Source organism: Paenibacillus sp., from assembly GCF_031177825.1.
GTDB lineage: Bacteria > Bacillota > Bacilli > Paenibacillales > YIM-B00363 > Paenibacillus_AE.
In genome coordinates this window covers 57,672-107,150 of the sequence record NZ_JAPSKE010000018.1, presented here as the reverse complement: position 1 = coordinate 107,150, position 49,479 = coordinate 57,672, and the positions used below count along the sequence as shown (strand labels likewise).

42 protein-coding genes, 1 pseudogene, 1 riboswitch and 1 other annotated feature (1 of these 45 cut by a window edge) are annotated in these 49,479 nt (G+C 60.0%); of the genes and pseudogenes, 3 read left to right on the top strand and 40 right to left on the bottom strand.

What is annotated here, in order from left to right; translation table 11 throughout:
* The 27 genes and pseudogenes from fusA to radA all read right to left on the bottom strand — a co-directional run.
* A partial coding sequence (gene fusA / locus RIN49_RS19405; RefSeq protein ID WP_309121796.1) for an elongation factor G occupies positions 1-1,346 on the bottom strand: 1,346 nt, incomplete at its 3' end.
* 38 nt (positions 1,347-1,384) lie between these two features.
* On the bottom strand, positions 1,385-1,855 hold the full coding sequence (gene rpsG / locus RIN49_RS19400) for a 30S ribosomal protein S7 (protein ID WP_138198073.1): 471 nt from the start codon (positions 1,853-1,855) through the stop codon (positions 1,385-1,387).
* A gap of 66 nt (positions 1,856-1,921) precedes the next feature.
* Positions 1,922-2,341 (bottom strand): 30S ribosomal protein S12, encoded by a 420-nt coding sequence (gene rpsL / locus RIN49_RS19395; RefSeq protein WP_138198074.1) that lies wholly within the window; start codon positions 2,339-2,341, stop codon positions 1,922-1,924.
* Between the two features lie 119 nt (positions 2,342-2,460).
* Entirely contained in the window at positions 2,461-2,712 is a 252-nt protein-coding gene (locus RIN49_RS19390) for a ribosomal L7Ae/L30e/S12e/Gadd45 family protein (protein ID WP_138198075.1), read from the bottom strand.
* A 164-nt stretch (positions 2,713-2,876) separates the two neighbouring features.
* Positions 2,877-6,497, bottom strand: coding sequence for a DNA-directed RNA polymerase subunit beta' (gene rpoC / locus RIN49_RS19385; protein ID WP_309121795.1), 3,621 nt, complete (start codon positions 6,495-6,497; stop codon positions 2,877-2,879).
* A gap of 103 nt (positions 6,498-6,600) precedes the next feature.
* Positions 6,601-10,155, bottom strand: a complete 3,555-nt coding sequence (gene rpoB, locus RIN49_RS19380) for a DNA-directed RNA polymerase subunit beta (RefSeq protein WP_309121794.1) — start codon at positions 10,153-10,155, stop codon at positions 6,601-6,603.
* A 493-nt stretch (positions 10,156-10,648) separates the two neighbouring features.
* Positions 10,649-11,254: a class I SAM-dependent methyltransferase gene (locus tag RIN49_RS19375; protein WP_309121793.1), complete on the bottom strand. Its 606-nt coding sequence runs from the start codon at positions 11,252-11,254 to the stop codon at positions 10,649-10,651.
* Positions 11,255-11,452: 198 nt separating this feature from the next.
* Complete coding sequence (gene rplL, locus RIN49_RS19370) at positions 11,453-11,818, bottom strand: 50S ribosomal protein L7/L12 (protein WP_138198080.1); 366 nt, start codon at positions 11,816-11,818, stop codon at positions 11,453-11,455.
* Between the two features lie 30 nt (positions 11,819-11,848).
* Positions 11,849-12,346 (bottom strand): 50S ribosomal protein L10, encoded by a 498-nt coding sequence (gene rplJ / locus RIN49_RS19365; RefSeq protein WP_138198081.1) that lies wholly within the window; start codon positions 12,344-12,346, stop codon positions 11,849-11,851.
* A gap of 32 nt (positions 12,347-12,378) precedes the next feature.
* Positions 12,379-12,547 (bottom strand) — a sequence feature (ribosomal protein L10 leader region).
* A 45-nt stretch (positions 12,548-12,592) separates the two neighbouring features.
* Entirely contained in the window at positions 12,593-13,279 is a 687-nt protein-coding gene (gene rplA / locus RIN49_RS19360; protein ID WP_309121792.1) for a 50S ribosomal protein L1, read from the bottom strand.
* A 57-nt stretch (positions 13,280-13,336) separates the two neighbouring features.
* Positions 13,337-13,762 (bottom strand): 50S ribosomal protein L11, encoded by a 426-nt coding sequence (gene rplK / locus RIN49_RS19355; protein ID WP_309121791.1) that lies wholly within the window; start codon positions 13,760-13,762, stop codon positions 13,337-13,339.
* A 130-nt stretch (positions 13,763-13,892) separates the two neighbouring features.
* Complete coding sequence (gene nusG, locus RIN49_RS19350) at positions 13,893-14,429, bottom strand: transcription termination/antitermination protein NusG (RefSeq protein WP_138198107.1); 537 nt, start codon at positions 14,427-14,429, stop codon at positions 13,893-13,895.
* A gap of 51 nt (positions 14,430-14,480) precedes the next feature.
* Positions 14,481-14,687 (bottom strand): preprotein translocase subunit SecE, encoded by a 207-nt coding sequence (secE, locus tag RIN49_RS19345; protein ID WP_238392721.1) that lies wholly within the window; start codon positions 14,685-14,687, stop codon positions 14,481-14,483.
* A gap of 17 nt (positions 14,688-14,704) precedes the next feature.
* Entirely contained in the window at positions 14,705-14,854 is a 150-nt protein-coding gene (gene rpmG / locus RIN49_RS19340; protein ID WP_138198084.1) for a 50S ribosomal protein L33, read from the bottom strand.
* Positions 14,855-15,125: 271 nt separating this feature from the next.
* Positions 15,126-15,776, bottom strand: coding sequence for an RNA polymerase sporulation sigma factor SigH (gene sigH / locus RIN49_RS19335; RefSeq protein ID WP_138198085.1), 651 nt, complete (start codon positions 15,774-15,776; stop codon positions 15,126-15,128).
* A 115-nt stretch (positions 15,777-15,891) separates the two neighbouring features.
* Positions 15,892-16,404 carry an NYN domain-containing protein gene (locus RIN49_RS19330; protein ID WP_309121790.1) on the bottom strand — a complete coding sequence of 171 codons (513 nt, stop codon included), beginning with the start codon at positions 16,402-16,404 and terminating at the stop codon, positions 15,892-15,894.
* On the bottom strand, positions 16,397-17,164 hold the full coding sequence (rlmB, locus tag RIN49_RS19325; protein ID WP_309121789.1) for a 23S rRNA (guanosine(2251)-2'-O)-methyltransferase RlmB: 768 nt from the start codon (positions 17,162-17,164) through the stop codon (positions 16,397-16,399). The genes RIN49_RS19330 and rlmB overlap by 8 nt, the downstream gene beginning before the upstream one ends.
* Entirely contained in the window at positions 17,157-17,630 is a 474-nt protein-coding gene (locus RIN49_RS19320; protein ID WP_309121788.1) for a Mini-ribonuclease 3, read from the bottom strand. The genes rlmB and RIN49_RS19320 overlap by 8 nt, the downstream gene beginning before the upstream one ends.
* A gap of 11 nt (positions 17,631-17,641) precedes the next feature.
* Positions 17,642-19,066, bottom strand: a complete 1,425-nt coding sequence (gene cysS / locus RIN49_RS19315; RefSeq protein ID WP_309121787.1) for a cysteine--tRNA ligase — start codon at positions 19,064-19,066, stop codon at positions 17,642-17,644.
* A 42-nt stretch (positions 19,067-19,108) separates the two neighbouring features.
* Positions 19,109-19,840: a serine O-acetyltransferase EpsC gene (gene epsC / locus RIN49_RS19310; protein WP_309121786.1), complete on the bottom strand. Its 732-nt coding sequence runs from the start codon at positions 19,838-19,840 to the stop codon at positions 19,109-19,111.
* 374 nt (positions 19,841-20,214) lie between these two features.
* Positions 20,215-21,681 carry a glutamate--tRNA ligase gene (gene gltX, locus RIN49_RS19305; protein ID WP_309121785.1) on the bottom strand — a complete coding sequence of 489 codons (1,467 nt, stop codon included), beginning with the start codon at positions 21,679-21,681 and terminating at the stop codon, positions 20,215-20,217.
* Positions 21,682-21,739: 58 nt separating this feature from the next.
* The gene (gene ispF, locus RIN49_RS19300) at positions 21,740-22,219 is read right to left on the bottom strand and encodes a 2-C-methyl-D-erythritol 2,4-cyclodiphosphate synthase (RefSeq protein WP_309121799.1); all 480 of its coding nucleotides are present in this window, start codon (positions 22,217-22,219) and stop codon (positions 21,740-21,742) included.
* 84 nt (positions 22,220-22,303) lie between these two features.
* A pseudogene (gene ispD, locus RIN49_RS19295) lies at positions 22,304-22,951 on the bottom strand (2-C-methyl-D-erythritol 4-phosphate cytidylyltransferase); the annotation flags it as partial.
* A gap of 102 nt (positions 22,952-23,053) precedes the next feature.
* On the bottom strand, positions 23,054-24,145 hold the full coding sequence (locus tag RIN49_RS19290; RefSeq protein WP_238392722.1) for a PIN/TRAM domain-containing protein: 1,092 nt from the start codon (positions 24,143-24,145) through the stop codon (positions 23,054-23,056).
* Positions 24,146-24,395: 250 nt separating this feature from the next.
* Entirely contained in the window at positions 24,396-25,244 is an 849-nt protein-coding gene (pssA, locus tag RIN49_RS19285; RefSeq protein ID WP_309121784.1) for a CDP-diacylglycerol--serine O-phosphatidyltransferase, read from the bottom strand.
* Positions 25,245-25,312: 68 nt separating this feature from the next.
* Positions 25,313-26,392, bottom strand: a complete 1,080-nt coding sequence (disA, locus tag RIN49_RS19280; protein ID WP_138198094.1) for a DNA integrity scanning diadenylate cyclase DisA — start codon at positions 26,390-26,392, stop codon at positions 25,313-25,315.
* A 121-nt stretch (positions 26,393-26,513) separates the two neighbouring features.
* Positions 26,514-27,884, bottom strand: coding sequence for a DNA repair protein RadA (gene radA, locus RIN49_RS19275; RefSeq protein WP_138198095.1), 1,371 nt, complete (start codon positions 27,882-27,884; stop codon positions 26,514-26,516).
* A gap of 336 nt (positions 27,885-28,220) precedes the next feature.
* On the opposite strand from radA, the gene RIN49_RS19270 reads away from it, so the two are divergent.
* Positions 28,221-30,098 carry a choice-of-anchor I family protein gene (locus RIN49_RS19270; RefSeq protein ID WP_309121783.1) on the top strand — a complete coding sequence of 626 codons (1,878 nt, stop codon included), beginning with the start codon at positions 28,221-28,223 and terminating at the stop codon, positions 30,096-30,098.
* Positions 30,099-30,338: 240 nt separating this feature from the next.
* On the opposite strand, the gene RIN49_RS19265 is transcribed toward RIN49_RS19270, so the two are convergent.
* From RIN49_RS19265 to RIN49_RS19210, 12 genes are all read right to left on the bottom strand, one after another.
* Complete coding sequence (locus RIN49_RS19265) at positions 30,339-30,815, bottom strand: hypothetical protein (RefSeq protein ID WP_309121782.1); 477 nt, start codon at positions 30,813-30,815, stop codon at positions 30,339-30,341.
* A 68-nt stretch (positions 30,816-30,883) separates the two neighbouring features.
* Positions 30,884-32,959 (bottom strand): transglycosylase domain-containing protein, encoded by a 2,076-nt coding sequence (locus RIN49_RS19260; protein WP_309121781.1) that lies wholly within the window; start codon positions 32,957-32,959, stop codon positions 30,884-30,886.
* Positions 32,960-33,086: 127 nt separating this feature from the next.
* Positions 33,087-37,106: an S-layer homology domain-containing protein gene (locus RIN49_RS19255; RefSeq protein WP_309121780.1), complete on the bottom strand. Its 4,020-nt coding sequence runs from the start codon at positions 37,104-37,106 to the stop codon at positions 33,087-33,089.
* Between the two features lie 126 nt (positions 37,107-37,232).
* Positions 37,233-37,327: riboswitch (cyclic di-GMP riboswitch) on the bottom strand.
* 141 nt (positions 37,328-37,468) lie between these two features.
* Entirely contained in the window at positions 37,469-39,916 is a 2,448-nt protein-coding gene (clpC, locus tag RIN49_RS19250; RefSeq protein ID WP_309121779.1) for an ATP-dependent protease ATP-binding subunit ClpC, read from the bottom strand.
* Positions 39,917-39,953: 37 nt separating this feature from the next.
* The gene (gene mcsB, locus RIN49_RS19245) at positions 39,954-41,015 is read right to left on the bottom strand and encodes a protein-arginine kinase McsB (protein ID WP_309121778.1); all 1,062 of its coding nucleotides are present in this window, start codon (positions 41,013-41,015) and stop codon (positions 39,954-39,956) included.
* A 25-nt stretch (positions 41,016-41,040) separates the two neighbouring features.
* A complete protein-coding gene (gene mcsA, locus RIN49_RS19240) occupies positions 41,041-41,559 on the bottom strand; it encodes a protein-arginine kinase activator protein McsA (protein ID WP_138198101.1) in 519 nt (172 codons plus the stop codon).
* A gap of 41 nt (positions 41,560-41,600) precedes the next feature.
* Positions 41,601-42,062, bottom strand: coding sequence for a CtsR family transcriptional regulator (locus RIN49_RS19235; RefSeq protein ID WP_138198102.1), 462 nt, complete (start codon positions 42,060-42,062; stop codon positions 41,601-41,603).
* A 224-nt stretch (positions 42,063-42,286) separates the two neighbouring features.
* Positions 42,287-42,907, bottom strand: coding sequence for an ABC transporter ATP-binding protein (locus RIN49_RS19230; RefSeq protein ID WP_309121777.1), 621 nt, complete (start codon positions 42,905-42,907; stop codon positions 42,287-42,289).
* Positions 42,897-43,820, bottom strand: a complete 924-nt coding sequence (locus RIN49_RS19225) for an ABC transporter ATP-binding protein (protein ID WP_309121776.1) — start codon at positions 43,818-43,820, stop codon at positions 42,897-42,899. Before RIN49_RS19225 ends, RIN49_RS19230 begins: the two co-directional genes overlap by 11 nt.
* Positions 43,821-43,845: 25 nt before the next feature.
* Positions 43,846-44,715, bottom strand: a complete 870-nt coding sequence (locus RIN49_RS19220) for an ABC transporter permease (RefSeq protein ID WP_309121775.1) — start codon at positions 44,713-44,715, stop codon at positions 43,846-43,848.
* On the bottom strand, positions 44,712-45,725 hold the full coding sequence (locus RIN49_RS19215; RefSeq protein ID WP_309121774.1) for an ABC transporter permease: 1,014 nt from the start codon (positions 45,723-45,725) through the stop codon (positions 44,712-44,714). Before RIN49_RS19215 ends, RIN49_RS19220 begins: the two co-directional genes overlap by 4 nt.
* Positions 45,718-47,316, bottom strand: coding sequence for an ABC transporter substrate-binding protein (locus RIN49_RS19210; protein ID WP_309121798.1), 1,599 nt, complete (start codon positions 47,314-47,316; stop codon positions 45,718-45,720). The genes RIN49_RS19215 and RIN49_RS19210 overlap by 8 nt, the downstream gene beginning before the upstream one ends.
* 192 nt (positions 47,317-47,508) lie before the next feature.
* Here RIN49_RS19210 and RIN49_RS19205 point away from each other — a divergent pair, with 192 nt between their 5' ends.
* Positions 47,509-47,670: a hypothetical protein gene (locus RIN49_RS19205; RefSeq protein WP_309121773.1), complete on the top strand. Its 162-nt coding sequence runs from the start codon at positions 47,509-47,511 to the stop codon at positions 47,668-47,670.
* A 125-nt stretch (positions 47,671-47,795) separates the two neighbouring features.
* On the opposite strand, the gene RIN49_RS19200 is transcribed toward RIN49_RS19205, so the two are convergent.
* Positions 47,796-48,689 carry an HD-GYP domain-containing protein gene (locus RIN49_RS19200; protein WP_309121772.1) on the bottom strand — a complete coding sequence of 298 codons (894 nt, stop codon included), beginning with the start codon at positions 48,687-48,689 and terminating at the stop codon, positions 47,796-47,798.
* Positions 48,690-48,984: 295 nt separating this feature from the next.
* Here RIN49_RS19200 and RIN49_RS19195 point away from each other — a divergent pair, with 295 nt between their 5' ends.
* Positions 48,985-49,479 carry the 5' end (the start) of an ATP-binding protein gene (locus tag RIN49_RS19195; RefSeq protein WP_309121771.1) on the top strand. 2,559 nt of this gene lie beyond the right edge of the window, so 495 of the gene's 3,054 nt are visible here — the first part of the coding sequence; its start codon is at positions 48,985-48,987; the stop codon falls past the right edge of the window.

The window sequence follows — 49,479 nt, the reverse complement described above, 5'->3', positions numbered from 1 at the left end:
TGAATGATCGTCTGGCCCGTCTCTTCGTCCGTGTAGTAACGGAACGTCGGATCTTCTTCCGCGAGCTTCGTGAGCGCGACGCCCATCTTGTCTTGGTCCGCTTTGGACTTCGGCTCGACGGCGATCGAGATAACCGGCTCAGGGAAGTTCATGGACTCGAGAATAACCGGGCTCTTCTCGTCGGAGAGCGTATCGCCCGTAATCGTGTCCTTAAGGCCTACCGCTGCAGCGATGTCGCCCGCGTACACTTCTTGAATCTCTTCGCGAGAGTTCGCGTGCATCTGCAGAATCCGGCCGATCCGTTCGCGTTTGCCTTTCGTCGCGTTCAATACGTACGAACCGGAGTTAAGAACACCGGAGTATACGCGGAAGAACGTCAGACGACCGACATACGGGTCCGTCATGATCTTGAACGCAAGCGCCGAGAACGGCTCGCTGTCGGAGGATTTCCGAACGACTTCCGTGCCGTCTTCCAGAACGCCCTTGATGTCCGGAACGTCCGTAGGAGCAGGCAAGTAATCGATAACCGCGTCGAGCATCGGCTGTACGCCTTTGTTCTTGTAGGAAGAGCCTGCGATAACCGGATAGATTTTCACCGCTACGGTACCTTTGCGCAGGGCAACCTTGAGCTCGTCGACGGAAATTTCTTCGCCTTCGAGGTATTTCATCGTCAAGTCTTCGTCAAGTTCCGCGACCTTCTCGATCAAATGATTCCGAAGCTCTTCGGCCTTCGACTTGAACTCGGCCGGGATTTCGCTCAATTCCTCCAAGCTGCCCATGTCGTCCGTGAAACGGTAAGCAACGTTGGTGACGAGATCGACGTATCCCACGTAGTCCGCTTCGGCGCCCATCGGCAGCTGAATCGGAACCGCATTCGCGCCGAGACGATCTTTCATCGACTCGACTGCGTTCAAGAAGTCGGCGCCGATGATGTCCATCTTGTTGACGTATGCGATCCGCGGTACGCCGTAGCGCTCCGCTTGACGCCATACGGTTTCGGATTGCGGCTCTACGCCTTCCTTAGCGGAGAATACCGCAACCGCGCCGTCGAGTACGCGCAAGGAACGTTCGACTTCAACCGTGAAGTCTACGTGTCCTGGCGTGTCGATGATGTTGACGCGATGGCCCTTCCATTGCGCCGTCGTCGCAGCCGACGTGATCGTGATGCCGCGCTCTTGTTCTTGTTCCATCCAGTCCATCGTCGCGGCGCCTTCATGCACTTCGCCGATCTTATGAACGCGTCCGGTAAAGAACAAAATGCGCTCGGTCGTCGTCGTCTTGCCCGCGTCGATATGGGCCATGATGCCGATGTTGCGCGTGTTCTGCAAAGAGAACGCTCTTGGCATTCGTTAGCTCTCCCTTCTATCCTAGTTTTGTATAAATCCTACCAACGGTAGTGGGCAAACGCCTTGTTCGCTTCGGCCATCTTGTGCGTATCTTCGCGCTTCTTGACCGATGCGCCCGTGTTGTTGCTGGCGTCGATGATTTCAGCGGCAAGGCGCTCCGTCATCGTCTTCTCGCCGCGATTGCGCGAGTAGTTGACCAACCAACGAAGACCTAACGAAGTGCGGCGCTCCGGCTTCACTTCGATCGGAACTTGGTAGTTTGCACCGCCGACACGGCGAGCTTTGACCTCGAGTACCGGCATGATGTTCTTGATCGCCGCCTCGAATACTTCCATAGGCTCGTTGCCCGTACGTTGACGAATCAATTCGAACGCGTCGTACAGGATCGTCTGGGCGACCCCGCGCTTACCGTCGATCATGATTCGGTTAATGAGACGAGTTACCAACTTGCTGTTATAAATCGGATCCGGAAGCACGTCGCGCTTCGGAACTGGACCTTTACGTGGCATAGTTATCCCCCTTTCGCAACCAATTCATTCCTAGTCGCTATTCTTGTCTTGCAGATTTTTGTAGAATTACTTCTTCGCTTTCGGACGCTTCGTACCGTACTTGGAACGAGCTTGCATCCGGTTGTTAACCCCTGCAGTATCGAGCGCGCCGCGAACGATGTGGTAACGGACACCCGGAAGGTCCTTAACACGACCGCCGCGAACGAGAACGACGCTGTGCTCCTGAAGGTTGTGGCCGATCCCGCCGATGTAGGCAGTAACCTCGACCTTGTTCGTCAAGCGTACACGAGCGTATTTCCGAAGCGCCGAGTTCGGCTTCTTCGGCGTCATCGTGCCGACACGAGTGCAGACGCCGCGCTTTTGAGGAGCGCTGAGGTCCGTCTCTTCGCGACGCAGCGCGTTGTACCCTTTTTGGAGGGCCGGCGACTTCGATTTTACGACTTTCGCTTTACGACCTTTGCGTACGAGCTGGTTAATAGTTGGCATATGTTGCACCTCCTTCAATACGTTTGTAAATCAAATGTTAAGTCCACAGATCCAGGTGAGTCATATGTGAACAAAAGAGAATGTCCTTGTCTCGGGAATCCCTGGACAAAAACATGGTTTCATTCATTCACTATAGCGGCCATTGCGGCGCCGACCTCGATTCCGCAAGCTTTACCGAGTTGTTTCATGGAATCGACGTACGTCACTTCAACGCTCATCTTCTTCGCTAGAGTCACAATTTTGCTCGTCAGCTTCGGATCTGCGTCCCTTGCAACAAACACCTTGGCGGCTGTACCGATCTCCACCGCTTTCGTCGTTTGCTTGGTGCCGATGCGCAGTTGTCTACCGCGCAGTTCTTCATCATAAGACATTGTTGAAATATCCTCCAAAGAACATCTCGCATGAGACCGTACCTTTTTGGCACACTGTAACATATTATCACCGGGTCTAGCCCATGTCAAGACAAAAAGCGTATCAATCATTGGCAGCCATAAGGCCGGCAGGCCGATTACATCGACCTGCCGAATTTCCGCCTTTATTCCACGGCTACAGGCTCCGCTGCCGTATCGAGGTCTTCCTCCGGCGCCGCATTCGGGTCTACGACCTTGATGCCGCGGTAACGGGACATCCCCGTACCGGCCGGAATGAGCTTGCCGATAATGACGTTCTCCTTGAGGCCGAGCAATTGGTCTACCTTGCCCTTGATCGCGGCGTCCGTCAGCACGCGCGTCGTCTCCTGGAACGAAGCCGCGGAGAGGAACGAATCCGTCTCGAGCGACGCCTTCGTGATCCCGAGCAAAACGGGACGCGCGACGGCCGGCTCTCTGTCGTCCATAAGGGCGACGCGGTTCGCTTCTTCGTACTCGTGGATGTCGACGAACGAGCCCGGCAAGAGCGTCGTGTCGCCCGCGTCGACGATGCGGATTTTCCGCAGCATCTGACGAATCATGACCTCGACGTGCTTGTCGTTGATTTCTACGCCCTGGTTCCGGTATACGCGCTGAACTTCCTGCAGGATATAGTTCTGCACCCCGCGGATGCCCTTGATGCGGAGCATCTCTTTCGGGTCGATCGAACCGTCCGTCAGCTCGTCGCCCGCCTCGATCGTCTGACCGATCGTGACGCGGATCCGGGAGCCGTACGTAACGGAATACGTCTTGGATTCCGCTTCGCCGGCGACCTCTATCTCGCGACGGTCTTTCGCCTCGCGAATTTCCTTCACGACGCCGTCGATTTCGGAGATGATCGCTTGGCCTTTCGGGTTCCGAGCTTCGAAGAGCTCCTGAATCCGCGGCAAACCTTGCGTGATATCGTCGCCCGCGACGCCGCCGGTGTGGAACGTACGCATCGTGAGCTGCGTTCCCGGCTCGCCGATCGACTGCGCGGCGATGATGCCGACCGCTTCGCCGATTTCGACGAACGCGCCGGTCGCGAGGTTACGGCCGTAGCACTTCTTGCATACGCCGTGACGCGTGCGGCACGATAGCACCGAACGAATCTGGAGCTTCTCGACGCCCGCGGCGATGATCGCGTTCGCTTCCGCGTCGCGGATCAACTGGTTGCGGCCGACGATGACTTCCCCGGTTTCCGGATGACGTACCGTCTCGAACGCGTAACGTCCTTCGATCCGGTCGTACAAGTCCTCGATGACTTCCTTGCCGTCTTGGATCTTGCCGACGATGAAGCCCTTATCCGTGCCGCAATCGTCCTCGCGAACGATAACGTCCTGCGCGACGTCGACGAGACGACGCGTCAGGTAGCCGGAGTCGGCCGTCCGAAGCGCCGTATCCGCCAGACCCTTCCGCGCGCCGTGCGTCGAGATGAAGTACTCGAGGACGGTCAAGCCTTCGCGGAAGTTCGACTTGATCGGCAACTCGATGATCCGGCCGGACGGGTTCGCCATCAGGCCGCGCATGCCGCCGAGCTGCGTAATCTGCGACTTGTTGCCCCGCGCCTTGGAGTCGACCATCATGCTGATCGAGTTGAACTTGTCGAGCGACTTCATGAGGATGTCGGTCAATTCGTCCTTCGCCTTCGACCAGATCGAGATGACGCGGTCGTAACGCTCTTCGTCCGTGATCAAGCCGCGGCGATACTGGTTCGTCACGACGCGTACCTTCTCTTCGGATTCGGAGAGAATGCGGACCTTCTCCGGCGGTACGTTCACGTCCGCCACGGCGATCGTGATGCCCGCGCGCGTGGAGTACGTGAAGCCGAGCTGCTTGATATTGTCGAGAATGACGGACGTCTGCGTCGTGTGATACTTGCGGAAGCATTCCGCGATGATCGCGCCGAGATAGTCCTTGCCGACGGCGCCCTTGAAGCTCGCATTCGCGATGCGTTCGCGAACGTCGGCGCCCTTCTCGAAAATAAAATAATGTTCCGCGACGCCGTTCAGCAGGTTCGCCTTCGTCGGTTCGTTGATATACGGGAAGTCCGCCGGGAAAATCTCGTTAAAGATGATCTTGCCGACGTTCGTAACCAACAGCGCCTTCTGCTGCTCTTCCGTGAACGATGTCTTATTGAGCGCCGATACCGGGATCGCAACCCGCGCATGGAGCGAAACCGCGCCGCGTTGGTAAGCGGAAATGACCTCGTTCATGTTCCGGAAGATCATGCCCGTACCCATGGATTCGATGTTGTCGAGCGTCAAGTAATAGCTTCCCAGGACCATGTCCTGCGAAGGCGTGACGACCGGCTTGCCGTCCTTCGGGTTCAAGATGTTGCCGGACGCGAGCATCAGGATGCGCGCTTCCGCCTGCGCTTCCGCGGAGAGCGGCACGTGCACGGCCATCTGGTCGCCGTCGAAGTCGGCGTTGTATGCCGTACAGACGAGCGGATGCAGCTTGATCGCGCGGCCTTCCACGAGAATCGGCTCGAATGCCTGGATGCCGAGTCGGTGAAGCGTCGGCGCGCGGTTCAGCAGCACCGGATGCTCCTTGATGACTTCCTCGAGTACGTCCCACACTTCCGGGGAGACGCGTTCGACTTTGCGCTTCGCGCTCTTAATGTTGTGCGCGAGACCCTTGTTCACGAGCTCCTTCATGACGAACGGCTTGAACAGCTCGAGCGCCATCTCCTTCGGCAGACCGCACTGATACATCTTTAGCGACGGACCGACGACGATAACGGAACGGCCGGAGTAGTCGACGCGCTTGCCCAGCAGGTTTTGACGGAAGCGGCCTTGCTTGCCCTTCAGCATATGACTCAGCGACTTCAGCGGACGGTTGCCCGGTCCTGTGACCGGACGGCCGCGGCGGCCGTTGTCGATGAGCGCGTCCACGGCTTCTTGGAGCATGCGCTTCTCGTTCTGTACGATAATGTCCGGCGCGCCCAGATCGAGCAGACGCTTCAGACGGTTGTTCCGGTTAATGACGCGGCGGTACAAGTCGTTAAGGTCGGACGTCGCGAAGCGGCCCCCGTCGAGCTGTACCATCGGACGAAGCTCCGGCGGAATGACCGGCAAGACGTCCATGATCATCCAATCCGGCTCGTTGCCCGAGTTCCGGAACGCTTCCAACACTTCCAACCGCTTAATGGCGCGGTTGCGGCGTTGGCCTTGAGCGGTCTTCAGCTCTTCCTTCAGGGAGTCGACTTCCTTCGGAAGGTCGATGTCCTGCAGGAGCTTCTTCACCGCTTCGGCGCCCATGCCGGCTTGGAACGCGTAGCCGTACTTCTCCCGGTAGCTGCGATATTCCTTCTCGGAGAGCAATTGCTTCTTCTCGAGCGGCGTATCGCCGGGATCCGTAACGACATAGGATGCGAAGTAGATGATTTCCTCCAAGGAGCGAGGAGACATGTCGAGCGCGAGACCCATCCGGCTCGGGATGCCTTTGAAGTACCAGATATGCGAAACCGGCGCGGCGAGCTCGATATGGCCCATCCGCTCGCGGCGCACCTTCTGGCGCGTCACTTCGACGCCGCAGCGATCGCAGACGACGCCCTTATAACGGACGCGCTTGTACTTGCCGCAATGGCACTCCCAGTCCTTCTGCGGTCCGAAGATCTTCTCGCAGAACAAGCCTTCCTTCTCCGGCTTCAACGTCCGATAGTTGATCGTCTCGGGCTTCTTCACCTCGCCGCGGGACCACGAACGGATTTTATCCGGGGAGGCGAGCCCGATCTTCATAAATTCAAAGTTGTTGACATCCATCAAGGAGCAACCCTCCCTGCTATTTTGTTCGATCTATGGCGCCGGCAAGCCGCATGACGCGGCTCTCCGGCGACGAAACCAAATCCTCGTCGACGATCGATAGAAATTACTCGATGCCTACTTCGGATCCTTCTAGATTCAGGTTCAGCTTATCGTTGGACACGTCCTCGTCGTCGTCGAACTCTCTCATTTCGATTTCTTCCTCGTTCTCCGACAAGATCTTCACGTCCATCCCCAAGCTCTGGAGCTCCTTGATCAACACCTTGAACGACTCCGGTACGCCCGGCTCCGGCACGTTCTCGCCCTTGACGATCGACTCGTACGTCTTCACGCGACCGACGACGTCGTCGGACTTCACGGTCAAAATTTCCTGCAGCGTGTAGGCGGCGCCGTATGCCTCGAGCGCCCATACTTCCATCTCGCCGAAGCGCTGGCCGCCGAACTGCGCCTTACCGCCGAGCGGCTGCTGCGTAACGAGCGAGTACGGACCCGTGGAACGCGCATGGATTTTATCGTCGACCATGTGCGCCAGCTTGATCATATACATGACGCCGACCGTCACTTCGCGTTCGAACAAGTCGCCCGTCCGGCCGTCGTACAGCTTCGTCTTGCCGTTGCGCTGCATGCCCGCTTCTTCCATCGTGTCGAAGACGTCGTATTCGCGCGCGCCGTCGAATACCGGCGTAGCGACGTGAATGCCGAGCGCCTTCGACGCCATGCCGAGGTGAACCTCGAGCACCTGACCGATGTTCATCCGAGACGGAACGCCCAGCGGATTGAGCACGACTTCGACCGGCGTGCCGTCCGGTAAGAACGGCATATCCTCTTCCGGCAAGATCCGCGCGATAACCCCTTTGTTCCCGTGTCGTCCGGCCATCTTATCGCCTTCGGAAATCTTCCGCTTCTGAGCGATGTAGACGCGAACGAGTTGGTTGACGCCTGGGGGCAGCTCGTCGCCGTTCTCCCGCGTGAACACCTTCACGTCCACGACGATGCCGTCGGTGCCGTGCGGCACGCGAAGCGACGTGTCTCGCACTTCCCGCGCCTTCTCGCCGAAGATCGCGTGGAGGAGTCGCTCTTCCGCGGTCAGCTCCGTCACGCCCTTCGGCGTCACCTTGCCGACGAGGATGTCCCCCGCGCCGATCTCCGCGCCGACGCGGATGATGCCGCGCTCGTCGAGGTTCTTCAGCGCGTCTTCGCCGACGTTCGGAATGTCGCGCGTGATTTCTTCCGGTCCGAGCTTCGTATCCCGCGCTTCGGACTCGTACTCTTCGATATGAATCGAGGTATAGACGTCTTCTTTCACGAGCTTCTCGCTCAGAAGAATCGCATCCTCGTAGTTATAACCTTCCCACGTCATGAACGCGACGACCACGTTGCGGCCGAGCGCCAATTCGCCCATCTCGGTGGACGGTCCGTCCGCCAGGATGTCGCCGACTCTGACGATGTCGCCCTTGCGGACGATCGGACGTTGGTTGATGCAAGTCCCCTGGTTGGAACGGATGAACTTGTGCAGCTTATGCTTCACGAGATCTCCGGTTACGAGCTTGCCGTCCACCGTCTCCTGGCGGCGAACCCAAATCTCGTTCGCGGACGCGCGTTCGACGAAGCCGTTCACCTTCGAGACGATACATACGCCGGAGTCCTTGGCGGACTTGTGCTCCATGCCCGTGCCGACGAGCGGCGCTTTCGGGATGAGCAGCGGAACCGCCTGGCGTTGCATGTTCGAACCCATCAGCGCGCGGTTCGAGTCGTCGTTCTCGAGGAACGGAATGAGCGCCGTCGCGACGGAGACGACCTGCTTCGGCGAGACGTCCATGTAGTCGACGCGATCCCGCGGCAAGATCAAGTTCTCGTCTTTGTAGCGGACGATGAGCGAATCGTTCTTGAACGTTCCGTCATCGGCCAATTCGGCGTTCGCCTGAGCGATAACGTAGTTATCCTCTTCGTCCGCCGTCATATATTGAATTTGATCGGTGACGATCCCGGACTTCGGATCGACCCAACGGTACGGCGTCTCGATAAAGCCGTATTCGTTAATGCGGGCGAACGTCGACAACGAGTTGATAAGGCCGATGTTCGGACCTTCCGGCGTCTCGATCGGGCACATCCGGCCGTAGTGCGAGTGGTGAACGTCGCGAACCTCGAAGCCCGCGCGTTCCCGCGTCAAACCGCCGGGTCCGAGGGCGGACAGACGACGCTTATGCGTAAGCTCCGCGAGCGGGTTCGTCTGGTCCATGAACTGCGACAGCTGGGAGCTGCCGAAGAACTCCTTGATCGAAGCGATGACCGGGCGAATGTTGATGAGCGCCTGCGGCGTAATGACGTTCGCGTCTTGGATCGACATCCGCTCCCGCACGACGCGCTCCATCCGGGATAAGCCGATGCGGAACTGATTCTGCAGCAGCTCGCCTACGGAACGCAGACGACGGTTGCCCAAGTGGTCGATATCGTCCGTGCTGCCCACGCCGTAGAGCAAGTTCATGAAGTAGTTGATCGACGCGATAATGTCCGCCGGCGTAATGTTCTTCACGTTCTTGTCGACCTGCGCGTTGCCGATCACCTTCACGACCTTGGCGTCTTCGTTCGGCGAGAAGATCGAAATCGCCTGCAGCGGGATCGTATCGTCTTCGGTCAGACCCGTAGCGACGCGATATTCCGCGTTCCCGATCCCCTTCTCGATATGCGGAAGCACTTCGTCGAGCAGACGGCGGTCCAGCATCTGGCCCGCTTCCGCGATGATCTCGCCCGTCTCGAAGTCGATCAACGTCTCGGCGAGGCGCTGGTTGAACAGACGGTTCTTGATGTGGAGCTTTTTATTGATTTTATAACGACCGACGTTCGCCAAGTCGTACCGCTTCGGATCGAAGAATCGCGCGATGAGCAAGTTCCGCGCGTTCTCGAGCGTCGGCGGCTCGCCCGGACGAAGACGCTCGTAAATTTCGATAAGCGCCTTCTCGGTCGAGTCGGTGTTGTCTTTCTCGAGCGTGTTGCGAATATACTCGTTATCGCCGAGCAAATCGATAATTTCCGCGTCCGTGCCGAAGCCGAGTGCGCGCAAAAGCACCGTCACCGGAATTTTCCGCGTGCGGTCGATTCGGACGTACACGATGTCCTTCATGTCCGTCTCGAGCTCGAGCCATGCGCCGCGGTTCGGAATCACGGTCGCCGTGTAGCTCTTCTTGCCGTTCTTGTCCAACTTCTTACTGAAGTAAACGCTCGGGCTGCGCACGAGCTGGCTGACGATAACCCGCTCCGCGCCGTTGATAATGAACGTGCCGGTCTCCGTCATGAGCGGGAAGTCGCCCATGAACACTTCTTGTTCCTTCACTTCGCCCGTTTCCTTATTGATGAGGCGAACCTTCACGCGAAGCGGCGCCGCGTACGTGACGTCGCGCTCCTTCGACTCGTCGACCGAATACTTCGGCTCGCCGAGGCTGTAATCGATGAATTCCAACGCCAGATTGCCCGTAAAGTCTTGGATCGGCGAAATATCCTGAAGCAATTCCCTCAGGCCCGTCTCCAAGAAACTCTCATACGACTTCTGTTGGATCTCGATGAGGTTCGGGATTCCCAATACTTCTTTGATGCGAGCGTAGCTTCTACGTTCACGACGACCGAGTTGCACCACATGTCCTGCCAACTTACGTTCACCCCTCATGTCTACTGGACTGCCGAATAGAGTAACGAACAGCGCGAAAACAAGCAAAATTGAAACAAGAGGCGCCATGCTTTCGAATCGGAGCGCATATCCTGCGGACGGAGCGCTTGAATCGAACCGGATAACGGGCGCCGCCGTCCTACTAAGGATAGCGAAACCGTCATTCTTCGGAAGCGTCTCTTATTGGGTAACGGAATGGGAAAAGAGAAAAAAAGAGCCCCGCCGCGCAGAAGCGTACCCCGCCGGAATGTTCCGGCGCAGTCGTTCTTCCTGGCGGTAGCTGAAAAATTCCATATCATTTATCGTAGTCGGAAATCTTTGGCAATATACGTCAAGACGGAAAATTTCGAGGATTTTTTTAGCTTCTTTCACGGCGTTAAAAAAGTGCTTGACATTTTACCGAACTAAAGACAGGTAAGGCATTTTAATGCTGACAATTATTAATGCTACCATACCGCACATATGAAGTCAACAAAAAGGCGTTGACAAATCGTCAATTATGCTTTATGGCCTGAAAGATCCGATACCCCTTCTCTTTCGTCGCTTCACGTACATCGCCAAATCGTTCTTCCAGCTTCGCGAACGCCGACGGCGCTCCTTGCTTCTTTTGTATGACGACCCACAACGACCCGCCCGGTTTCAATCTCTCGAACGCCCCGTCGAAGATGCTATGAACGATAGATTTCCCCGCCCGGATCGGCGGATTCGTGAGAATCGCGTCGAACGTCGCGCTCGGCTCCAACGCCTCGTATCGGTCGCTTTGCAGAATGCGCACGTTCCGAATCCCCAACCGTTCCGCGTTCTCCTTCGCGATCTCGACCGCTCTCTCGTTGACGTCCAGCATCGTAACCGTGCCTTCGCTCGCGAGCGTAGCCGCGACGAGCCCGATCGGCCCGTACCCGCAGCCGACGTCCAGCACGTTCGCGTCTTTCGGAATGTCCATCGCCTCGATCAATACCCGGCTGCCGAAGTCGACCTCGCGCTTCGAGAAGACGCCCGCTTCGGTAACGAACCGATACGGTTTGCCGCGCAGCGTCGCCTCGACCGTCTGGCGCTGCGATGCAGCGGTCGGCGTCTTCGTATAATAATGCTCGCTCATCCTTGGCGGACTCCCTTCTACGAATGCGAAAATGAGTGGTGTACGCTTTGCCGCAGTCCGCGGGTCATACGCTCCGGCATGCGCCTAGACATCGGCTTCTCGCCCACCCATAAAACCGGAATCGCTCCGCGTGAAGCAAAACCCCCTGCGAGCGCGAACCGCACTCGCAAGGGGCTTTCAAGCCGATAGGCTCTTCGATTACTTCACTTCTACTACTGCGCCCGCTTCTTCAAGCTGCGCTTTGATCTTGTCCGCGTCTTCGCGGGAGATCTTTTCTTTGATCGGCTTCGGTGCGTTGTCGACCACTTCTTTCGCTTCTTTCAAGCCGAGGCCCGTGATTTCGCGAACGACTTTGATAACGTTGATCTTGGAAGCGCCAGCGCTCGTCAAGATGACGTCGAATTCGGTTTGCTCCGCGACTGCTTCCGCTGCTGCGCCGCCGCCAGCCATTACCATAGGAGCTGCTGCAGTTACGCCGAACTCTTCTTCGATAGCTTTCACGAGATCGTTCAATTCAAGAACGGTCATACCCTTAATGGCTTCAATGATTTGCTCTTTGCTCATTTGGATAACCCTCCAATTATTTTATAAGATTTATGCTTGTTCTTTCTGTTCTCCGACAGCTTTAACCGCAAGCGCGAAGTTGCGCATCGGAGCCTGGAGTACGCTGAGGAGCATGGACAACAGTCCTTCGCGGGACGGAAGGTCCGCAAGCGCCTTGATTTGAGCCGCGTCTACGACGCGACCTTCGACGACGCCGCCTTTGACCTTGAGCGCATCGTTCTTCTTCGCGAAGTTGCTCAAGATTTTCGCCGGAGCGATGATGTCCGAGCTGAATGCGATCGCCGACGGACCCGTCAGGTGCTCGTCGAGCTCCGTCAGTTCCGTAGCGGCCGTCGCGCGGCGAGTGAGCGTGTTCTTGATTACGTGAAGCTCGACGCCCGCTTCGCGAAGCTGCTTGCGCAGTTCCGTCGATTGCGCGACCGAGAGGCCACGGTAATCGGCAACGACTGTGCACGCGCTGTTGCGGAGCTTATCCGCCACCTCGCTGACGAGCTGCTGCTTTTCCGCTAAAACCTTTGCGTTAGGCATTGGGTGACACCTCCTGTAAGAATGGATAAGCAGGGTGTAAACGAGAACAGCCTCCGTAGACACGAAGGCTGCATGAGGACGTCGCCGGTCGGGCGCCCTTGCGGACGCGGCTCGACCCGGGAAGTCGTATCATAACACCTCGGCAGGGGATTAAGCCGCCGAAGCGGCGCCTGCTGTCTACGGTTGGTTTATTCAAGTTTAGAATGACCGGGAAGTGAGTCCCGTTCCGCTTGCGCGGCGATTCGATTAGCGGTACGTTGCTGCGTTCACGCGAGCGCTCGGGCCCATCGTGGACGAAACGGCGATGCTCTTCAAATATACGCCTTTAGCGGATGCAGGCTTCGCACGGTTCAACGCGTCTACAAGCGAACGGAGGTTTTCGACGAGCTTGTCGGCATCGAACGATGCTTTGCCGATCGGCGCGTGAATTTGTCCGGCTTTGTCGAGGCGATACTCGATTTTACCTGCTTTGATTTCTTGCACGGCTTTCGTTACGTCGAACGTAACGGTGCCCGCTTTCGGGTTCGGCATAAGACCTTTACCGCCGAGGATCCGGCCGAGCTTACCGACTTCGCTCATCATGTCCGGCGTAGCTACGCAGACGTCGAAGTCGAACCAGCCTTGCTGGATTCGGTTGATCATGTCTTGATCGCCGACGAAATCGGCGCCAGCCGCTTCCGCTTCTCTCGCCTTGTCGCCCTTGGCGAATACGAGGACGCGCTTCGTCTTACCAGTGCCGTGCGGGAGCACGACGACGCCGCGAACGGCTTGGTCTTGCTTTCTCGGGTCGACGCCGAGACGAACGGCGACTTCGACGGTTTCGTCGAATTTCGCTTTCGCGGTTTGCTTCACGAGTTCGATCGCTTGAGCCGGTTCGTACACCGTCTCCTTGTCGATCAACTTCGCGGCTTCTTGATATTTCTTGCCTGGCATTGGTTTTCCTCCTTAGTGGTATTAGCGGAATGTCCTCCCACTGTTTGGCGGAATCGATTAGTCTTCGACCACGATTCCCATGCTGCGAGCCGTACCTTCCACCATCAGCATCGCCGATTCCACGGACGCTGCGTTGAGGTCAGGCATCTTCTGCTCGGCGATTTCGCGCACCTTCGCGCGCTTTACCGTAGCGACCTTCTTCTTGTTCGGTTCGCCCGAACCCTTCTCGATGCCAGCGGCGACGCGGAGCAATACCGCTGCCGGCGGCGTCTTGGTTTCGAAGGTGAAGGAACGATCTTCGAATACGGTGATGACGACCGGAATGATCAAGCCCGCTTGATCGGCCGTACGAGCGTTGAACTCCTTACAGAACGCCATGATGTTAACGCCTGCTTGACCGAGGGCCGGACCGATCGGCGGAGCCGGATTCGCTTTCCCTGCAGGAACCTGCAGTTTGACCATCTTGATGACCTTTTTTGCCATTGTTGTTACACCTCCTCGCCAGAGTGATCCCCGCACCGTCGATGGGCGACTCGCCGTCCCGACGGGCGCGGCGAAACGGGCCGCGAAACTCTCCCACAAGCGACGTCAACGCCGCCAGGAGTGTCGTCTATTAAATCTTCTCCACCTGAGTGTAGTCGAGCTCAAGCGGCGTTTCTCTACCGAACATGTTGACGTGGACCTTCAGCTTGCCTTTGTCCGTAAGAATCTCTTCGATCGAACCGACAAAGTTCGCGAACGGACCCACTTTCACGCGGACCGACTCTTTCAATTCGAAATCGTGCGTCTCGCGCGGCGCCTCTTCCATGCCCATATGCTTTAATATCGCTTCCGCCTCTTCAGGCATTAACGGTATCGGCTTCGAGCCGGAACCGGTAGAGCCGACGAACCCCGTCACTCCAGGAGTGTTTCGCACAACGTACCAAGAATCGTCCGTCTGGATCATCTCCACCATGACGTATCCCGGGTACACCTTGCGCGTCACCGTCTTCCGTTTGCCGTCCTTCGTAACTACTTCTTCTTCCGTCGGAACGAGCACGCGGAAAATTTTGTCCTGCATTTCCATCGATTCGACGCGTTTCTCCAGGTTGGCTTTCACCTTGTTCTCATACCCGGAGTACGTGTGAACGACGTACCATCTCTTCTCCATATTCGGAGCGGTTTTCTCCATCATCTTCGGGTCACCACCGGAATCGATTTGTTATTCCAAAATCGCGCGGATTACGTTGGAAATCCCGAAGTCCAAAACGTAGAAATAGACCGTCACGAAGATGCAGCAGAACAGGACGACGAGCGTGTAGCTGATCAATTCCTTTCGGCTCGGCCATTTCACTTTCTTCAGCTCGGCCCAAGCCTCACCGAAGAACGAGAATGTCGATCCGAAGCTTTGCTTCAAACGAGCTAGCACAACAGCACCTCCAGAAATTACCGCGTTTCGCGATGGGCCGTATGGGAATTGCAGTACGGGCAGAATTTCTTCAGCTCGATGCGGTCCGGATGAGAGCGCTTGTTCTTGCTCGTCGTGTAATTCCGCTGTTTGCAGCTTGTGCAAGCCAATGTAACGATTACCCGCATGTGGACACCTCCTGGACTAGCCTTCTAAACAGAAGCGTGATATTTTCGAACCCTTCCTGCGAAAAGGTCCAAACAAAAAAAAGCAGCATATTTTTGGGCTACCTGAACTACTTTATCACAGGGGGTATGCCGTGTCAAGAAAAGTGTTGACATACAAGACTTTCCGGGCTTCGCCCGCGATCCGCGAATAGTGTTCAGTATTGGCAATAATTACGCAGGTTAAACCGAAGAAAAAACGGACCTCGGACGATTCCCGCCCATGGGTCCGCTTTCAGTAGCTGATATTGCGCACTTCCAAATAGCGCTCGAGTTTGCGCTTCACTCGCTGCAGCGCGTTATCGATCGATTTCACGTGTCGATCCAAGTCGACCGCGATCTCTTGATACGACCGCCCGTCGAGATATAGCATCAACACCCGGCGTTCCAGATCGCTTAATATTTCGCCCATCTTGTCTTCCAGCCCGCTGAACTCTTCTTGATTGATGATGAGCTCTTCCGGGTCCGACATCTTCGAGCCGCAGATGACGTCGAGCAGCGTCCGATCGGAATCCTCGTCGTAAATGGGCTTGTCCAAAGAGACGTAGGAATTCAACGGAATATGCTTCTGGCGCGTAGCGGTCTTAATCGCGGTGATGATCTGACGGGTGATGCACAGCTCGGCGAACGCCTTGAACGACGCCAGCTTGTCCCCGCGGAAATCGCGAATGGACTTGTACAACCCGATCATGCCTTCCTGGACGATGTCTTCCCGGTCGGCCCCGATCAAAAAGTAAGATCGCGCCTTGGCGCGAACGAAGTTGCGATACTTGTTGATTAAGTGCTCCAACGCCTCGCTGCTGCCGGCTCGGACCGCTTCGACCACATCTTCGTCGGGTATAAGTTCGTACTCGGACTTGATTGACGCTCTGAAGTCGACGCTCACTGCTATCCCTCCGGCCTGCTTGGAGCAGCCTTGACGATACCGCTCAAAAGATAAGACAAGTATAACTGATGCTTTAAAGAACCGTCAACCTTCCAAATCCCGAGAACCCTTTATTTTACTGGCCTTTCCGCCATTTCTCGAACAGGTCCCGAAGGTCGCCGCTCAGATGTTTGTCGAACGTGTTACGCTGCGACATAGGCTTCTCCTGCACGCGTTCGGCGACCTCCCGCTGACTTTGGCGCACCTTCACGAGCAGCTCGCGCGCCGACAGCCGCAGCGCGCCGCTCCCGAAGGCGACGTTCTGCTCCGTAAAGTCGGACGTCGCCACGTATATTTGCCGCCGCCGGCGCGCCAGCTGCTTCACGAGCCGTTCGATGCATTCGTCGGCGGTTTCCTTCTCCTTGGTATAATAGACCTCTACCTTGCGCAGGTTGTATTGGCGTCCCAAGCCGGGAACATTATAGGCGTCGAATACGATGATGCATTTCATCCCGGAATATCCTTGATAGTCGGCGATCGCCTCGATCAGGAGATCCCGGGCCTCGTCCAAATTGCGCTCGCGCAAATCGCGCAGATGCGGCCACGCACCGATGACGTTATACCCGTCGACGATGAGGACGTCATCCATTCTTCCCGCGTCCCGCCGCCGCAGGAGCCGCGGCCCGGCGTTGACGCACCGCTTCGTACAACAAGAGCGAAGCGGCTACCGATGCGTTGAGCGAATTGATCCGTCCGAACATCGGCACCTTCACGAGGAAATCGCAGCGCTCCCGCACCAGGCGGCCGAGCCCGTGGCCCTCGTTGCCGATGACGATGCCGAGCGGAATTTTCATGTCGGCGGCGTACACGTCCTGCGGCGCCGAACCGTCCGCGCCGGCGATCCAGACGCCGCGTTCCTTCAGCTCGTCGATCGTCTGCGCGAGGTTCGTCACCCGCACGACCGGCACGTGCTCGATCGCGCCGGCCGACGTCTTGGCGACGGTCGCCGTCAGCCCCGCCGAACGGCGCTTCGGCACGATGACGCCGTGCGCGCCCGCGCAGTCGACCGTTCGCATAATCGATCCGAGATTGTGCGGATCCTCGATCTCGTCGAGCAGCACGAACAGCGGCGGCTCCCCGGACGCCTCGGCGGCCGTGAACAAGTCGTCCAACTCCGCGTACGCGCGCTCCGCGACCATGGCTACGATGCCTTGATGGCGAACGCCGACGGCGGACTGATCGAGCTTGCGCTTATCGACCTGCTGCGTCACGATGCCGGCGGCCCGCGCCTCCGCGAGCACCGGACCGATCCCCTGCGAATCCGCGCTATATAGGATCTTATGGATCGTTCGACCGGACCGGACCGCTTCCAGCACCGGATGGCGCCCGGCTACCACTTCTTCACTCATGCGTTAACCCCTTCTCCTCGTTCTCGGCCTCGGCAGGCGGCGCGATCGGCGATTCCAGCCCGACGGAAACCCGCATCAGCCGCTCCAGCCGATCGTAACGCCGACATAAATATAAATACCCGATCAAACACTCGAATCCCGTACTGTGCCGGTAGTCGAGCACGTCCGTATTTTTCGGGGCGGCGTGCGACTTCGCGTTCCGCCCGCGGCGGAGCATGTCCCGCTCCTCCTCGGACAACTCCGGCTCGATGAGGCGCACCGCCTTCGCCTGCGCCTTCGCCGAGACGAAGCCCGCCGTCTCCCGGTGCAGCTGATTCGGCCGCCGGCTCGGGCGCGACAGCACATACTGCCGCACGTACATGTCGTACACGGCGTCCCCTAAGTATGCGAGCGCCAGCGGGCTCACGTGGTTCGGAGCTTCCGCCGGCGCGAAAAATTGAAAACCCGTCAAATCGACGTTCGCCATGGGCGCCTACCCTACTTTCGCTTCCATCGAATGCCTTGCGGCGTATCCTCGAGCACGATGCCGAGCGCCGACAACATGTCGCGAATTTCGTCCGCGCGCGCGAAGTTGCGCGCCTTGCGCGCTTCCGTGCGCTCAACGATGAGACGCTCGATGTCTTCGTCGAGCAGCTCGTCTTCGCCCGCTTCCGTCAGTATGCCCAGAATCGCGTCCATTTCTTGAAAGAGCTCCTCGATGCCGCGAAGCGTCGCCGCGCTCGGCGTTCCCGCCGCCATCGCCGCGTTCGCCTCCGCGACCAACTCGAAGACGGCCGTGATCGCGTCCGGCGTATTGAAGTCGTCGCTCATCTTCGCGTGGAACGTCCCGCGGATGGCCGCAAGCCGCTGCGCCGACTCGGCGCCGGCCTCGGCCCCGTCTTCCGGCGCGCTCTTCAACAGATGCTTCAGGTTCGTTCGGCAGTTCTCGATGCGCTCGAGGCCGCCCTTCGCCTGCTCCAGCCCCTCGTCCGTAAAGTTGAGCGGGTTACGGTAGTGCGTGGACAGCATCAGGAAGCGGATCGTCTCCGGCTTATGCCGGGCCGCCAGCTCGCGCGCGTTGACGACGTTGCCGAGCGACTTCGACATCTTCTCGTTATTCAGGTTCAGGAACGCGTTATGCATCCAGTAGCGGGCGAACGGCTTGCCCGTAGCCGCCTCGGATTGCGCGATCTCGCATTCGTGATGCGGGAACGTCAGGTCCATGCCGCCGCCGTGAATGTCGATCGTATTGCCGAGATACTTCCGCGCCATCGCCGAGCATTCGATATGCCAGCCCGGGCGGCCTTCGCCCCACGGAGACGCCCAGCTGATCTCGCCCGGCTTCGCCGCTTTCCACAGGACGAAATCGAGCGGGGATTCCTTCCGCTCGTCGACCGCGATCCGGCTGCCGAACTGCAGCTCTTCGAGATTTTGGTGCGACAGCTTGCCGTAGCCCGGGAAGCTCGACGTACGGAAGTAGACGTCGCCCCCGTTCTCGTAGGCGAAGCCGCGCCGGACGAGATCGGCGATGAAGTCGATGATCTCCGGCATGTTCTCCGTCACGCGCGGATGAATCGTCGCCGGCGGAACCCTCAACGACCCCGCGTCCGTCAGGAAGTCGGCGATATTTTGCTCGGCGAGCTCCGGCACGGCGCGGCCCGTCTCTTCCGCGCGGCGGATGAGCTTGTCGTCGACGTCCGTGAAGTTGACCGCGTACGTCACTTCATAGAATTGCTGCAAATACCGGCGGACCACATCGAAAAAGATAAGCGGCCGCGCGTTCCCGATATGGATCAAATCGTATACCGTCGGCCCGCAAACGTACATCGTCACGCGCCCGGGGACGAGCGGTTCGAAAAGCTCTTTCCTGCGCGCCATCGTATCGTAGATATAAATCTTCGGTTCGATCGTCGATTTCGTCATGATTCTCATTGCTCCTTCGTTATCTCGCTTCGTTCGAGTGGTTCAAGCATGTTCGGGCTCCGGCTGTTCCGGCTTCGACGCGCCGCCGCCTTCGCGGCGCTCGCCCCTCTCCCGAGCCAGCTCCTCCCGAAGCCGTCCGACTTCGTCTCTCAGCTCCGCCACCTCGGCGGACAGCTGCCGATGCAGCTCCAGGATCGGGTCCGGAATGTTGCCGTGGTCCAGCTTGTTCGTGACCTTCTGACCGTTGCGCCGGACGACGCGACCGGGAATGCCGACGACGGTGCTGTCGGGAGGCACCTCGTGCAGCACGACCGCGTTCGCGCCGATGCGAGAATTTTCGCCGACGGTGAACGAGCCGAGCACCTTCGCGCCCGAGGCGACGACGACGTTGCTGCCGATCGTCGGGTGGCGCTTGCCCTTCTCCTTGCCGGTGCCGCCGAGGGTGACGCCCTGGTACAGCACCACGTCGTCGCCGATCTCGCACGTCTCGCCGATGACGACCCCCATGCCGTGGTCGATGAACAGCCGCTCGCCGATCCGGGCGCCGGGGTGGATTTCGATGCCGGTCATGAAGCGGCTCGCCTGCGAGACGATCCGCGCGAGTCCGTACCATCGGCGGCGGTACAACGCGTGCGCGACGCGATGCGCCCAGATGGCGTGCACCCCGGAGTAGGTCAAGACGACCTCCAGCACGCTTCGGGCCGCCGGGTCGTTATCGAAGACGGCCTCGATGTCGGAGCGCATCGCCGCGAGCCAGCTTCTGCGGTTCCCCATGCGCGTTCATCCCCCTCTCTGTCATCGTTCAATAAAAAAAGCCCCCGCAGCCGTCGTTCGGCTGCAGAGGCGTCTCGATCGCAACGCGGTTCCACTCTGCTTCGGGCCGCCGCCGCGCTTTACGTCTTGTGCGCGCGTCGTCCCGCTTTCGTCGGTTCGTAACGGGGACCACCCGGACGCGCCTACCGAGGATACGGTTCGGCGGTCGGCTCACAGGCGCAATTCGGTCGGGGCGATTCGGACGGATTTCAGCGAGACCGTCCTCTCTGGGGAACCGCGTTCCAACGTACTTCTCCTGCTCGTTGCCTCTTGCATATGTTACCAACCAGTATAGCTACAGTCCGACGGTTTGACAACCCCGGACGAGCGAGCGCCTACATCCGTTCCTGCAGACGCGCCAGCACCTTCTCCTTGCCGAGCAGCCACAACGTCTGATTGAGGTCGCGGCCGTGCGTCTGCCCCGTGAGCGCCGCGCGAATCGGCATGAACAATTGCTTGCCCTTGAAGCCGGTTTCCGTCTGCACGGCCTTCAGCGCCGCTTTGATGGCGTCGGCCGAATACGCTTCGTCCGGGATCGCCTTCACCTGCTCCGCGAACGCGCGCACCACCGTCGGCACCTGTTCCTCCGCGAGCACGGCCGCCGCCTCTTCCTCGACGGAAGGACGCTCCTCGAAAAACATCGGCGTCAAGTCGACGATCTCCGCGGCATAGCGAAGCTGTTCCAAGTACAACGCCACCAGCGCGGTCACCCATTCGCGGCCCGAAGCGTCGAGCTCGGCCGGGATGCGTCCGGCGCGCGCGAGATGCGGAATCGCCAGATCGACGACGCGGTCCAAGTCGGCCGCGCGCAAGTAGTGGTTGTTCATCCAGTTCAGCTTCTCCGTGTCGAACACGGCGCCGCTCTTCGAGATGCGATCCAACCCGAACTGCGCGATCAGCTCTTCCTTCGAGAAGATCTCCTGCTCTCCGCCCGGCGACCAGCCGAGCAGCACGATAAAGTTCATGATCGCTTCCGGCAAGTAGCCGAGCTCGCGATATTGCTCGATGAATTGAAGGATCGACTCGTCGCGCTTGCTCATCTTCTTCCGGTCTTGGTTCAAGATGAGCGGCAGATGGCCGAACTTCGGCGGTTCCGCGCCGATCGCGTGATACACCATCAGCTGGCGAGGCGTATTGGAGAGATGCTCCTCGCCGCGCACGACGTGGGTGATCCGCATCAGGTGGTCGTCGACGACGACCGCGTAGTTGTACGTCGGGATGCCGTCCGGACGCACCATGATCCAATCGCCGATATCGTTCGATTGGAATTCGACCTGGCCGCGCACCTCGTCCTCGAAGGCGTACGTCGCGTCCGCCGGCACGCGGAAGCGAATCGTCGGCTTGCGCCCTTCGGCGCGGAACGCCTCGGCCTGCTCCGCCGTCAGCGAGCGGCAGCGGCCGCCGTACCGCGGCATCTCGCCGCGCGCTTCCTGCGCTTCCCGCTCCGCGTCCAGCTCCGCCTCGGAGCAATAGCAATAGTACGCATGCCCGCCGGCGATCAGCTTGTCCGCGTACTCTTTATAAATATCAAGACGCTCGAGCTGGCGATAAGGGCCGTACGGACCGCCGACGTCCACGCTCTCGTTCCAATCGAGACCGAGCCACTTCAGCCCGTTCAGCTGGCTGTCGACGCCCGTCTCGACGTGCCGCGTCTGATCCGTATCCTCGATGCGGATCATGAACTCGCCGCCCTTGTTCCGAGCGTACAAGTAACTGAATAATGCCGTTCGCGCGCCGCCGATATGGAGATGCCCCGTCGGGCTGGGCGCGTAACGCGTGCGTACCGTTCCGTTGCCAGTCATAGTTCAGGTCACGCCTTTCCGCGAATAAGAAGAAGTATTTATTTCCCTATCATACCGCTTACGGAAGCTTCGTCAAGCATACGGTCGCCATCGCCGCGATGCCTTCTTCCCGCCCCGTGAAGCCGAGCCGCTCCGACGTCGTCGCCTTCACGTTCACCTGCGACGGCTCGGCGCCCAGCGCGCGCGCGATGTTCGCGACCATGCTCTCGATGTGCGGCGCCATCTTCGGCCGCTGCGCGATGACCGTGCAGTCCGCGTTCCCGAGCGCGTATCCGCGCTCCTTCGCCAAGCCCCAGACATGCTCCAGCAGCTTCACGCTGTCCGCGTCCTTGAAGGCAGGATCCGTATCCGGAAAATGTTTCCCGATGTCGCCCAGCCCCATCGCCCCGAGCACCGCGTCCGCGACCGCGTGCAGCAGCACGTCGGCGTCGGAATGGCCGAGCAGCCCCTTCTCGAACGGAATGTCCACGCCGCCGATTATGCACTTGCGTCCTTCCGCGAACGCATGTACGTCGAACCCTTGCCCTACTCGTATCATCGGTTTCCCCCCATTATCTCCCATCGCGCGACCGTTCTCCGCCGAATCCGCGGGTTCCCGATTCCGCTCGCCGAGCAGCCGCTCCACAAGCTCCAGATCGTCCGGCGTCGTCACCTTCGCGTTGCGGTAATCGCCCTCGGCGATCTTCACGCGGACGCCGAGCCGCTCCACGAGCATCGCGTCGTCCGTACCGAGGAAGCCGTCCACCGCCGCGCGCCGATGCGCTTCGAGCAGCAAATCAACGCGAAAAGCTTGTGGGGTTTGCACCGCCCACAAGCTGCTCCGCTCCGGCGTCCCGGCCACGAGGCCGTTCGCGTCCGCGATCTTGATCGTATCCTTCACCGGTACGCCGGGCACGGACGCGCCCGTCTCCGCCGCCGCCGCGAGACAGCGCTCGACGACGTCCGGCGTCACGAGCGGTCGGGCCCCGTCGTGCACGAGCGCCCATTCCGTCTCCGGCCGCCGCTCGAGCAGCGCCTCGACGCCGCGCCGCACCGAATGCTGACGCTCCGCGCCGCCCGAGACGACGGCGACGACCTTGCGGAGGCCGTACGTCTCGACCAGCTCCCGCCCGTATGCTTCGTCGCCCGCGCCGACGACGAGCGCGACCGCGTCCACCGACGCGGTCCGCTCGAACGCCTCGAGGGCGTGGACGACGATCGGCTTCCCGCCGACCGGTATGTATTGTTTGCTAATCGCCGCGTTCATTCGTTTCCCTACGCCCGCGGACACGATGACGGCACCTGCTGTCGCCACGTCGCCTGACCCCCAGCCGCTATTTTCCGTCTATCTTACCATAAGCGGCGGATCGATTTCGAGCGGGGGACGGGGCGGTTATTGCGCGGCCTTTTCCAACTGCTTCGGTTTCGCGAAAATCATGCGTCCCGCCGACGTCTGCAGCACGCTCGTCACCAGCACCTCGAGATGCGAGCCGATGTAATCGCGCCCGCCTTCCACGACGATCATCGTGCCGTCGTCGAGGTACGCGACGCCTTGCCCGTGCTCCTTGCCGTCCTTGATCACCTGCACCATGATTTCCTCGCCCGGCAGCACGACCGGCTTCACGGCGTTGGCGAGATCGTTGATGTTCAGCACTGCCACGCCTTGCAGCTCGCACACCTTGTTCAGGTTGAAGTCGTTCGTGACGACCTTGCCGTGCAGCGCCTTCGCGAGCTTCACGAGCTTGCTGTCGACCTCGGAAATTTCGTCGTAGTCGCCTTCGTAAATGAGCACCTTCACGTCCAATTCCTTCTGAATCTTGTTCAGGATGTCGAGGCCGCGGCGCCCCCGATTGCGCTTGAGCAGGTCGGACGAATCCGCGATATGCTGCAACTCCTCGAGCACGAATTCCGGAATGACGAGGGTGCCTTCCAGGAAGCCGGTCTTGCAGATGTCCGCGATGCGCCCGTCGATGATGACGCTCGTGTCGAGAATCTTATGCTCGTAGATGCGCTTCGGCTCTTCCTTGACGACCGGCGTGCGAGCCGCGTCGATCCAGCCGAGGACGTCGGGGCGCTTCGCGACGGCGAACCGCGCGCCGAGCGCGCCGAGCGCCAGCGTCGCCAGCACCGCGAGCCACGGCGCGGCCGCGCCGAACGCGCGGAACGCCGGGTAGAGCAGCGCCGCGACGACGAGCCCGACGACGAGCCCGACGATGCCTGCGGCCGCGTCCGCCGCCGGCAAGCCGTACAGCCGCTCCTCCGCCTTCGCTAATGCGCGATTCCCGATCCGAGCGATCCATGAGTAGCCGAAATAGAAAAGAATAGCAAACGCGCCCGCCAAGCCGTAGCTCTGGCCTTCGATCGAGCCGAACGCAACGCCGGGAACGAGATACCCCAGCATGTCGTGCTGAAACGCCGCCGAAATTTGATAGCCGAGGAAACCCCCGAAAACCGTAAATACTGAGCGAAATGTGTTGGTCCACATCACGTGCTCACCTCCTTAATGGTGTCCTTAGAAGTATGGTCCACTTTTTGGAAGGTTAATCTCGGGTCGGCGAAAAACTTCTACCGATTCGAGTCGCACGCAAGCCGTCTCCATCTCGCGCTTATCGCCTGGGCAACTGCTCCATTTTTGAACAACTTCCGACGCCGCTTCTCGCTTTCGCCCGCAACGCAAAAAAAATCGCCCCCGGTCGCGTTCGCACGCGAATCCGAGAGCGGATTCCCTCTACAACCTATTTGCTTTTCCGTCCTGGCGGCGGAGACGCTTCGTCCTTCGCGTCGGGCCCGCCCTTCGGCCCGCCTCTGCGCAGCTTCCAGCCCCGCCGCGCGAGCAGCGGCTTCTGCCCGCCCGCGCCGCGCGCCCGCACCCCCGGCACCCGGACGTTCCGCACGCGGCGGCCCGCCGCGCGGGCGATCACCTCCACGTTCTTCCGGAGGCCGAACAGCGCGTACAGCAGCAGCGGGATAAACAGCAGCTTCGACGCCCAACCCGGGTACAGCACCGCCACCGACGCCGCGCCGATAATGATGATCGGCGTGATCCAGATAGCCTTCTTGGATAAAGCGAGCTTCTTGAAGCTCGGATATTTCACCGTGCTGACCATGAGGAACGACAATGCGAGCGACGACAGCACCATGACCCAGATCGGAATCGAATCGGAGAACAGCGCCAGCGTGCAGAGCACCCCGCCGGCCGCCGGAATCGGCAAGCCCAGGAAGTACCCCGGCAAGCCGTCCGTGACGTTGAACCGGGCGAGCCGCAGCGCGCCGCAAATCGGGAACAACGCCGTCACGATCCAGCCGAGCGCCTCATGCAGCCCTTGGAACGCCGCGACGTACATGACGAACGCCGGCGCCACGCCGAAGGAGATGACGTCGGACAACGAATCGAGCTCCTTGCCGAATTCGCTCTGCGCGTTCAGCGCTCGGGCGACGCGGCCGTCCAATCCGTCGAGCAGCATCGCGATGATGACGAGGATGGAAGCCATGTCGGACCGTTCGTTAAACACCATGATAATGGCGAGAATCCCTAGAAATAAATTTCCGACCGTAAACCAGTTCGGAAGCTGTTTCCAACCCATCGGCTACACACCTCTGCCCTTTATGATACCCGAAATGCTCGCCGAACCCAAAGCTTCGCGAAATTCCCTTAAATATGACGGTCGACCAGCACCTGCTCTTGGATCCGCTTCAGCCCTTCCTTGATCGTCCGCGCCCGCACCTCGCCGATGCCGTCGACCTCGTCGAGTTCCTCGATCGTCGCCATAAGCACGTGCGGCAGCTGGCCGAACTGCTCGACCAAGTTGCCGATAATGAGCGTCGGAAGACGCGGAATCTTGCTGAGCATCCGGAAGCCGCGAGGCGAAAGCGACTCTTCCATCATCGCCGTCGTGTTCGGATACCCGAGCATCCGCACGACGTGATGGTCCTCGAGCAGCTCGTCGTCCGTCATGCGCATGAGCCCCGCCACGGCGTCTCGGAGCTTCTCCTCGACGGGATCGCGCATGTAATCCTTCAGCAGCAGGTAGGTCTCGTCCTCCACGCCGGTCACGAGCTCCTCGAGCTGCATCGAGATGAGTCTTCCTTCGTTGCCGAGCTCGTTGATGTAGCGGTTGATCTCCGCTTTGATGCGCAGCACCATCTCGGCGCGCTGCACGACGTTCGTGACGTCGTGCAGCGTGACGATCTCCTCGAATTCCGCGGCCGACAAGTTCGTCAGCGCTTGGTCGAGGACGGCTTTGTACTTTTCCAACGTTTGGATCGCTTGGTTCGCCTTCGTCAGAATGACGCCCATGTCCTTGAGCGCATACCGCAGCTGCCCTTGGTATAACGTGATGACGTTCCGCCGCTGCGAAATCGAGACGACGAGCTTGCCCGTCTGCTTCGCGACGCGCTCCGCCGTCCGGTGCCGAATGCCCGTCTCCGACGAAGCGATCGACGAATCCGGAATGAGCTGCGTATTCGCGAATAAAATACGTCTTAAATCCTCGCTTAATATAATAGCGCCGTCCATCTTGGCCAGCTCGTATAGATAGTTCGGCGAGAAATCGCAATTGATGGAAAATCCGCCGTCTACGAGGTCCATGACCTCCGGCGAGTAACCGCAGACGATAAGTCCTCCGGTTTTCGCGCGGAGCACGTTCTCGAGTCCTTCCCGGAACGGCGTCCCCGGCGCGACGAGCTGCAGCAGTCCGCTCATGATTTCTGGCGTATGCTCTTCCTTGACCATGTGTACCCTCCTGACGATGCGGACGTTCGATTCCGAAGAAACTTCTAATAACTATTGTATATAAAAAAGACCGAAGTTTGCACTTCGTTTTCGTATTTTTTAGGAAAACGTTCCCTCCGCCCTACGGCAGCAGCAAATTCAGCGCGTCCCGCACCGTTCCGACGGGGACGACCTCGATGCCGCGGGGCGGCGTCCACTGCTTCATGCTCTTGTCCGGCACGATGACGCGCTTGAAGCCGAGCTTGAGCGCCTCGTTGACGCGCTGATCGACCCGGGAGACGCCCCGCACCTCGCCCGTCAGGCCGATCTCGCCGAAGACGACGTCCTCCGGACGCGTCGGCTTGTCCCGGAAGCTCGACGCGAGCGCCACGGCGATGCCGAGATCGGCCGCCGGCTCGTCCAGCTTCACGCCGCCCGCGACGTTCAGATACGCGTCCTGCGTCTGCAGATGCATGCCGACGCGCTTCTCCAGCACGGCGATGATCAGGTTCAGCCGGTTATAGTCGACCCCCGTCGCCATGCGGCGCGGGGACGGGAAGTTCGTCGACGACACGAGCGCTTGCAGCTCGACGAGCACCGGCCGCGTCCCCTCCATCGAAGCGACGACCGTCGAACCGGCGACGCCCAGCGGACGCTCGGAGAGGAACAGCTCCGAAGGATTCTTGACCTCGGTCAGACCGTTTTCGATCATTTCGAAAATGCCGATTTCGTTCGTCGACCCGAACCGGTTCTTCACCGCGCGCAGCATCCGGTACGTATTGTGCCGCTCGCCCTCGAAGTACAGCACGGTGTCCACCATGTGCTCGAGCAGCCGCGGGCCCGCGATGGCGCCCTCCTTCGTCACGTGGCCGACGAGCAGCGTCGCGACGCCGCGCTGCTTGGCGATGCGCATGAACAGGCCGGTGCATTCCCGCACCTGGGACACGCTGCCCGGCGCCGACGCGACGCCCGGCTGATACACCGTCTGGATCGAGTCGACGACGAGGATGTCCGGCCGCACGTCGTCGAGCGCCTCGAAGATGTGGTCCGTATTCGTCTCGCACAGCACGAACAGCGAATCGGCTTCCGCGCCGAGCCGCTCGGCGCGCATCTTGATCTGACGGGCCGACTCCTCGCCCGTCACGTACAGCACGCGCTGTCCCGCGCGCGCGAGATGATGCGACGTCTGCAGCAGCAGCGTCGACTTGCCGATGCCGGGATCGCCGCCGACGAGGATGAGCGACCCCGGCACGAGGCCGCCCCCGAGCACGCGGTTCAGCTCGCCGCTGCCCGCGTCGATCCGGGGCTCCTGCGAGCTGACGATCTTGGTGATCGGCTGCGGCCGCTCCTTCGCGCCGGAGAGGCCCGGCACGGCGACCCCGGCCGTCTTCACGACCGTCTCCGTCTCCTCGACGAACGTATTCCAGGCGTTGCAGCCGGGGCACTTGCCGAGCCACTTCGGCGATTCCGTGCCGCAGTCTTGGCAGACGAATTTCGTTTTACTTTTCCCCATGGTCGTTTCCTTCGCTCCGCTTCTTTCGCTATCCGGTACTATTCTCCATCAACTGACAAAATCCTGCACCTTTTGACAGATTCCGTGAGGAAATCCGTTGGAATGATGCGGCATTTCGCCGGATTGACGTTCGTTCCGCCCGATTGCCGCTAGACCCATTTTCCCCGATTCCGGAGAGAAGAGACATACCCCATACGTCGGGGGCCGTTCGTCCTATATCATTCGAATTTTTCTACTTTTTTACATGAGGTTTACATTGCCATTATGTCCGGTTAACACGAGGCGATTATGATGTGGGGGCATATACCTTGATGATAACGGAAGGGGTCCATTTTCATGCAAAAGCCGATCCAACGATGGACGACCGGCGCGATCGCCGCCGTCGTCGCCGCAGCCGGGTGGTCCGGCGCGGCATCCGGCGCCTCGGCGGCGGCCGAAGCGAAGCCGTTCCTGTCCGTCCCCGCCGCCTCGGAGCTGAAGGCGCATTATCTCGGCCGGTACGTCAGCGGCGCCGGGCTGGACGAAGCCGGCGCGGAGATCGTCGCGTACGATCCTGCGACGCAGCGCGGCTTCGCGGTGAACGGCGCCGAGGAATCGCTCGACATCTTCGATCTAGCCCCGCTGCGCGACCGCTCGCGCGTCGTCGAAGCGCTGCCGCTCGTGAAGCGCCTCCCCGTCGAGACGCTCACCGCCGGGCGGGTGCAAGCCGGCGATATTACGAGCGTCGCGCTTCATCCGAAGGGCGGCGTCCTCGCCGTCGCCGTGCCGAACGATCCGAAGCAGGAGAACGGACACGTCGTATTCGTCGATACGAACGGCGCTCTGCTCGGCTTCGTCGAAGTCGGCGCGCTGCCGGACATGCTGACGTTCACCCCGGACGGCGGCTACGTGCTCGTCGCGAACGAAGGCGAGCCGAACGACGACTACAGCGTCGACCCGGAAGGCAGCGTCTCGGTCATCGACGTGCGCGGCGGCGTGGAAGGGCTGACGGCCGAGCATGTCCGCACCGCCCGCTTCGCGGACGACATCGTCGCCGGCGACGTTCGCAAGGCGAAGGCCGACGTCCCGTACGCGCAAGATCTGGAGCCGGAATACATCGCGGTCGCCGAGGACGGCAAGAGCGCCTTCGTCGCGCTGCAAGAAGCGAACGCGCTCGGCATTCTCGACATCGCCTCGGCAACGTTCACGGCCGTGCGCAGCCTCGGGTATAAAAACTACGCCGAGGAGGGCGGCTTGGACGCGACCGACAAGGACGACGTCGCGGCGATCCGGCCTTGGCCGGCGCTCGGGATGTACATGCCCGACGGCATGGACGTATTCTCGAGCGGCGGGAAGCATTACGTGCTGACGGCGAACGAGGGCGACTCCCGCGATTACGAAGGGTATTCGGAAGAGGCGCGCGTCGAAGACATGGTCGAGCGATACGCCTTCGCGTCGGATGCTTTCGGCGAAGACGCGCTCGGCCGATTGAAGACTACGATCGCGGCGCCGATGAATGCGGAAGGCAAATACGAGGCGATCTATAGCTTCGGCGCCCGCTCTTATACGATCTGGGAAGCGTCCGCGGACGGCCGGGTCTCTCGCGTCTACGACAGCGGCAGCCGCCTCGAACAATTGACGAAGGAAGCCTCGGAGTCGGCGGCGAAGACGAAGTCCGCGTCGTGGGGCGCGCTGTACAACGCAGACAATACGGAGAACGCGTTCGACGATCGGAGCGACGACAAGGGGCCGGAGCCGGAAGCGGTCGCGACGGGCGTCATCGACGGCGAACGGTACGCCTTCGTCGGGCTCGAGCGGACAGGCGGCATCTACTGGCAGAACGTCACGAATCCCCAGCAGCCCGGCGCGGACGGCTACTTCACGACCCGCGACTTCGGCTCGGAGGAGCCGCGGGGCGATCTGGCGCCGGAAGGGATGAAGTTCGTTCCCGCCGAAGACAGCCCGAACGGGATGCCGCTGCTGCTCGTCGCGCATGAAGTGTCCGGCACCGTTGCGGTATTCGGCTTCGAGACGGCCTCGTCCGCCGAAGCGAACGGGACCGCCGCCGCGCCGGCGCCTGCGTCGGCCTCCGGCGTTTACGTCGTGAAGCCCGGCGACACGCTGTCGGGCATCGCCGCGAACTACGGCTTGACGTGGCGGCAGCTGCAAGCGATCAACCGGTTCCGCGATCCGAACCTGATTTATCCGGGGCAATCCGTGAAGCTCCCGCGGTAACGATGCGCCTGCATTCGTACAGTTATTTTACTCCATGGTAACCCGGAAGCTTAGAACACCTGCGAAACCTCATTTATTTATCGCTATCCCGGGACAATGGCGCCTTAATACCTGTATTTTTGCAGGCAATCGGCCCTTTCGCGCTCCTTCCCGCTCAAATACCTGCACTTTTACACCTAACCCATGCTTCCGACGTAACGCACGAAGCGCCCCTCCGATCCCGGAGCGGGCGCTTCGACTTTATTTATATCGGCTTAGCTTCGGGGCGGCGGTCAGCTCCTTCTTCACCTTCCGCCACCAGAGCAGCTGCGTCTCCATGTCTCCGATCAGCTCGGAGACGTCCTGCAGCAAACGGGCGCGGCGTTCGATCGGCACATGCCGCACGTCCTCGACGATGCGCTCCGAGAAATGGGCCTCCTTCGGAAATTTCCGGCGGAGCCGAGCGAACCGCTCCTCCACCGAGCATTCCCAGATCGGCTTCCGCGATCCGTCGCCGTCGGGCCGCCGCACGGATTCGAACGTCCACAGCTTAAGCGCGGCCTCCTCCGACGTCGACGCGCAGGACAGCAGCTCGCCGTCCGCGTACGCCGACCATAGGCCCGATCGCTCCGACCGCACGACTTGGCCGATGCAGCGTTTCTTCCCTTTCGAATTCGCATACACATAATACCGTTCGCCTTCGGCCGTGCGACCGGCCCGGTCCAGTTCGAATTCCATCGTATCCCCCGCTCCGCCTTGGAATGTATTCTCATTATTTCCAGGCGGAGCGTTTCCATGCTTAGCGGTTAGTCTCTCTCTTTCCCCTTGCCTTTGTCCTTCCCCTTCCGCTCTTCTTCCTTCTCATCGTCGTCATCGTCATCGTCGTCGTCATCCCGCTCGTTTTCGCGATCCTCGTCGTCCCGGTCGTCCTTCCGTCCCTTTCCTTTCCCTTTGTCCTTCTTGTTTTTCTTCTCCTCCTCTTTCTTCTCGTCCCGATCCCAATCCGCCCGGAAGCCCGGCGGCGGCACGAAATCCGCCGGCGCCGTCTCCGCGAGCGCCCGGACCGCGACTTCCCGGAAGACGGCGGCCGCCGCGGCGCTGCTCGTCTTCATGTAGTGCTCCCGATCGGTCTTGTCGTACCCGATCCATACCGCCCCCGTCAGCGCAGGCGTATACCCCGCGAACCACAAGTCTTTCGCCCCGCCGTCGATGCCGGCGAACTCCTCCGTCTCTGGCAGCTCCGTCGTACCCGTCTTGCCGGCCGTCGCCCAGCCCGGAACGGCGCCCTGCTTGCCGGTCCCTTCCTCCACGGCATGCCGCAGCAGCAGCGTCATCGTATACGCCGCGTTCGGATCCATCGCCTGCACCGGCGCCGTATCGTAACGGGCGACGACGGCGCCGTCGTGCGACGCGATCTCCCGGATCGTATGCGCCTCGTGCATCGCCCCGCCGTTCGCGAACGCGGAGAACGCCTGCGCCATCTGCAGCGGCGATACCCCTTCCGACAAGCCGCCGAGCGCGAGTCCGAGATTACGATCCGCGTCCCCGAGCGGAATGCCGAGCCGCTCCGCGAACTCCAGCCCCTTGTCGATGCCGAGCTGCTGCAGCAGCCACACCGGCGGCACGTTCCACGACTGCCGGATCGCCTCCGCCATCGTCACGTCGCCGTGATAGCGGCCGTCCCAGTTGCGCGGGCGGTAACCGTTCGCGTCGAACGGTCCGTCGTACAGCTCGGAGTACGGCGTATACCCCGCCTCCAATGCGGGGCCGTACACCGCGATCGGCTTGAACGCGGAGCCCGGCTGCCGCTTCAGCTGCGTCGCCCGGTTGAACGCCCGGTAAGGTCCGTTCTCCCGCGAGCCGATCAACGCGCGGATGCCGCCCATCGTCTGGTCCAGGAACACGGCGCCGCTCTCTACGATTTGCCCGTTCTCGGACGGAGGGAACATTGCCGGATCGGCATACACCGCGGCGGCGGCCTCCTGCATTCGACGATCCATCTCGGTCCGGATCGTGAACCCGCCCGCCATCAGCTGTCTCTCCGTAATGCCGTGCTTCTCCTCGGCCTCCGCGATGACCGCATCGATATACGAGGCGTAAGACACCCGCCGCGCTTCGTCGGCCGCGTCGTCATGAAGCGCCAGCGGAGAAGCGGAAGCGGCCTCGAATTCCGCCTCGGTGATCAACCCCTGCTCCGCCATAAGCGAAAGCGCCAGATTACGCCGCTCCACCGCCCCTTCCGGGTTGTCGACCGGCGAATACCGGCTCGGCGCCTTCGGCAAGCCCGCGAGCAGCGCCGCTTCAGGCAGCGTCAGCTCCGAGACGTCCTTCCCGAAATACGTCCGGCTGGCCGCTTGGACGCCGTAGGCGCCCTCTCCGAAATAAATCGAGTTCAAATACCGCTCGAGCACTTCTTCCTTATCGTACGTCATCTCGATCTTGAGCGCGTACGCGGCCTCCTTCAGCTTGCGCTCGATGCTCTTGTCCGGCGTCAGGAACGCCCGCTTCGCAAGCTGCTGCGTAATCGTGCTCGCTCCTTCCACGTATTCCCCCGCTTGCAAATCCTTATATAAAGCTCTCGCGATCGAAGCGATATCGACGCCGGGGTGGTCGTAATACCGCCGGTCCTCGACCGCGATGATCGCTTCCAGCAATACCTCGGGCATCCGATCGATCGAGACCGGCTCGAACTTGCGCACCGACAGCTTGAATATCTCCTCGCCGTCGCGATCCAGTACGACCGTCGGCGACGGGAGCGGCTCGCCGAGCTCGCCGACGTCGAGCGACGTCACATACGACGCCGCCGTCAGGAACAGCAGCGCGGCGCCCGACAACGATGCGAGCAGTCCCCAGCCCGCGATTCGTTTCCATTTCCGTTTCATGTATGGCAGCAACCTCTCGACCCGCTTTTCGGATAACGTTCGGAAGGGAGCGCGATTTTCGGGGCGTACGGCGTCGCAAAGAAGAAACCCCGAACGCCGGAGTCGTTTCCGAGGTTCGGGGCTTCGATTATTTCATGTACAGCGCATTGTCCAGCATATAGTGCAGATTGCCGTGCGCGTCGTAGAACAGATGCGTCGCCTTAACTAACGACAACGTCTCCAGCTTCTCGAATGTCGTCAAGTCGTAAATGCCCGTCTTCCCGGCCGCGCGGTCGCCCGTCGGGCTTACGGCATAGATCGGCTCCGGGAATTCATGGATCACTTGCGATAAGTCGGCACTGGAAAATACTTTGTCCTTGGCGATCACCAAGCTCTCGTTTTTCGCAAGCAGCACAGGCGCGTCGAGCGGATCCCGATCCATATTCGGGTAGCCTAACGACGAGGCGTCCGTCTTCGCGAGCGTCGTTCCGTTCACCGAAACCTCGTATACGTCGGATCCCGCGTAGCCCGCGCCCCAGCCGTACTGATGCCAATAGTAGAACTTGCTCTCCCCGCTTGCGAAGGCGATGCCTCCCACACTCTTCATCGACGGAGCGTATGCGACCGGCGCGAACGTCGCCGCATCGAACAGTAGCAGCTTCGGGTCCCATTGGCCCGTAACGACGAACAGCTTGCCTGCGTAGTCGTACACGTGGCGGTGGGCATTCTCTTCGTCGCCGGCCGCGGAAACTGCGTTCAGATGTCTTACGATCGAGTAGTCGGGTAAGCTCACTTCCGTTACCAATTGGTTTTCCGCGTCGTTGACGATATACAGCTTCGTCCGGTCTTCCGAGAGATCAATGCCCGACGGCCGGTAAGGCAGCTTCATGGTATGGACGATGGCTTGACTCTCCAAGTCTACCGTATACAAATTCCAAAACGCCTTGTCGACGGCATACAAACGGTTCGCGGCGGCGTCGACGGCGATCGCGGCGACGATGCCGTCGAACTCGATCCCCTGACTCGCGACGGGCGGCAGCGTCTCGACGGCGTCCTTTTCCACGATTTCAATTATCGTATTCCCGTTCAGGGCGGAGACGACCGCCAGCTTGTCCGTTCCGTTCGCGAGCCGCGCCGCCGCACCGTCCGTGTGATATACGCCGGTTTGCGCGAAGCTGCCGTAATCGTATACGCCGATGAGCTTGTCCTTCGCTGCGTAGAACGTCTCGTCGGCCAACTGGAACGCGATATCCGCGAAGCCGCGGTTCAGCGCGTGCACGTACCGCATGTCGTCATACTTGCTGTCCGTCGTACGGAATACGGTGCCCGCGCCGTTAAAGGCGTATCGCCCGTCCGGGGACAGTTCGAAATTCGTGTTCATCGGATAATTCCCGTGGTACGGGGAGTCGTACCCGTCCGCGTCCGCGAACGCCCCGTTCGCTACGGGGAAGGCGGTCAGATCCCGGGGGGACGTGTCCGTCGTGATCGCATAAAGTTTATTTAGCGTCGGATGCATATGGATAAAGCTCCGCTGTCGGATGCCGGTCGTTGCGATTTCCGACATGGTCGCCCTTGCGTAGGACTTGATATCCGTCCACTGCGAAGAGCCTGACGAGACGTAGAAGGTTCCGCTGCGATCGACCGCGATGTCGTACGGATCGATAGCGACGTCCTTCGACGCTTTCATCTCGAGCGTCGACGCGTCCAAGACGGCGATCGCGCCCGATTGATCCTCCCGGTAGGACGAATGCTCGCCCTTTAGAAGCCCGACATACAACTCCCCGTCGGCGTAAGCGATGCTCTCGGGCGGCAACGGCAAGGCGACCGTAACGATTTCTTCCGTGTCGTAGTTTACGGCGTGCAACGCTTGTCCTGCCTTATCCGTCATGTAGAGAATCGGTTCGGTCGGATGCTCGATCAGATCCGTCGGCGTAAAGTCCAACGGAATGTGTTTATTGTAATAGGTCGTCGCCCATGCGGCCGCGCTGAACGCCGATTCCGTCGTCGCCGCCCCTGCAGTTACCTTATAGTATCTTGTGCTGTGCGGAGCGTTCGTCGGGTCGACGACGAGCGGTTCGTCCATCCGCTCGATTCGCATCTTATTCCCGGTTTCGTCGAGGAACGGCCGGTATTCTCCGTCCTGCGAATCGCTGTAGTAAACATGGTAATATTCCGCGCGTTCCACGGCGTCCCACAGCAATCCCAATTCGGTGTTGGAAATCGCGAATGCCGCGACGTTCTCCGGCGCGTTCAACCGAACGCGTTCGCCGAACCGCTCAAACCTCCATAGCCCCGCCGCTTGGTCCCACACCGCCTCGAATACGATCGTATCTCCATAGAACAGCTTCATCGCGTCGCCGTCTCGCAGCGGTACCGCCCCATCCGCCGGATGACGGTCCAAGGTTGCGACATATCCGTCGTTGATCGCGTAACCGACGGCTTCGGTTCCTCCGTAATAAACGGCCGCGTACACCGATCCGGACACGGTGATCGAGGACAAGAACACGCTAGGATGAGCTTCGCTCGAGCCCTCGCGCGTCGCCGTGTAGATGCCGCTGTCCGGGGGAACGCTCGCTTGGACCGCGAAGACGCCGTAAGTCGCTCCCGCCGCCGTATACACAGCCTCGTAAACGGAGTCCGATACGCTGTTCTTCAACGTCCATCGATGCTGGGTCACGTCGCCCGGGATGTCGTATGCCGCAACCAGCTTATCGCCCGTAATGAAGACGGCTTGCGCCGCGGGCGTCGGAGCCACGGGCCCGTCCGCCCCCGGTTGGGTCGACTCGGGCGGCACGGTCGGCGCCGTCGGCACGGTCGGCACGGTCGGCGCCGTCGGCGACGACCCCTCCGGAGCGCTTGGAGAATCTTCCGGCTCCGTTCCTTCGCCGCCGCTTGCCCCTTCCCCGCCGATAATCATTTCGGTCACTCCTTCGGACAGTTCGTATCGGACCACGGTCTGCTGGAAGCTGACGCCCTCGACGCGAACGGCCGCGAAGAGAATCTTGCCTTCTCCCGTTACCGCGATCGCCGCGCTAACGACGATCTCTTCGACCACGGAGCCTTCCGCAATGTCGATTTTGGCGACGGAGACGACGGTAACCAAGCGGAAATCGCCGACGAGACGAACCGAGGCGGAAGCTTCGGTCGTCATGACCGCGACCTCGAGGAAACCCTGCGTCGCGTTATTTTCCTCCAGCTTTACGCCCGTCTTTACGACAGTGCGATGGATGACGGTGCCGCCTTGCGCGACCAAGCGAACCTCGCCCGTCACTTTCTCGACGATCACGTCGTTCAAGGAGGAGTCGGAGATCACGATGCTGTCCTCCCCGCCTCCGGCGACGATCGTTCTCCCTTCCACCGTCACGCGGTCGAGATACACTTCGCCTTCCCCGATCCCGGGAGCCAAGTACAGATCGCCCTGAATGACCGTATTCTTCAACGTGACGTCTTGACTATTGATCGTTACGTTCCCGTCCACGACGGTCTGCTCCTCGTCCTTCCCGAAAGCAGCCGGTTTATGTAGGATGTTGCCCGCCGCCCTGTCCAGCAGCGCGACGGCCTCGGCCCGCGTGATCGGCGACGCCGGACGGAACGTACCGTCGGGATACCCTTGCAAGTATCCTTCGGCCGCGATCGCATCGACGTACCCGATGCTCCACGCCGGGATGTCGCCGCGGTCCGTAAACGCGGCAGACCCGCCGCCTTCCGCCGCCGCTTCCAGCTTCAGCAGCGTAGCAACCATTTTCGCCGCTTCTTGTCTGCTGATCTCGCGATCCGGGCGGAACGTACCGTCTTCGTACCCGGACGTATATCCGGCCCTCGCGGCCTTCGCGACATCGTCGGCGAACCATGCGTCCGATTCGACGTCCGAGAAAGCGAGATCCGAAGCGTGAGCATATCCATATACGCGATTGACGAGCGCGACGAATTCCGCCCTCGAGATCGTCTCATCCGGACGGACGCTCCCGTCGGCGTACCCTTTCACAAACCCGCTGTCGGCCCATTCCGCAAGCTGCTCCTTGGCCCAGCTTTGTTCCATGTCCGTGAATACAGGCGTTTCTTGCGCAACGTCCCCCGGGGCGATTGCCGCGAGCGCGCTCGCCGGCGCAAGCGAAGCGAGCGACAGGCAGCCCGCCGTCAACAAGGACAATAATTTTCTAATAGCCAACTCGGTCTCTCCCTCTCCTGATTGAAAAATGAACGTTCCTTTCGAGCTCTATCCTCCTTGAATAATAAAAAAATAGACTCCCCCGTTACCGGGAACAGTCTATTGTTGCGGATGATGACGATCTCCATCGGTAACCCGGCGATCGTAGCTTATCGGAAAGGATAAGCGGTAGACCCGTAGCTTTGCGTCCATTGCTTTCGCAATGTTTGCCTTTAGTTATTTAGTCGCATACCGAACGTTCCGCAATATTTCTTAAGTTCCATTTTACTGTTGAAGGATGTCGAACGCAATCGTTTATTGCTATATTTTGCAACAAAAAAGAAGACCCGAGTCCCCCTCGGGGGCATCGGGTCTTCGCTTCGTTACTTCTGGGTCACTTCGCTGTGCACGGACAGCTCGCCGTCTTTCTCGTCGATGAGCACCGTGTCGCCCTTCTTGATCGTGCCGCGGAGCAGCTCCTCGGACAACCGATCCTCGATGTGCTTCTGGATCGCCCGGCGCAGCGGACGCGCGCCGTACGTCGGATCGAAGCCTTCCTTCGCGAGGAACGCCTTCGCCGAATCCGTCAGCGAGAAGTCGATATCCTGCGACTTCAGCCGCTTGCGCAGCTCCTCGGACATGAGCGAGACGATCTCCGAGATGTGCGACTGCTCGAGCGGATGGAACACGATCGACTCGTCGATCCGGTTGAGGAACTCCGGACGGAAGCTCTTCTTGAGCTCGGCGAGCACCTTCTCGCGCATCGCCTCGTACGCGTTCTTCGTCTGCTGCGCCGCGTCGCCGGTCGTGAAACCGAGCGTAGCGTTCTTCTTGATCGTATCCGCGCCGACGTTCGACGTCATGATGATGAGCGTGTTGCGGAAGTCGACCGAGCGGCCCTTGGAGTCCGTCAAGCGGCCGTCCTCGAGCACCTGCAGCAGGATGTTGAACACTTCCGGGTGCGCCTTCTCGATTTCGTCGAGCAGGACGACGCTGTACGGCTTGCGGCGCACCTTCTCGGTCAGCTGGCCGCCTTCCTCGTAGCCGACGTATCCCGGAGGCGCCCCGACGAGGCGGGACGTGGAGTGCTTCTCCATGTACTCCGACATGTCGATGCGGATGACCGCATTCTCGTCGCCGAACATCGCTTCCGCAAGCGCCCGCGCCAACTCCGTTTTACCGACCCCCGTAGGCCCGAGGAAGATGAAGGAGCCCATCGGACGCTTCGGATCCTTCAATCCGGCGCGAGAGCGGCGGACCGCCCGAGAGATCGCCTTGACCGCCTCGTCTTGGCCGATGACGCGGTTATGCAAAATCTCTTCCATCTTCAAGAGGCGCTCGGTTTCTTCCTCGGCCAGCTTCACGACCGGGATGCCGGTCCAGCTCGCGACGACCTGGGCGATATCGTCCGGCGTTACCTCGGAGTCCGTGCGGCCTTGCTTCTCTTTCCACTCGTTCTTCGTTTCCTCGAGCTCGTCGCGCAGCTTCTGCTCCGTGTCGCGGAGGGAAGCGGCTTTCTCGAACTCTTGGCTCTGAACGGCGGCGTCCTTCTCCTTGCGGATGTCTTCCAGACGCGATTCGAGCTGCTTCAGGTTCGGCGGAACCGTGTACGTGCGCAGGCGCACCTTGGACCCCGCCTCGTCGATCAGGTCGATCGCCTTATCCGGCAAGAACCGGTCGCTGATGTAGCGGTCGGACAGGCGCACCGCTTGCTCGAGCGCGTCGTCCGTAATTTTCACGCGGTGATGCGCTTCGTAGCGATCGCGCAGGCCGCGGAGAATGAGGATCGCCTCGTCGACCGTCGGCTCGTCGACCGTGATCGGCTGAAAGCGGCGCTCGAGCGCGGCGTCCTTCTCGATATATTTCCGGTATTCGTCCAGCGTCGTCGCCCCGATGCACTGGAGCTCGCCGCGCGCGAGCGCCGGCTTCAGGATGTTCGACGCGTCGATCGCGCCTTCGGCGCCGCCCGCTCCAATCAAAGTGTGCAGCTCGTCGATGAACAGGATGATGTTGCCCGCTTGGCGGATCTCATCCATGATCTTCTTCAGGCGGTCTTCGAATTCGCCGCGATATTTCGTGCCCGCCACGACGGAGCCCATATCGAGCGTCATGACGCGCTTATCGCGCAGCGTCTCCGGAATTTCGTTCGCCACGATGCGCTGGGCGAGGCCTTCGGCGACGGCCGTCTTGCCGACGCCCGGCTCCCCGATGAGCACCGGGTTGTTCTTCGTCCGGCGGCTCAGCACCTGGATGACGCGCTCGATTTCCTTCGCGCGGCCGATGACCGGGTCGAGATTGCCGTCCTTCGCCACCGCGGTGAGATCCCGCGCCAACGAGTCCAGCGTCGGCGTGTTGACGTTCGCCGGCGTATTGCCGTGTCCGCTCGAGGACGCTTCGCTGCTGCCGAGCAGCTGGAGCACTTGCTGACGCGCCTTGTTCAGGCTCACGCCGAGGTTGTTCAGCACGCGCGCCGCGACGCCTTCGCCTTCGCGAATGAGGCCGAGCAGGATATGCTCCGTGCCGACGTACGTATGGCCGAGCTTGCGCGCTTCGTCCATCGACAGCTCGATGACCTTCTTCGCGCGAGGCGTATAAGCGATATTCGTCGGCTGCTCTTGACCGCGGCCGATGAGCGACTCCACTTCGTCTTGAATTTTCTCGAGACCGAGACCGAGGCCGATCAGCGCCTTCGCGGCGATGCCGTCGCCTTCGCGAATGAGACCGAGCAAAATATGCTCCGTGCCGATATTGTTATGGCCCAGCCGTACCGCTTCTTCTTGCGCGAGGGCGAGCACCTTCTGGGCGCGCTCCGTGAAACGTCCAAACATCATAAGTAGACACCTCCGAATATATAGAAAATGAAATTTACTACCGTCCGCTCGGATTCAACTGCTCCCGAAACAGCTTCGCGCGGTGCGCGTCGCGTTCGTCGGGGCTTAAGGCGCGGCCGTAGTGCTGTTGAAGATAGCCCGGCTGCGTCATCACGAGCAGCTCGTTCATGACCTTCGGCGAGAGCCCCTCGATCAGGCCGAGGTCGATCCCCAGCCGGACGTCGGACAGCCGCTGCGCCGCCTCCTTCGAATCCATGATCTCAGCATAACATAAAATGCCAAACGAACGTCGAATCCGATCCGTCAATTTCGCGCGGGATTCGTTCAGCAGCTTCTGCCGCGCCGCCTTCTCGTGTTCGATGATTTGCCGCGCGACCCCGTGCAGGTTGTCGATGATTTCCTCTTCGGTCTGGCCGAGGGTGATTTGGTTCGAGATTTGGAAGATGTTCCCCATCACCTCGCTGCCTTCTCCGTACAACCCCCGAACGGCGAGGCCGACCTGTTGGATCGCTTGGAGAATCCGATTCATCTGCTGCGTCATGACGAGGGCGGGCAGATGCATCATGACCGAAGCCCGGATGCCGGTGCCGACGTTCGTCGGGCAGCTCGTCAAGTACCCGTGCTTCTCGTCGTAGGCGTAATCGACGATCGACTCGAAGATGTCGTCGATGCGTCCCGCGACGTCCCACGCCTCCTTCAGCTGAAATCCGGGGTACAACACCTGTATGCGCAGATGATCCTCTTCATTCACCATTATGCTGACCGCTTCGTTGTCGCTGAGAATGACGGCCCCGTTCCGCGCCTCGTTCGCGAGATTCGGCGAGATGAGATGCTTCTCGACGAGCACCCGCTTCTCCAGCTCGCTCATGCCGGCGAGCGGCACGAGATCGAACTCTCCGATTCGCTTCAGCTCCTCATCCTTCAGCACCGACGCGACGCGATTCAGCACCTCTTCCGACTGCTGATTCGTCGCGAGCATCGGGAACGGTTCGTTGCTCACGTTGCGGGCGATGCGGATCCGGCTCGAGATGACGATGTCCGAATCCGGGCCGTCCGCCTGCATCCAGCTGCTGACCGCATGCTCCGTGTATCTGCTCATGCTCCTGATCTCCGCCTCCTTCCCGCTATAACGCCGACTGCCGCTCAAGCTCGCGGATTTGGTCGCGCAGCTTCGCCGCCGCCTCGAACTCCTCCTGCTCGACCTTAAGCGCCAAGTCGCGTTTCAGCTGTTCGATCTGCCGGCGCAGCTGCACCTTCTTGCCGACCCGCTTGGGCACCTTGCCGACGTGCGTCGTATTGCCGTGCACGCGCTTGAGCAGCGGCGTCAGCCGATCTTGGAAGTGCCGATAACACTCCCCGCAGCCGAAACGGCCGATCTTGCTGAACTGCGCGTACGTCATGCCGCAGAAGTCGCAGCGCGGCTGCGCCGCCTTCTGCTGCGCGGTCGCGGGCTTGCCGGTCGGGTCGAGCTCGAGCAAGCCCGAGAGGAGGTTGTGGATCGAGAACCCGCCCGCGGTGCCGGGGATTAGCTCCCCCTTCTCCCGCGCGCAAGGCTCGCAGAAATGAAACTCCGTCTTGTCGCCGTTCACGATCTTCGTAAAATGCAACGTCGCGGGACGCTTCCCGCATTCCTGACAGAGCATACCGTTCGTCCCCTTTCCTTCGGATCAACGTATCGGGCGCATTACTTGGTGAGAAGCGCCACCAGCATCGCCTTCAGCATGCGAGCCCGAACCTCGTCCCGCAGCGGGAGCTTGAGGCCGATCGTCTCGCGATGCATCGCCGCCTTCATGAGGTTCGCCTCGCGGCAGGAGACGAGCTTCGCTTCCTCGAGCCGATAGATCAGCCCTTCCGCGGCGGACTGGTCGATCTCGGAGCCGATCGTCTGCGACACCTCGACGTGAATCATCTCGTGCATGCCGAGATCGACCTTCTGAATCCGAATGTATCCGCCGCCCCCGCGCTTGCTCTCGACCAGATACCCCTTATCGAGCGTGAAGCGGGTGCTGATGACATAATTGATCTGCGACGGAACGCACTGGAATTGCTCGGCCAGCTCGTTGCGCTGCAGCTCGATGATGCCGTCGGCGCTTTGCTGCAGAAGCTGCTTCAAATATTGTTCGATCATGTCGGACGTATTCCGCATGACGTGGACCTCCAATGGGTCGAGTCGGCGAAAGTCGGCGCCGAGCTCATTCGTTGACTTTGACTTTCTTTGACTTTAACAACATTATATCCAAAAGTTTTTCTTTTGCCAAGTATGGGACGAACGGAATCGTTCATCGAAGATAAAGACCCTTTGGTAAAAATCTTCTTTCCAACAGTATGTACAAAAAAGCCCCCGGTTACTTCCCCCGGGGGCCCGACGAATCAAATAATTTTTCCGCTGGACGCGACTTCGAAATCGATGATCCGGTGGCATAGTCTCCGAATCAGACGCTCCTCATGGCTGATGACCAGCACGCCTAAATTCCGTTCTTCCGCTTGCCGCAGAACCGCATGCCAGATCTGCGCCTGCGTAATCGCATCCAGCATCGTCGTCATCTCGTCCGCGATGAGATACCTCGCGTTCGTTCCTAATGCCCGCGCCACGCAAAACCGTTGCAATTCTCCGCCCGACAATTCATTCGGCCATCGACTCATCCAATCCTGTCGAATCCCCAGCGCCGATAGCAAGGCCGCCTCCGGTTGCCCGCCTTCGGCGACGATGTCCCGCATCCGCCATCGCGGGTTCACCGACTTTTCCGGATGTTGCATCACGAGCTGTACCGGATGGTAGCCGCTTGAAGGCAACGGCTCGCCATGCAAGGTCACCGTACCTTCGAGAGGCTTCTGATACCCCGCGAGGATCCGGGCGAACGTCGTCTTCCCGCTTCCGCTCGGGCCGACGAGCCCTACGATTTCTCCCGGCTCCACCTTCGCATTCATTTCGCGAAACAGCCACGTCCCTTTCCCGTATCGAAACCCCAGTCGCTCGGCTTTAAGAGACATGGTCGCACCAGACCGATCCATTGCGCACTTGGCGCATGAGAGGCGGTTTCCATGCGCATTCCGAGGTGGCTTTATCGCAGCGGGGCTCGAACGGACACCCCGGCGGCAAGTTTTCGGAAGAAGGTTGATCGCCCGGAAGGGGAAGAAACTCGTTCTGCGGCAACGCTCTCCACAACGCCTCCGTATAAGGATGGCGCAGCCTCTCTCCGTTTCCGGAAAAGTCGGCGGCCGGGGCGATTTCGACGGTCGTTCCCGCATAGAAAACCGCGATTTTGTCTGCAATGGCAAGGGCCGCCTCGATATCGTGAGTAATGAGCATGACGGCGGCCCCCTGATCCGCCAGTTCTCGGAAGTAGCCGAGCGCTTGGGTCAGCGCGGCGGGATCGAGGCCGGGCGTCGGCTCGTCGGCGATGATCACGCGAGCCCCGCTGACGACCGCCATAGAGACGAGAGCGCGGCGCGCCATCCCTCCGGACAATTGAAACGGGAATAGCTTTTCCGTTTCCGGCTTCAGTCGGTATCGTTCGAACACGTTCCTCTGGGCCGCGACGGGATCTCCGGTTCGGACGGACGTTCGAACCTGCGTCCCCACCCGCATGAGCGGATCCAAGAAGTTGATCGATTGCGGCACGAGCGCCAATTCCTTCCCGCGAAGCGCCGCTTGCCTCTTAGGGGTGAGCTCTTCCCCCGCGAATCGAATCGTGCCGCTAACCGTCGCATGGTCCGGCAATATGCCCAGAACGGCGTGCGCGAGCAAGCTCTTGCCGGAACCGCTGGCCCCGACGACCGCGACGATTTCCCCTTCGTTCATGGACAAGTTCAGCCTTGAAATCACTTGATGGGTTCGCTGTCGAAGCCCGCCCGCATACTGCTTGAACGCGATCGACAGGTCGTTCACTTCCAGGATGGACATCCGTTCTACCTCCTCTGCCCGACGTTTAACGGCGCGCGCGATGGGGGTCGACGAGCGTTCGTAAATTTTCCCCGATCGCATCGAATGCGCGTACGATCAAAAACAAACATAACCCCGGGAAGAAAGCCAACCACCACATTCCCGTGGACAAATAACGCATGGATTCCGAAAGAATAATGCCGATGGCCGGTTGATGCGGCGACAGCCCCAAGCCGACGAAGGTGACCGCGGCCTCGTGCAGTACGGCATGAGGGAACAGGATCAGGACGCCGACGAGGATTTGGGGAATCAGATGCGGCACCATATGATGGACGGCGACCCAGCCCCGCGACTTGCCCAAGCGGCGGGACACCTGGACGTACTCGGCGGAACGGAGCTGCATGACTTCCGCGCGAACGACGCGCGCGAGACTCGGCCAATGGGTCAGCGCGATCCCGACCGCGACGCCCTTAAACCCGCCGCCCAGCGCAAAGGAAATGAGAATCAACGAGACCAAGTGCGGCACGCTGAGAAACAGATCGATCAGCCACGTGACGATTCGATCCGCCGTTCGCCCCATCGTCGCGGCCGCAAGGCCGACCAGCAGCGAAATCGACACGCTTCCGACCGTCCCGATCAATCCCACGACGATGCTTAGAGACAAGCCTTTCATCGTTCTCGCAAACATATCCCTGCCCAGCCAATCCGTCCCGAACGGATGGCCGAACGACGGAGGGACATTGCGCAGGTCCAGATTCGTCGCGAAGCTGTCTCCGCCGATCGCCGAGCCGCCGACGAGCGTAACGAGCAACGCCGTCGAAGCCAGACCCGCGGTTACGAGACTCCTCGTTCTTCGGTTCCGCCGCCATCCTATGAAACTATTCCGTTCGCGGCGCGACTCCGCGGCCGAGCTCATACCGACGCCCCCTCTCGGATTCTTGGGTCGACCAGTCGATAGATGCCGTCCGCAAGCGTATTGCCGATAAATACGAACAGCGCGCTAAAAATCACCAGCCCCAACAACAGCGGAACGTCCCCCCGCAGTCCCGCTTCGACCGTGGCTTGGCCTAATCCCGGGTAAGAGAACACTTGCTCCGCCAGAACGGCTCCGCCGAACAGTTCGCTGAACGAGGCGAATTGGAGCGTAACCGCGGGAATCGCGATATTCCGCAAGCCGTGTCTCCGAAATAAAGTCCATCCCCGTTCGCCTCTCGCCCTCGCGAACAGGACATAATCGCTGGAGAGCACGTCGGACAGCTTCTCTCTCGTATGCAGCGCCACGTTCGCCACGCCGACGATGCTTAGCGTCATCGCAGGGAGTACGAGATGGCGGATGCGGTCTCCCAAAGTGACGTCTTCCGCCAGTACGCCGGCCGGCACGCCCAAGCCCACCGGAAACCAGTTCAACCATACCGCGAACACCATCAGCAGCAGCAGGCCCATCCAAAATGTCGGGGTCGATGCGAGCATATAACAATACCACTTGATCGACCGATCGATCCACGTATCCCGTCTCATCGCCGAGACGACGCCGAGTACGAAGCCGAGCGCCCCCGACATCAGCCAAGCGCCGGCCATGAGCGCGATCGAGTTGGCGAAACGCTCGCCAATGACGTCGGCGACCGGTTGACGATAAATCATGGACGTTCCTAAGTCGCCGGCCGCGAGAGCCGCTCCCCAGTTCCGGAATTGAACGGGCAACGGTTCGTTCAAGCCCCAATATTCCTCGATTTGCGCGCGCTGCTCCGGACCGACGCGCAGCATGTCCGCGCCGATGTACGCCTGAATCGGATCGATCGGAGACTGCTTGACGAGCAAGAACGATAGGATGCAGACGGCGGCCAACAGCGTCGCCGCTCGAATGATTTTGGAAATCAGCCATTTCGCCGCAACGACCGCCGGCTTTACCGATGCGGGCCTATTCATTCCATTTCCATTCGACAAGATTATCGGTGACGGGCCATCCGTGTCCGTGCGGATGTATTTTCTGCTTGCCGATATCGAGCCGATCCTTCACCAAATACAAATGATCGAGATTGACCAGCCACGCCCACGGCGCATCGCCCCTTGCGCTTAGCCCCGTCTCTCCGTCCCATTGCGCTTTCTTCCAATATTCATTCGCTTCTTCCGCCGTCGTTGCGGCAAGCGCTTCGTTCAAGTACTCGTCGACGATATCGTTTTTATAAAACCCTGTGTTATATAAATCTACTCCCGCATTTTTGCTGCTGTACAGATTATACATTTCTAGTGGATCGTGGCTTCCCCATCCATACAGCACTGCGTTCGAATACATCATCTTTCGGATTTCGTCCCAGCTCTTGCCTTCCGCATGAATGTTGATTCCAAGCGGCTTCAGCATATCGGCCGTCGCGATCGCTAAGGATTGCCGGGTCGCGTCTCCGGCGGGATATAGAAGGGTGAATTCCGCTTTGAGAGCGCCCTTTTCCAATATCCCGTCCCCGTTGCCGTCGTTCCATCCCGCATCCGCGAGCAGCTTCCGAGCGGCATCCATGTCTCCGTCTTGGATTTCGCTCTCGGGATTCCACCATGGGAGCCCGTCATTCACGGAATGCGCCGGCGTTCCATGCCCTTCCAGAACGCCGTTCACCAACGCCTCCCGATCGATCGCCGCGTTGATCGCTTTGCGAACGGCGAGATCCGCGGTGACGTCGTTCCCGATCGGAACCCCTTCCGCCGTTGTTTGGCCCGAAGGAACGTAAGGAAACATAATGCCTCGGTTGTCGACGCTCTGGACGGTCACTAGATGCATGCCCGGCACCTCTTGCTTACTGAACATCGCAGGAATGTAGGCGACGTCCACGGTACCCGCCCTCGCCGCGGCGAACGCGGCGTCTTCGTCCAAGAACAAGAACGTTATTTTCTCGAAGAAGGGTTTCGCTCCGTAATATCGCGGGTTCGCCGTCACGATCAGCTGCTGTCCCTTATCCCACTGCACGAGCTGGAACGGACCCGACCCGACCGGGTGCGTCGCATAATTCCCGTCGTGGACATGCTCGGGAACGATGCCCGTCGCGATTAACGAATGCAAAAACGTGGATTGCGCTTGTTTCAAGGTGAATCTCACCGTAAACTCGTCAACCGCTTCGACACGGTCTAAAATTTGAAGATCTACGACCGAACCGCTGGAAGCAGCGGTTTCGAACGTGTAGGCGACGTCCTCCGCCGTTACCGGTTCGCCGTCGGAAAATTTCGCATCTTCGCGCATCGTGACCGTCCATACGATCCCGTCGTCGCTCACTTGGTAACCGGACGCAAGATCGTTCGCCACGGCAAGCGCATGGTCGTATTTGAGGAGCGTGCTTTGAAACAGCGGCGAACCGTAACGCCCCCAACCGGTGGTGGGGTCGAACCCCGCGTCCGGCTCGGAGCCCACGGCAAGAACCAGCTCTCTCGATTCGCTCCCCTGCCCGTTTACGGGCTTCGGTTGTTGAGCCGACGGCTGCGTACATCCCGTCAGGATCAACGGCAGGATCAGGACGAGCCCCAAATATCGCATTCCCCACTTCGTTGCCAACGTTAATCCTCCCTCATTCTGTGTTACGAATTTATCTCATTGTAACACGATGATCAGGAATAGGTTGATACGATATTCTTGCGCTAGCCGGCTATTTACTCCGGAGGCGACGTTTCGATGAGGGGGAGGTAAAATCGCGAAAAGTGCGCACACTACCCACGGGGGTGATTTGTCATGACGGGACGCAATTCGCATCCGAAACGAGACGGCCGCCAAGCGCAGCCATCCCGCCTCGACCAGCACGGCGAGACGATGGCGGAGGATAACGATTTCCAGGACTTCACGGAAGAGCAGCAAGCCGCGATTACGAGCGACGCTTGCGAACGGAAGGATTAACGACGCCGTCGCCGGCGTCCCTTCGCGATTCTCGCGCGAAACATGAATGATACCCGGTTGCGTAGACCCACTCCGCGACCGGGTATTTTCGCTGTCGTTCGATGATGTACGCGCCGACATAGGTTCTATGCGAAGATCTGTTTCACGTAGACGGACGATTCCTTGCTCAGGTCGACGAAGCTGCTTCCGATCTGGATCAATGGATGCAAGGGTTCTTGGACGTTCACCATCACGATGACGCCCTCCCTCCCGTCCGTCAGCAGCACCGACTGTCCGATGAGCGAATGCATGATCTTTTCCACGAATAATCTTGTAATCGCAGGGTCCAACATGCCGAACGTATCCCGCTCCATTTGGAACAGCACTTCGTAAAAGGGGGACGGATCCCGGTACACTCGCTTAGAGGTCATCGCATGGAACATGTCGGCGACCGAAACGATACGGCTGAACCCATCGATTTTGTTTTCGGTAACGCCGAACGGATATCCGCTGCCGTCCAGCCGTTCATGATGCTGAAGCGCTACGAGCGCTTGTCGATGCGTCAGGCCTACGGTTCTCTTCAACAATTCATACCCCATCACGGTATGGCTTTTCATTACCGTATATTCATCCGCCGTCAACTTGCCCGGTTTGTTTAACACATCCTCGGGAATCAGCATCTTCCCGACGTCGTGCAACAGCGCGGCCGTCGTGAGCTGCAGCTGCTCCTGCCTCTCCAATCCTACCCATTTGCCTATGAGACTGGCGATCGCCCCTACCGCGAAATGATGACGATACGTATAATCGTCCTTGGCTTGCAGGGCGGAGAACAGGCCGAATAAGGGCGTATCGCCTGAAATCGCTTCCTGAATCATCGGAATGACGTTGCGCCGCAAATCCGCGAGCGGGATTCCCTTCGTCGCGCGGACTTCCTCGAACAGGCGACCTGCTTCAAGAACCGCTTCGTCGATCATCCGAGAGCGTACGGAGGCACCCGTCTCCGCATAGGGGCCGGTCGAGGCGATATCGTTAGAGGTCAATTCAAGCCCGTGCTTCCTAAACATTCTAATATGGTCATGGGTGATGACGGAAGAAGCGGACGCCAATAAAACGCCGCTGCCGTTGAATAGATCTCTTGCCAACCTTCTCCCAATCGTTTCCTCTAATGTCAACCCAGGTTTTTCCAAAGACATGCCTCCCTTGCCCTGCGATTTTCACATTTTGAACTCTACAATTCCTCGACATCCGTCCCGGGATCCGGTAGGAAAGAGATTTCGTTTAGAAATTGTAGAGTTCGCGAAGATCTAATATGATTCATGGAGGGAGGTTGAAATATTGGTTTCTACTAAAAAAATGATCGCCATTCTCGTTTTATTTCTGATCGCCATTACGGCGTTACGATTAACGGTGCTGCATTATCAAAAGCCGATCGAGCACCCCCGGGTTACGGACGGCGTCTTGGACCTGCGGGGATGGACGTTGCCGCACGATCAGACGATTCCGCTTTCCGGGGAATGGGAGTTTTTTCCTTCGAGATTCGTCGAGCCCGGATCGGCGGACCGCTTCGAACCGCGGCCCATCCAGGTTCCCGGGAAATGGGAGCCTGCATTTCGGGATCAGGCGCCGTCTTCCTTCCGCTTCGGCACGTATCGCCTTCGGATTCTGCTCGATGACGATGACGCTGAGCGGCCCACGTTTACATTACGATTCAATCGCGTGAACAATGCGTCCGCCGTCTTCGTGAACGGCCGCTTGGCCGCGCAAGAAGGGTCGCCGTCCGACGAGCGGGAGGAACATCGGGCCGGCAACCTCCCCTTCTCCGTCACGCTC

What these genes read in the sequence shown, in the direction of transcription:
- rplL (WP_138198080.1), bottom strand. Translation starts at nt 11,818, where the DNA reads ATGAGCAAAGAGCAAATCATTGAAGCCATTAAGGGTATGACCGTTCTT.
- nusG (WP_138198107.1), bottom strand. Translation starts at nt 14,429, where the DNA reads ATGGAGAAGAGATGGTACGTCGTTCACACGTACTCCGGGTATGAGAAC.
- disA (WP_138198094.1), bottom strand. Translation starts at nt 26,392, where the DNA reads ATGGTCAAGGAAGAGCATACGCCAGAAATCATGAGCGGACTGCTGCAG.
- rlmB (WP_309121789.1), bottom strand. Translation starts at nt 17,164, where the DNA reads ATGAGTGAAGAAGTGGTAGCCGGGCGCCATCCGGTGCTGGAAGCGGTC.
- RIN49_RS19215 (WP_309121774.1), bottom strand. Translation starts at nt 45,725, where the DNA reads ATGAATAGGCCCGCATCGGTAAAGCCGGCGGTCGTTGCGGCGAAATGG.
- rplK (WP_309121791.1), bottom strand. Translation starts at nt 13,762, where the DNA reads ATGGCAAAAAAGGTCATCAAGATGGTCAAACTGCAGGTTCCTGCAGGG.
- RIN49_RS19390 (WP_138198075.1), bottom strand. Translation starts at nt 2,712, where the DNA reads ATGTCTTATGATGAAGAACTGCGCGGTAGACAACTGCGCATCGGCACC.
- RIN49_RS19290 (WP_238392722.1), bottom strand. Translation starts at nt 24,145, where the DNA reads ATGTGGACCAACACATTTCGCTCAGTATTTACGGTTTTCGGGGGTTTC.
- gltX (WP_309121785.1), bottom strand. Translation starts at nt 21,681, where the DNA reads ATGACTGGCAACGGAACGGTACGCACGCGTTACGCGCCCAGCCCGACG.
- epsC (WP_309121786.1), bottom strand. Translation starts at nt 19,840, where the DNA reads ATGGGGAACCGCAGAAGCTGGCTCGCGGCGATGCGCTCCGACATCGAG.
- rpoB (WP_309121794.1), bottom strand. Translation starts at nt 10,155, where the DNA reads ATGAGGGGTGAACGTAAGTTGGCAGGACATGTGGTGCAACTCGGTCGT.
- mcsA (WP_138198101.1), bottom strand. Translation starts at nt 41,559, where the DNA reads ATGCTCTGTCAGGAATGCGGGAAGCGTCCCGCGACGTTGCATTTTACG.
- radA (WP_138198095.1), bottom strand. Translation starts at nt 27,884, where the DNA reads ATGGGGAAAAGTAAAACGAAATTCGTCTGCCAAGACTGCGGCACGGAA.
- cysS (WP_309121787.1), bottom strand. Translation starts at nt 19,066, where the DNA reads ATGACGAAATCGACGATCGAACCGAAGATTTATATCTACGATACGATG.
- rpsG (WP_138198073.1), bottom strand. Translation starts at nt 1,855, where the DNA reads ATGCCACGTAAAGGTCCAGTTCCGAAGCGCGACGTGCTTCCGGATCCG.
- RIN49_RS19220 (WP_309121775.1), bottom strand. Translation starts at nt 44,715, where the DNA reads ATGAGCTCGGCCGCGGAGTCGCGCCGCGAACGGAATAGTTTCATAGGA.
- rpmG (WP_138198084.1), bottom strand. Translation starts at nt 14,854, where the DNA reads ATGCGGGTAATCGTTACATTGGCTTGCACAAGCTGCAAACAGCGGAAT.
- clpC (WP_309121779.1), bottom strand. Translation starts at nt 39,916, where the DNA reads ATGATGTTTGGACGTTTCACGGAGCGCGCCCAGAAGGTGCTCGCCCTC.
- RIN49_RS19230 (WP_309121777.1), bottom strand. Translation starts at nt 42,907, where the DNA reads ATGTCTCTTAAAGCCGAGCGACTGGGGTTTCGATACGGGAAAGGGACG.
- mcsB (WP_309121778.1), bottom strand. Translation starts at nt 41,015, where the DNA reads ATGAGCAGATACACGGAGCATGCGGTCAGCAGCTGGATGCAGGCGGAC.
- rpsL (WP_138198074.1), bottom strand. Translation starts at nt 2,341, where the DNA reads ATGCCAACTATTAACCAGCTCGTACGCAAAGGTCGTAAAGCGAAAGTC.
- RIN49_RS19235 (WP_138198102.1), bottom strand. Translation starts at nt 42,062, where the DNA reads ATGCGGAATACGTCCGACATGATCGAACAATATTTGAAGCAGCTTCTG.
- rplA (WP_309121792.1), bottom strand. Translation starts at nt 13,279, where the DNA reads ATGCCAGGCAAGAAATATCAAGAAGCCGCGAAGTTGATCGACAAGGAG.
- RIN49_RS19265 (WP_309121782.1), bottom strand. Translation starts at nt 30,815, where the DNA reads ATGGAATTCGAACTGGACCGGGCCGGTCGCACGGCCGAAGGCGAACGG.
- rplJ (WP_138198081.1), bottom strand. Translation starts at nt 12,346, where the DNA reads ATGCCTAACGCAAAGGTTTTAGCGGAAAAGCAGCAGCTCGTCAGCGAG.
- RIN49_RS19375 (WP_309121793.1), bottom strand. Translation starts at nt 11,254, where the DNA reads ATGAGCGAGCATTATTATACGAAGACGCCGACCGCTGCATCGCAGCGC.
- RIN49_RS19210 (WP_309121798.1), bottom strand. Translation starts at nt 47,316, where the DNA reads ATGCGATATTTGGGGCTCGTCCTGATCCTGCCGTTGATCCTGACGGGA.
- RIN49_RS19260 (WP_309121781.1), bottom strand. Translation starts at nt 32,959, where the DNA reads ATGAAACGGAAATGGAAACGAATCGCGGGCTGGGGACTGCTCGCATCG.
- RIN49_RS19330 (WP_309121790.1), bottom strand. Translation starts at nt 16,404, where the DNA reads ATGGATGACGTCCTCATCGTCGACGGGTATAACGTCATCGGTGCGTGG.
- RIN49_RS19320 (WP_309121788.1), bottom strand. Translation starts at nt 17,630, where the DNA reads ATGGCGAACGTCGATTTGACGGGTTTTCAATTTTTCGCGCCGGCGGAA.
- RIN49_RS19225 (WP_309121776.1), bottom strand. Translation starts at nt 43,820, where the DNA reads ATGTCCATCCTGGAAGTGAACGACCTGTCGATCGCGTTCAAGCAGTAT.
- RIN49_RS19270 (WP_309121783.1), top strand. Translation starts at nt 28,221, where the DNA reads ATGCAAAAGCCGATCCAACGATGGACGACCGGCGCGATCGCCGCCGTC.
- pssA (WP_309121784.1), bottom strand. Translation starts at nt 25,244, where the DNA reads ATGGGTTGGAAACAGCTTCCGAACTGGTTTACGGTCGGAAATTTATTT.
- ispF (WP_309121799.1), bottom strand. Translation starts at nt 22,219, where the DNA reads ATGATACGAGTAGGGCAAGGGTTCGACGTACATGCGTTCGCGGAAGGA.
- RIN49_RS19205 (WP_309121773.1), top strand. Translation starts at nt 47,509, where the DNA reads ATGACGGGACGCAATTCGCATCCGAAACGAGACGGCCGCCAAGCGCAG.